38 protein-coding genes and 4 pseudogenes (2 of these 42 cut by a window edge) are annotated in these 57671 nt (G+C 65.5%); 37 read left to right on the top strand and 5 right to left on the bottom strand.

The window, feature by feature from the left end; all coding sequences use genetic code 11:
- The 3 genes from DYI95_RS03305 to DYI95_RS03315 all read left to right on the top strand — a co-directional run.
- Window positions 1-577 carry the 3' portion of an ABC transporter permease gene (locus DYI95_RS03305; protein WP_116900824.1) on the top strand. 410 nt of this gene lie to the left of the window's left edge, so the window shows 577 of its 987 coding nt (coding positions 411-987); its start codon lies beyond the left edge, outside the window; the stop codon is at window positions 575-577.
- Window positions 578-883: 306 nt separating this feature from the next.
- Window positions 884-2107, top strand: a complete 1224-nt coding sequence (locus DYI95_RS03310) for an ABC transporter ATP-binding protein (protein WP_371731886.1) — start codon at window positions 884-886, stop codon at window positions 2105-2107.
- Window positions 2104-3243, top strand: a complete 1140-nt coding sequence (locus tag DYI95_RS03315; protein WP_116900823.1) for an ABC transporter ATP-binding protein — start codon at window positions 2104-2106, stop codon at window positions 3241-3243. Before DYI95_RS03310 ends, DYI95_RS03315 begins: the two co-directional genes overlap by 4 nt.
- 364 nt (window positions 3244-3607) lie before the next feature.
- Here the strand turns inward: DYI95_RS03315 and murJ (DYI95_RS03320) are convergent, their stop codons facing one another.
- A complete protein-coding gene (murJ, locus tag DYI95_RS03320; protein ID WP_243149841.1) occupies window positions 3608-5224 on the bottom strand; it encodes a murein biosynthesis integral membrane protein MurJ in 1617 nt (538 codons plus the stop codon).
- Between the two features lie 458 nt (window positions 5225-5682).
- Here murJ (DYI95_RS03320) and DYI95_RS03325 point away from each other — a divergent pair, with 458 nt between their 5' ends.
- From DYI95_RS03325 to fetB, 15 genes and pseudogenes are all read left to right on the top strand, one after another.
- Window positions 5683-6540, top strand: a complete 858-nt coding sequence (locus DYI95_RS03325; protein ID WP_116900822.1) for a flagellar motor protein — start codon at window positions 5683-5685, stop codon at window positions 6538-6540.
- A complete protein-coding gene (locus tag DYI95_RS03330; RefSeq protein WP_116900821.1) occupies window positions 6540-7583 on the top strand; it encodes a flagellar motor protein MotB in 1044 nt (347 codons plus the stop codon). Before DYI95_RS03325 ends, DYI95_RS03330 begins: the two co-directional genes overlap by 1 nt.
- Window positions 7584-7934: 351 nt before the next feature.
- The gene (locus tag DYI95_RS03335; protein ID WP_116900820.1) at window positions 7935-8642 is read left to right on the top strand and encodes an HD-GYP domain-containing protein; all 708 of its coding nucleotides are present in this window, start codon (window positions 7935-7937) and stop codon (window positions 8640-8642) included.
- Between the two features lie 93 nt (window positions 8643-8735).
- Entirely contained in the window at window positions 8736-8981 is a 246-nt protein-coding gene (locus DYI95_RS03340) for a hypothetical protein (RefSeq protein ID WP_116900819.1), read from the top strand.
- Window positions 8982-9074: 93 nt separating this feature from the next.
- Complete coding sequence (locus tag DYI95_RS03345) at window positions 9075-11696, top strand: SpoIIE family protein phosphatase (RefSeq protein ID WP_116900818.1); 2622 nt, start codon at window positions 9075-9077, stop codon at window positions 11694-11696.
- A gap of 387 nt (window positions 11697-12083) precedes the next feature.
- Entirely contained in the window at window positions 12084-12473 is a 390-nt protein-coding gene (locus DYI95_RS13195) for an ATP-binding protein (protein WP_371731897.1), read from the top strand.
- A gap of 26 nt (window positions 12474-12499) precedes the next feature.
- Complete coding sequence (locus DYI95_RS03355) at window positions 12500-12832, top strand: STAS domain-containing protein (protein ID WP_116900816.1); 333 nt, start codon at window positions 12500-12502, stop codon at window positions 12830-12832.
- Between the two features lie 116 nt (window positions 12833-12948).
- The gene (locus tag DYI95_RS03360) at window positions 12949-15189 is read left to right on the top strand and encodes a DUF342 domain-containing protein (RefSeq protein ID WP_147308117.1); all 2241 of its coding nucleotides are present in this window, start codon (window positions 12949-12951) and stop codon (window positions 15187-15189) included.
- Between the two features lie 126 nt (window positions 15190-15315).
- Window positions 15316-17238: a murein biosynthesis integral membrane protein MurJ gene (gene murJ, locus DYI95_RS03365; protein ID WP_243149842.1), complete on the top strand. Its 1923-nt coding sequence runs from the start codon at window positions 15316-15318 to the stop codon at window positions 17236-17238.
- A 222-nt stretch (window positions 17239-17460) separates the two neighbouring features.
- The gene (locus DYI95_RS03370; protein ID WP_243149921.1) at window positions 17461-19380 is read left to right on the top strand and encodes a S8 family serine peptidase; all 1920 of its coding nucleotides are present in this window, start codon (window positions 17461-17463) and stop codon (window positions 19378-19380) included.
- A gap of 667 nt (window positions 19381-20047) precedes the next feature.
- Window positions 20048-22957: a KGGVGR-motif variant AAA ATPase gene (locus tag DYI95_RS03375; protein WP_147308116.1), complete on the top strand. Its 2910-nt coding sequence runs from the start codon at window positions 20048-20050 to the stop codon at window positions 22955-22957.
- A 354-nt stretch (window positions 22958-23311) separates the two neighbouring features.
- Window positions 23312-23941: pseudogene (locus DYI95_RS13200) on the top strand (glycosyltransferase); the annotation flags it as partial.
- 258 nt (window positions 23942-24199) lie between these two features.
- Window positions 24200-25081, top strand: a complete 882-nt coding sequence (locus DYI95_RS12260) for a glycosyltransferase (RefSeq protein ID WP_243149843.1) — start codon at window positions 24200-24202, stop codon at window positions 25079-25081.
- A gap of 169 nt (window positions 25082-25250) precedes the next feature.
- A complete protein-coding gene (locus tag DYI95_RS03385) occupies window positions 25251-25907 on the top strand; it encodes an ATP-binding cassette domain-containing protein (protein ID WP_243149844.1) in 657 nt (218 codons plus the stop codon).
- A gap of 31 nt (window positions 25908-25938) precedes the next feature.
- Complete coding sequence (fetB, locus tag DYI95_RS03390; protein WP_116900811.1) at window positions 25939-26745, top strand: iron export ABC transporter permease subunit FetB; 807 nt, start codon at window positions 25939-25941, stop codon at window positions 26743-26745.
- Between the two features lie 33 nt (window positions 26746-26778).
- Here the strand turns inward: fetB and DYI95_RS03395 are convergent, their stop codons facing one another.
- Entirely contained in the window at window positions 26779-27333 is a 555-nt protein-coding gene (locus tag DYI95_RS03395) for a DUF4411 family protein (RefSeq protein ID WP_116900810.1), read from the bottom strand.
- The gene (locus DYI95_RS03400; RefSeq protein WP_147308115.1) at window positions 27334-28398 is read right to left on the bottom strand and encodes an ImmA/IrrE family metallo-endopeptidase; all 1065 of its coding nucleotides are present in this window, start codon (window positions 28396-28398) and stop codon (window positions 27334-27336) included. It abuts the gene before it with no gap.
- Between the two features lie 4154 nt (window positions 28399-32552).
- On the opposite strand from DYI95_RS03400, the gene DYI95_RS12960 reads away from it, so the two are divergent.
- The 17 genes and pseudogenes from DYI95_RS12960 (at window position 32553) to DYI95_RS03490 (ending at window position 55054) form a co-directional block, all read left to right on the top strand.
- The gene (locus DYI95_RS12960) at window positions 32553-33788 is read left to right on the top strand and encodes a glycosyltransferase (protein WP_305849872.1); all 1236 of its coding nucleotides are present in this window, start codon (window positions 32553-32555) and stop codon (window positions 33786-33788) included.
- A 727-nt stretch (window positions 33789-34515) separates the two neighbouring features.
- Window positions 34516-35799 (top strand): glycosyltransferase family 4 protein, encoded by a 1284-nt coding sequence (locus DYI95_RS03420; protein ID WP_158556055.1) that lies wholly within the window; start codon window positions 34516-34518, stop codon window positions 35797-35799.
- Between the two features lie 1641 nt (window positions 35800-37440).
- Window positions 37441-38730, top strand: coding sequence for a sugar transferase (locus tag DYI95_RS03425; RefSeq protein ID WP_158556054.1), 1290 nt, complete (start codon window positions 37441-37443; stop codon window positions 38728-38730).
- A 167-nt stretch (window positions 38731-38897) separates the two neighbouring features.
- Complete coding sequence (locus DYI95_RS13205) at window positions 38898-39977, top strand: polysialyltransferase family glycosyltransferase (protein WP_371731887.1); 1080 nt, start codon at window positions 38898-38900, stop codon at window positions 39975-39977.
- A 33-nt stretch (window positions 39978-40010) separates the two neighbouring features.
- Complete coding sequence (locus DYI95_RS13210) at window positions 40011-40682, top strand: acetyltransferase (RefSeq protein ID WP_116900806.1); 672 nt, start codon at window positions 40011-40013, stop codon at window positions 40680-40682.
- The gene (locus tag DYI95_RS03435) at window positions 40682-41797 is read left to right on the top strand and encodes a DegT/DnrJ/EryC1/StrS aminotransferase family protein (protein ID WP_116900876.1); all 1116 of its coding nucleotides are present in this window, start codon (window positions 40682-40684) and stop codon (window positions 41795-41797) included. Before DYI95_RS13210 ends, DYI95_RS03435 begins: the two co-directional genes overlap by 1 nt.
- A gap of 2 nt (window positions 41798-41799) precedes the next feature.
- Window positions 41800-42531 (top strand): cytidylyltransferase domain-containing protein, encoded by a 732-nt coding sequence (locus DYI95_RS03440; RefSeq protein WP_203530695.1) that lies wholly within the window; start codon window positions 41800-41802, stop codon window positions 42529-42531.
- 11 nt (window positions 42532-42542) lie between these two features.
- Window positions 42543-43619 carry an N-acetylneuraminate synthase family protein gene (locus DYI95_RS03445; RefSeq protein WP_116900805.1) on the top strand — a complete coding sequence of 359 codons (1077 nt, stop codon included), beginning with the start codon at window positions 42543-42545 and terminating at the stop codon, window positions 43617-43619.
- Between the two features lie 11 nt (window positions 43620-43630).
- Window positions 43631-44764 carry a UDP-N-acetylglucosamine 2-epimerase gene (neuC, locus tag DYI95_RS03450; protein WP_256366268.1) on the top strand — a complete coding sequence of 378 codons (1134 nt, stop codon included), beginning with the start codon at window positions 43631-43633 and terminating at the stop codon, window positions 44762-44764.
- A 66-nt stretch (window positions 44765-44830) separates the two neighbouring features.
- The gene (locus DYI95_RS03455; protein WP_116900803.1) at window positions 44831-45871 is read left to right on the top strand and encodes an SDR family NAD(P)-dependent oxidoreductase; all 1041 of its coding nucleotides are present in this window, start codon (window positions 44831-44833) and stop codon (window positions 45869-45871) included.
- 797 nt (window positions 45872-46668) lie between these two features.
- A complete protein-coding gene (locus DYI95_RS03460) occupies window positions 46669-47586 on the top strand; it encodes a glycosyltransferase family 2 protein (RefSeq protein ID WP_116900802.1) in 918 nt (305 codons plus the stop codon).
- Between the two features lie 2 nt (window positions 47587-47588).
- Window positions 47589-48836 carry an O-antigen ligase family protein gene (locus DYI95_RS03465; protein WP_371731898.1) on the top strand — a complete coding sequence of 416 codons (1248 nt, stop codon included), beginning with the start codon at window positions 47589-47591 and terminating at the stop codon, window positions 48834-48836.
- A gap of 83 nt (window positions 48837-48919) precedes the next feature.
- Window positions 48920-49909: a glycosyltransferase family 2 protein gene (locus DYI95_RS03470; protein WP_243149925.1), complete on the top strand. Its 990-nt coding sequence runs from the start codon at window positions 48920-48922 to the stop codon at window positions 49907-49909.
- A gap of 150 nt (window positions 49910-50059) precedes the next feature.
- Window positions 50060-50347 (top strand): annotated as a pseudogene (locus DYI95_RS13215) (Wzz/FepE/Etk N-terminal domain-containing protein); the annotation flags it as partial.
- 187 nt (window positions 50348-50534) lie between these two features.
- Window positions 50535-51728, top strand: a pseudogene (locus DYI95_RS03480) (IS3 family transposase).
- 402 nt (window positions 51729-52130) lie between these two features.
- Window positions 52131-52823: a CpsD/CapB family tyrosine-protein kinase gene (locus tag DYI95_RS03485; RefSeq protein ID WP_256366269.1), complete on the top strand. Its 693-nt coding sequence runs from the start codon at window positions 52131-52133 to the stop codon at window positions 52821-52823.
- Between the two features lie 524 nt (window positions 52824-53347).
- A complete protein-coding gene (locus tag DYI95_RS03490) occupies window positions 53348-55054 on the top strand; it encodes a CocE/NonD family hydrolase (protein WP_116900797.1) in 1707 nt (568 codons plus the stop codon).
- Window positions 55055-55062: 8 nt separating this feature from the next.
- On the opposite strand, the gene DYI95_RS03495 is transcribed toward DYI95_RS03490, so the two are convergent.
- Window positions 55063-55938, bottom strand: a complete 876-nt coding sequence (locus DYI95_RS03495; protein WP_158556052.1) for a MurR/RpiR family transcriptional regulator — start codon at window positions 55936-55938, stop codon at window positions 55063-55065.
- A 217-nt stretch (window positions 55939-56155) separates the two neighbouring features.
- Between DYI95_RS03495 and DYI95_RS03500 the strand changes: the two genes are divergently transcribed.
- Window positions 56156-56908: a PTS sugar transporter subunit IIC gene (locus tag DYI95_RS03500; protein ID WP_158556051.1), complete on the top strand. Its 753-nt coding sequence runs from the start codon at window positions 56156-56158 to the stop codon at window positions 56906-56908.
- Entirely contained in the window at window positions 56901-57515 is a 615-nt protein-coding gene (locus tag DYI95_RS03505; protein WP_116900795.1) for a PTS system mannose/fructose/sorbose family transporter subunit IID, read from the top strand. The genes DYI95_RS03500 and DYI95_RS03505 overlap by 8 nt, the downstream gene beginning before the upstream one ends.
- On the opposite strand, the pseudogene DYI95_RS03510 reads toward DYI95_RS03505, so the two are convergent.
- Window positions 57488-57671, bottom strand: a pseudogene (locus tag DYI95_RS03510) (IS3 family transposase) (it continues 1008 nt past the right edge of the window). The gene DYI95_RS03505 and the pseudogene DYI95_RS03510 overlap by 28 nt on opposite strands.

A 57671-nucleotide genomic window follows, 5' to 3' on the forward strand; every position in this document is an offset into this window, starting at 1 on the left:
CGCCGCCATCGCCCTTGGCGTGGGCACCCTGGTGGGCGCCCTGGCCGGGTTCTACCGCGGTTGGGTCGAGACGGTGCTGATGCGCTTCGTCGATGCCATGATGGCGATCCCCTCCTATTTCCTGATCGTCGCCGAGCTGGCGGTGTTCGGGGATTCGCCCGCGGTGGTGGTGGCGGTCATCGGGCTGAACTACTGGATGCCCGTGGCGCGGCTGGTGTATGCCGAGTTCCTCAAGTGGCGGGAGCGGGAGTTCATCGAGGCGGAGGTGGCCCTTGGCGCCTCGCCGGCCCGGATCATCTGGCGGCACCTGTTCCCCCAGGTGATCCCGTCCCTGCTGGCCCTGCTGTCCCTGACGGTGGGGTGGGCGGTCCTGGCCGAGAGCGGCCTCAGCTACCTGGGCCTGGGCATCCAGCCGCCGGATGCCTCGTGGGGCAACATGCTCAAGAACGCCCAGGTCTACATGTGGACCCAGCCCATGCTGGCCGTGTATCCCGGCGCCGCCATCCTGCTCACCGTGCTCTGCTTCAACGTGCTGGGCAACGGGCTGCGGGACGTGCTGGACCCGCGCGATGCATAGACGCCGGCAGGGGGCCGGCCCGGCGCGCAAGACACCGGGAGGTACGGTCCGGCGCTCGGCAGGCCCGGGTGCCGCTGCCCGCCCCGGCGCCGGTCCCGGGCGCGGCCCCGCCGCTGCGGTTCCGGGGCCCTCGTCGCGGCCCCGGCCGTCCCGCCCCGGTCGCCGTCCCGCCCGTCGCGGCCGCGATGCGGTCCAGGCCGTTGCGGCCGTGGCGCGCTTCCGGCCGGGAAGCCGTGGGGCGATCCCGGCCGGGCGGATCGCCAGGCCCCGCACCCCCAGGGTCCGGCACGGGAGGTGAACGACGCCATGGTGGTTCTCGAAGTGCGCGGTCTGGAAGTGACCTTTCCCACCCCGGCCGGCCCCGCCCGGGCCGTCGGGGGGATCGACTTCGACCTCTACGCCGGCGAGGTCCTGGGGCTGGTGGGGGAGTCGGGCAGCGGCAAGAGCGTCACCGCCCTGGCCCTCATGGGCCTGCTGCCGCCGGGGGCCCAGGTGCGGGGCGAGGTCCTGTTCAACGGGCAGAACCTGCTCGCCCAGCCCGAGGCCCAGTGGCGAAGGGTGCGGGGCCAGGAGATGGCCATGATCTTCCAGGAGCCCATGACCTCCTTGAACCCCGTCATGACCGTGGGCGCGCAGATCGCTGAGTCCCTGGTCCTGCACGGCACGCCGGCCGGCACGGCCCGCCGCCGGGCGGTGGAGCTGCTGGAGCGGGTCGGCATCCCCGAGCCGGAACGGCGCGCGCGCCAGTACCCCCACCAGCTGTCCGGCGGCATGCGGCAGCGGGTGATGATCGCCATGGCCATGGCCTGCCGCCCGCGGGTGCTGATCGCCGACGAGCCGACGACGGCCCTCGACGTCACCGTCCAGGCGCAGATCCTCGACCTGATGAAGACCCTGCAGGAGGAGACGGGCACCGCCATCCTGCTCATCACCCACGACCTGGGCGTGGTGGCGGAGATGTGCCACCGGGTGGCGGTGATGTACGCCGGCCGGATCGTGGAGAAGGCGACGGTGGCCGACCTTTTCGACCGGCCGGGCCACCCCTACACCGAGGGGCTGCTGCAGTCGTTGCCCCTCACGGCGGCGCCCAAGACCCCCTTGCGGGCCATGGCGGGAGCGGTGCCGCATCCGGCCCATCTGCCGCCGGGCTGCGCCTTCGCGCCCCGCTGCCCGTATGCCGTCGACCGCTGCCACCGGGAGGTGCCCGTCCTGGCAGGCGGTGTCGCCTGCCACCGGGCCACCGAGCTGGAGTTGCAGGGTGTGGTGCAGGGCGTGGTGGCAGGGGAAAGCGGGCTGGGTACCCCTGACGGGGCTCTCTCCGACGGGCCTCTCCCCGAGGGGGCTCTTCCCGGTGGGGCGCCCCCCGATGGGGGTGCCCCCGATGATGGGGCTGCCTCCGATGGGATGGAGGCCGAGGCGGCGGGGAACGGTTCGGGCCCGGCGGGCCGGTGGCCGGCTGGCGCGCCGGCCATGCTCGAGGCCGTAGAGGCGCCGGTGACCCCGGCGCGGGACGGAGGTGGTAACGGATGAACCTGCCCAAGGGCGCTGCAGCCGGCGCCGCGCCCCCTGATTCCCGCACCCGGTCCGCTTCCGCGCCGCTCGCCGCACCGACCGGTACGCCGGTCACCGTACCGGCCCATGCACCGGCGCCCGCACCGGCTCATGCGCCGCTCGCCGAACCGGCCCATGCACCGGCCCTCCGGGATGAGGTCCTGGTCCGGGCCGTCAACCTGCGCAAGGAATTCCCCCTGACGGGCGGGCTTCCCGGCCGGCGGCTGACCGTCCGCGCCGTCGACGGGGTGAGCTTTGCGATCCGCCGGGGCGAGGTCTTCAGCCTCGTGGGCGAGTCGGGCTGCGGCAAGTCGACCACGGGGCGGCTGGTCCTGCGGCTGCAGGAGCCCACGGAGGGGGAGGTCTGGTTCGCGGGAGAGAACCTCGCCCGGCTGCCCGCGCCCCGGCTGCGGCGGCTCCGACGCCGGATGCAGATCGTCTTCCAGGACCCCTTCGCGTCCCTGAACCCGCGCATGACCGTGGGCGAGCTGATCGGCGAGCCGCTCTTGATCCACGGCCTGGGATCCAAGGCCGACCGCCAGCGCCGGGTAGGCGAGCTCCTGGAGCTGGTGGGCCTCAGCCCCCAGCACGCCACCCGTTACCCGCACCACTTCTCCGGCGGCCAGCGCCAGCGGATCGGCATCGCCCGGGCCCTGGCGTCGGAGCCCGAGTTCCTGGTGTGCGACGAAGCCGTCTCGGCTCTCGACGTGTCGGTGCGGGTCCAGATCCTCAACCTGCTGATGGAACTCCAGCAGCGCCTGGGCTTGACGTATCTCTTCATCTCCCACGACCTGGGCGTGGTGCGGCACATCAGCGACCGGGTGGGCGTCATGTACCTGGGCAAGCTGGTCGAGGTGGCCCCCGCCGCGGAGCTGTTCCGCCGGCCCCTGCACCCGTATACCCGGGCCCTCTTGGCGGCCATCCCGCGGCCCCACCCCCTGGCGCCGGCGCGGGAGCGGATCGAGCTGCGGGGCGAGCTGCCGAGCCCGGTGAACCCGCCCCGGGGTTGCCGGTTCCACACCCGCTGCCCCCTGGCCACCGAGCGCTGCCGTGCGGAGGAACCGGCCCTGGTCGAGCACGCCCCGGGCCACTGGGCGGCGTGCCACTACGCGTGACGCGGCGGCGACGGGACCAGGGTGGCCGTGACGGGTTGAGGACGTCGAGACGTGGTCCATCGGGACCGGGTGGGCTGTGGCGGGGTGACGCGGGCTGGGTGTCCGCAGGGTCCGGCGACTGCCCAGGCGCCCGCCGGAGGGCAGGACACCTCTGCAAGCGCACACCCCAGGGCTTGATCCGCCCGCAGGTGCCGGTAGTAGGCGGGACGCCGCCGCGGGCGTCTCGGGCCTCACGCCGCCGCTGACGCCGGCGGCAGGTTGGAAGCCGCCGCCGGGTCCGCCCGGGGGTCTGACACGGCCGGCGGAGCCGGCCGCCGCCCCGGACGTTCCGTCAGGCGCCGGCTGCCGCCGTTCCGCCGCCGCCCTAGCGTCGCCCCGGCGTCTCCTGGGTCGTCAGGCGGTTCGGCATCCACCCGCGAGCGCGGGCCAGAAGACGCAGGCCGGCCCCCAGCAGCTCGCCGATCTCCGGCGCCCGGAGCAGCACCAGCACCGCCAGATAGGCCGCACAACCCGCCAGGCCCGGCAGCGCCACCAGGGCCAGTTCGACCGCAGCCCCCGCCGTCCCCGCGCCGAGAGCCGCCACGGGGACGTGCCACCGGGCCAGCAGGGCGCGATAGGCCGCGTCCATCACCACGCCGGCCAGGACCGCCGCCACCGCTACCCGGCCGGTTCGGGCGACGAGATCGCCCAGGTCCAGGACCCGCTGGCGCCGGTACAGGTGGCCCAGCAGCAGCACCAGGCCCACCGAGAAGGACAGGGTGGTGGCCAGGGCCAGCCCCGTGATGCCCAGCCAGCGGCCCAGCACCACGTCTCCCGCCACGTTGACCGCCATGGCCGCCACCGCCACCAGGGCCGGGGTGCGGCTGTCCCGGCGGGCGTAGAGGGCGCGGTTGGCCAGGTCGCGCAGGGCCATGGGCACGAGGCCCAGGCCGTAGGCCCCGAGCGCCAGGGCCGTCAGCGTCGCATCCCGCCCATCGAAGCTGCCGCGTCCGTACACGAAGGCGACGATGGGATCCCGCAAGACCAACAGGGCCACGGTCATCGGCGCCAGCACCACCATCAGGACGCCCATGCCCTGCTGGAGCAGGCGCCGGAAGGCGGGGGCGTCGGCCGATCCCGCCACGGCGCCCAGGGACGGGTACAGCGCCTGGACCAGCGCCATGGCCAGCAGGCCGTGGGGCAGGGTGACCACGCGGAAGGCGTAGTTCAGCGCGGAGATGATGCCCTCGCCCAGGGTCGACCCCACCATCCGGTCGACGAACACGTTCACCTCGCTGACGGCCGCGCTCAGGAAGAGCGGGGGGAGCAAGGCGGCGATGGCCCGCAGCCCGGGGTCGCCGAGGTCGACCGTCCAGCGGTGGCGGAACCCGATCCCCCGGGCCTCGGGCAGCTGCACCAGCACCCGCAGGAGCGAACCCACCGTGAAACCCACCGCCAGGGCCCAGGAACCGTACCGGGCGCCGAAGAGCAAGGCGGCGGCGATCATCGCCAGGTTGAAGGGGATACCGGTGAAGGCTGGCCCGGTGAACCGCCGGTGGGCGTGGAGCAGCCCCGTCAGCAGGTTCATCGCCGTTACAAATAAGGAAGCGATGAGGAGGATCCGGGTCAGCCCGGCGGCCAGGTGCACCTGCTCGGGTCCGAACCCCGGCGCCATGACCCGCACCAGGGGCTCGGCCAGCAGGCCGAGCAGGGCGAGACCCGGCACGACCACCAGCAGCACCACCGTGGCCAGGCCGCTGAAGGTGCGCCCGGCCTGGTCCCGCCGTCCGGACGTCACGTAGCCGGCCAGGACCGGCGTGGCGGCGGTGGCGATGGCGGTGGAAACCAGCCCCAGGACCAGATTGGGTACGCCCTGGGCGACCAGGAAGGCGTCGAGCTCGGGGCTGGCCCCGAAGACCGAGGCATAGATCGCCTCCCGTAGAAACCCCAGCACCCGGCTGCCGGCGGTCAAGAGGGCGATGATCAGGGTCGCGGCGGCCACGCCCTGGGCCGCCAGGGGCCGGCCGCCGGCACCCGGTCCTTTGGTCTCCCTGAGGGCCGCTGCATTGCCGTGCCCGTTCGACGGCCCGGTCCCGGCGGCGCCCCTGTAACGGTTAGCCGGCTGAGGGTGGGCCGCGCTGCCGGCACCCTTCGGTGACCCTAGGTTGACCGTGCCACTGGGACCGTTCGACAGCTGCGGGCCGGCTGCACCACCGGAGACGCCTGCCTCCCCCGGACGAGCCGGCCCCCCTGCCCCCGCCTTCAGGTCGCGCGACTCCGCTTGGGCTTGTCGATCGCCATGCTGCTCCCGTGCCTGCCGGGCCACATCGTGCCCTCCCCGGGGGATTGCCGCCTGTCCAACGCCCTTCCTGTTATCATCTGGTTGCGTCGCTGCGCGGTCAACTCCCGGCGCCCCCTACCGATAACCGGGAGTGATCGGGACGAACGGGGGAGTTGCCTGTGGATCTGGGAAGCATCATCGGGTTGATCGCCGGTGTGGCGTCCGTGCTCATCGCCAACGTGATGGAGGGCGGCCACCTCGATCAGTTACTGAACCCCTCGGCCAGCCTGCTGGTCTTCGGCGGTACCTTAGGTGCCACCCTGGCCAGCTCGGGCCTGCAGAACGTCCTGCTGGTCCCGGGGGCCATCGCCTACGCCCTGCGGGCGCCCAAGCTCCAGCCCGGCGCCCTGATCGAGAAGCTCGTCTCCCTGGCCCAGCAAGCCCGTCGCGAGGGCCTGTTGTCGCTGGAAGACGAGCGCAAGAACCTGGATGACCCGTTCTTCGCCAAGGGACTGCAGTTCGTCATCGACGGCGCGGACCCCGAGATGGTCGAAGAGGTCATGGAAAACGCCATCCAGGCCGAGCAGCGCCACTATCTGGTAGCGGCCGGGGTCCTCGAGACGGCCGGCGGTTACGCCCCCACCATGGGCATCATCGGCACCGTTCTGGGCCTGATCCACGTCCTGGGCAACCTCCAGGATACCGCATCCCTGGGGCCCGCCATCGCCGTCGCCTTCATGGCCACCTTCTACGGCATCGCCAGCGCCAACCTGCTCTGGCTGCCCCTGGCCAACAAGATCAAGGCCAACGTCCAGGCCGAGACGGAACTGCGGCGGATGGTGGTCGAGGGCATCCTCTCGATTCAGAGTGGCGACAACCCTATGATCGTCCGTGAGAAGCTGGAGGCCTTCCTGGCGGCCGGAGCCGGCGGCGGCAAGGCCGCAAAGGCCGGCTCCGGCGTGGCGGCCGGGGACCGTGCCGGGGCGAGCGGCGCCCGGGGCGAGGCGGGCACCCGGACGGCCGGGGTGGGTGACTGATGGACGTGCAGTTCCGTTCCGGCAGCTTCGGGCCCGGCGCCCGCGGCTTCCCGTCCGGCAGCGGCCCGGGATCCGGCCCCGGCGGTGGAACCGGCCTGGCCGCCGGCCGCGAGCGGGAGGGCCGGGCCGGAACCCGCCATGGAACCGGCCGGGCCCGCCGCAACGCCGTCACGGGGGGCCACGGCGCCGGCCATGGCGGGGGCGGAGGGGGCCACGACGGTGCCGGGTCCATGCGCTGGCTTCTCACCTACGCTGACCTGATCACCCTCCTGCTCGCCTTCTTCGTTGTTATGTACGCCATGTCCGAGGTCAACGTCGCCCGCTACCAGGCGCTGGCCGCCTCCCTGCGTGCCGCCTTCGCCACGGCCGGCGAGACCGTGATCGACACCCAGGGATGGTCGCCCGACGCCCGCAAGGTGCTGGACGGGCTCAACCAGGACACCGGCCAGCCTAACCCGCCCGGGTTGCCGGGAGCGGGAGGCACCCCGCCCTCCATCCCTGAACTTCCCGCCGGCACCTCCCTGCCCCCCATGTCCGCGGAGGAGCGGGAGCAGCTGGAGGGGCTGGTCGGGCGGGTCAACGAGGCCTTGCGGGATGCGGGCCTGGGCGGCCGGGCCTCGGCCCGGCTGACGGAGCGGGGCGTGGCCATCATCTTCGACGACCAGGTCTTCTTCGACCTGGGCCGGGCCGAGCTGCGGCCCGAAGGCCAGGACCTGCTGCGCCGCCTGGCGCCCATCCTGGCCCAGGTTCCCGGTACAATCTTGGTGGAAGGACACACCGACAACCTGCCGATCCGCAGCGGCCGTTACCCCTCCAACTGGGAGCTCTCGACAGCCCGGGCCACCACCGTCGTGCGGTACCTGGCCGAGCGGGCCGGGCTCGACCCCCGGCGGCTGGCCGCGGCGGGGTACGGCGAGTGGCGGCCCCGGTTCCCCAACACCAGCGAGGCCAACCGGGCCCGAAACCGGCGGGTCGAGATCGTCCTGCTTCGGCCCAGCCTGGATCCCACCGCCCGCATCGGCGGGGAGGACGGTGCACCTTGACCCACCAGGGTCCCAGAAAACAGGTCTCCGGTCCCAGGGAAGAAAGGTTGATGTTTCCAGGGGCCCCCCTTAACGTAGATGACAAATGATGGGCCTGCAGCCGGTAGGCGGGGCCAGGCATCGCCAGGGGCGGCGAGGCGGTTCGGGCACGAGCCCGGCGCCCAAAGCCCCGCCGGGATGGGAGGGGACGAGGTGGCACGTGCAGCAGGCGGTTCCGGAGAAGCCGGACACCCGGAGCATCCGGGCACACCTTGGCATCCCACCCCGCGAGGGGAGGCGCCGGGTTCGGCCCGTGAAGGGGAGGGGACACCGTCCGGCCCGCAGGGCGTCTCCGCAGAAGACGCGGTCTTCATGGTCCGCGAGTCGGCGGCGACCCTGGCCGAGGCGGCGGCGGCGGGCCGGTTCGACCTCCTGGACGAACCGGCGGCCCTGGAGTCCTACACCGTCCGCACCTTCGGGGCCAGCCTGCGCCGGACGGGGCCGGCGGCCATCCGGCAACTCCTCACCGTCCTCGCCCTGTACGACGACCTGACCTACCGGCATAGCCGGCGGGTGGCCGCCCTGACCTGCCGCCTGGCCCGGCGGGTAGGCTGGCGGGGGGAGCCCCTGCGCCTGCTCAACCTGGCCGGGATCCTCCACGACACCGGCAAGCTGGCGGTGGATCCGCGGATCCTCCATAAACCCGGCCGGCTTGACGCGGAGGAGTGGGAGCTCATCCGGCGTCACCCCCTGGTCAGCGAGCAACTGACCCGGCGGGTGGCCGGTCTGCCCGCGGTGGCAACGTGGGTCCGATCCCACCACGAGCGGTGGGACGGGGGCGGTTACCCCGACGGGCTGGCAGGCCCTGCCATCCCGCCGGCCGCCCGCATCCTGGCGGTGGCCGACGCCTTCGACGCCATGGTGGGCGGGCGCCCCTACCACCGGCAGGTGATCACCGTCGACATGGCCCTGGCGGAGATCGAGCGCAACGCCGGGCGCCAGTTCGACCCCTACCTGGCGGAGGTGTTCGTCGGCATGATGGGGACCGCCCGCGATGCCGCGGCGGGGCTCGAGCCGTAGCGGGCCGGGCCGAACGGGGCAGGGGGGAGGCCCGGTGGCCGCCAGGGCGGTCGAACCGGCCCGGCGGCGGCGGGAAGGAAAGGGGGGATACCGGTGAAGCGGCTGGTGAAGTGGCTGGCCGGCGCCGGCCTGGCGGCGTTCCTGCTGGCCGGTACGGGCGGGACGAGCGAGGCGAAGATGATGGCCAGCCCCTGGCGGCCTTCCTTCGCGAGCCCGGCAGACTTCTACGACATTCAGGTCGATTGGGGTACGCCGGCGGCGCCCGTGGTGAAGCCGATTCACGATCGCCAGGAGGCGATCTGGCCTGACGCGGCAGACAACGCCGGCCCCAAGAAGTAAGGGGAAGGGGAGCATGGGGGTGGGCGGTCGGGAGCACGAACCCGGCCGCTCCGCCCATTCCCGCGCGGCCCGTCACCTGATGTCGCGGAGGGCATGATGGTGGGAAGGCGTCATCCAGGCACGATCCCGACCGCTGACGTCAACGCCGACAGGGCCCTTCACGCGGCCTCCATGCGCCGGCTTGTCGAGCGCGGCCTCCAGGCCATGGATGAGCGGGACGGCCTGACCGCCTTGCACTGCTTTCAACGGGCCAGCGACATGGCGTTCAAGTACCGCCTCGGTGCCGAGGCGCAGGCAGGAACGCAGCTGAACCTGGCCCTCGCGCACCGGCTCATCGGCGACCTTGAGGGGGCTGCTTCGGTCCTGCAGCGTCTCCTGCAGGGCGACGACCTGGTCCCAGACCAGCGGGCCATGGTTTGGAACATTCTCGGCACCGTCCATTTCGCGTCCGGGCGGTACCGGCCCGCGGCCCACGCCTTGTTGCGAGCATGGCGCTTGATGAGGAACCGCCGCTACGTTTCGGAACTTCGGGTCGAGGTGGCAGGAAACCTGGCTACGGTGTATCTGGAGCTGCGCCGTCCCACCAGGGCCTTGACCTGGGCCTCCCGCGCCGCCTGGCAGGCCCGCCACGCCGGTACGCCCCACCGCCAGTTCGCCACCCTCCAGCTCATCGCCGCCCGCCTCGCCCTAGGCCAGACGGAGCGGGCCGCCAGGGGCATTGCCCGCCTTGAGCGGTCGATTCTGCCCGAGCACGCCAGCCTCTTCTGGCGGCTCTATGCGGACTACTCTTTCCGCACGGGCGACCAGCAGCAAGCAGTGGCCCTAGCAGCCCGGTCCCTCGATGCAGCCGTATGCGACCTCAGCGCCGAAGACATCACCGCCGCCGCCCGGGCCTTGGCCCGGCACAAGGGCTGTGATGCCGCCCCACATGCGGCCGAGACCCTGATCGCCTATTCCCGCACATACCGCTCCTGGATCACCGCCTTTGCCACGGCCTGTCAGCAGTTGGAGCTGGCCCGCGAAAAGCAGGTCGTGGCCTTACTGGTGGCGGCCGATGGACTGATCCTCACCCGGGCGGGAGGCGAGGAAATTCTTCACAAGCTCACTCTGCAGGGGTACCACGCGGGCGGTCGAATGGATGCCATGCCCGGCGCCGGTCTTTCCCTTGATGAAGCCCAAGCGGACTTATCCACCGGGAGCAACGGGATGTGGGGCTGGGCGCAGATCACAGCAGACCACCACACCGATGGTGTTGCTCCTGCCGGTGGTGGGACCAGCACCCGGGGTCCGACCGCGTTCCGCACGGAGCGGAGGGCCTCGGGAGATTCGCCGCCTGCCCCCTCCGCCTGGGTGTTCGTCTGGCCACCGCAACCCGCCATGGCCAGGGCGATCGCCACTCTGTCCGCCCACATTCGGCAGGTTACCGAAAAGGAGCAGCAACACCACGAAGAGGCCCAGGCCCTGGCCAAGCTTACTGCGTTCCACCGTGCGGCGGTCGCCCTTGGTGGACCCCTGCCGACACCGGAACTCATCGGACGGCTCCTGGCCCTGACCCAGCAGATCAGCCGCTCCGACGGGGTGGCACTGCTCTTCACCGAGCGCGACCGTGGGATCTGGGCTGACGGCTTGGACGGCCGGAAGCTGTGGCGCAGCCGGGTGACTAGGCGGGTGGCCACTACGGGCCGTCCCGGCCGGCTCTCGGTGCACCGGCCTCGGGACCGGGAAGAACTCGGCCGCCTCGGTCTCTCGTCGCTTCTGCTCGTGCCCGTGTTCTTCGGTGGCGACTCGTGCTCCGCCGTCCTGGCCGCAGGCCGCCTGGCCGGGCCCGAGTATACCGAGGCGGAATTGGAGTTGGTAACCTTCATCAGCCGGCAGTTCGGTCTCGCCCTGGAAAATGCGGCCCTGCGCGACGACCTGAGCCAGCGACTGGATACCCTTACCCGGGATCTGCAGTTGGCTCGGCGGTTGCAGGAGGCATTCCTCCCCCCGCCGGTTCTGCGTCACGAGGGAATTGAGGTGGCCGGCCAGAGCTTGCCGGCCAAGTTCGTCGGGGGTGATCTCTATGACTACGTACGATTCCCCGGCGGAGGGTGGGCGCTGGTCTTGGGGGACGTCATGGGGAAAGGTGTGGCCGCGGCCATGTTGGCTTCCATGCTTCTCTCTCTGGTCAGGGAGGTATGGGCTCGCCAGGCGGTCGGTGAGGAAGTCATCCGCCGCCTCGACCTGCGTTTCGCGCCGGACCTCCATCGGGCACGTGCCTTGGCGACCTTGGTCATGGCCCATCTTGACCCCGGCGATGGAACCCTTCGGGCTTGGCTCGCCGGCCACGACGGCCCGATCCTGTGGCACCATGAAGGATGGCGTCCCTTGAGCCGGGGAGGGGGTACCGCCCTGGGACTTCAGACGGGGATCGGGTCCGTGGTCCAGATCGAGGCGCGGCTTGAACCTGGGGACGTTGTGCTGTTCTACTCGGATGGCCTTGGTGAATTGCTGCTTGGACGCCGCGGCGCCGGCCGGTCCCACGATGTGGCGGGCGTGCTGAACCGATTAGGGCTAAAGCCGCAACCGGAGCGCCTGCAGGCGTTGCTTGGCAAGATTCGTTCACTGGCCGTCCACCGTACGCTGCAAGATGATGTGACGGTGGTGATGATCAGTGTCGCACAAGGTGTTTCTCGAAGAGCCTCAAGCTGTGCTGACGGCGTGTTGCTGGTATGACGGCGACCGCCTGACGTGGATTTCTTTCCGGGACGATGTGGTATCCGGCGGGCCGGGCACCCGCGGTAGCGATCCTCCCGCCACCGATCCGCCGGGGGCCGCTTCCTGTGGTGAGGCGGATGCGGCGGATGTCCAGTTCATCGTCTTGGGTACCCGGCACCGGCTCGGCCTGCTCTGGGGGCCGGCGGGGATCCCCCTTTCCGAAGCCCAGCGCCAGATCATTCGCCTACTGGCCCAAGGACGGCTCGAAGTTGCCGGCGACGCGTTGGCACCGCCCCCTTGGGGTCGGGCGGGAAGCGCCTCGTGCAGAACAGAGCACGGCGATAATGAGGAAAAAACTGTTAACGGGGGGGTAATTTCTCCCATTCCCAGGCGGGAACCTCTCTGATCTACCGGGCCCGGTTTCGAAAGCCATCGGGGGTCGCGACCGCTCGACGCCGTCTGCAACAACGGTTGTTGGAGCTGGCCTATCCATCCACTTTGATTCAACGGGTTGTCGTCGCCACGGCCGAAGCGATGATCAACGCCGTTCGCTACGCCGGCGGTGGGGAGCTTGACGTGGTCTCCTCCGATTCGCGATTACATGCCCTCATCACAGACTCCGGCCCTGGTATCGCCTTTGACCGGCTCGCCCAGGCCCTCCTGCGGCCCCGAAACCGGTTGAACCTGGGACGGGGTCACGGGTACTGGCTCATGGTCAGTATGGCGTCCCATTGCCGGGTCACGTCGACTCCCGGAAGAACCCGCGTTGAGCTGGTTTTCGATGTTGGTACCTAAGCCGATCCTGACACGGGGGGAATCCCATGGACGACGTCCTGCAACTGCCTGCGGGTTCGGGTCACCGCCTTCTCCTCAACGGCGACCTGGACTTCGAGCGGGCCGAGCGGATTGCAGCCGCGTTGCAGCGTTACGCCGGCGGCCCGGTGGTCCTCGATCTCAGCCGGTGCCAGTTCATCGACTCGACGGGCATCGGGGTCCTCGTCGATGCCCTCCGCTCCTACGCCGCCCGCGGCATCGAGGTGGCGGCGGTGCGAGTGCGGCCGGCGGTGTTCGAGGTGTTGGAGATCGTGGGGGTGGTCGACGTCTTCGGCCGCGGCCTGTTCGAGATCGTGCTCGATGAGGGGGAAGACGCGTAGATGGAGGCGGACGACGCCTAGAGGGTGCGCCCTCCGTCGTTCACCACCCTCCATGACCACCCCACCTGACGACGGCCGCTTGCCAACGCGGCGGTAGCGGGAGGAGGCGGTATGCGGTGCCGGGCACGAGGAGCGGTAGCAGTCAGATCATGGAAGAACTGACCTTCGCGGTCCCGGCCCGCAACGCCGTCGAGGCCTTCGCCCGCGCCATAGAACGCTCCGGTTATCCCCCCGAGCGCCTCGTACCCCGGCGGGCGGAAGTCGTCCGGCCCGGCCGGCGGCTGGCCTGGTGGTGGATCCGGCCCCCGCTGATGCGGGTGGTCCTGGCGGTTCGGCCGGTTCCACCCGCCGAGGGTGCCCAACCCGAGCAGGATCCGCCGGCTCGGGGTACCCCCGGCCCGGTCCAAACCCCGACCATGGCCCGGGTCCGCCACGGCCGGCTCGAGATCCTGCCCGGTTCCCCGGACGAACCCGCCATCCTCGTCCCCGGCCCCGGGGTGCGGCTGAACGTCAACGGCACGGACGTGGACGAGGCCGTGGCGGTCACGGCGGCGGACCGGGTGGAAGCCCAGGTCGCATCCGGCGCCGGTTGGGCCGCCGGTTCTGCTACAGATTCCATTACCCACCCCGATGCAGACTCCGTTACCGAAACTGTTACCGGTGCCGGTTCCAACGCCCGTGTTGGTGCTGGTGCCGGTGCCGGCGCCGGTTCCGCCGCCGCGCCCATCGAGGTCCGGCTTGCCCCTGACGGGCTGCAGGCCAGCGTACGGGTGCCCCTGGTTCGTCTCCGGGTGCTGAAGGAGGCGGGGCCCACCCGGGTGCTCCACCTGGAGACGGCGACCCTGCAGCGGCCGCCGGCCGGTCTGACGGTCGAGGCGATCATGGATGCCCTGGCCGAGGCCGGCGTCACCGAGGGCATCGACAGCGAAGCGGTGGCCCGGGTGGCGACGGAGGGGGCGCCGCTGCCGGTGACGGTGGCCCGCGGGCGACCACCCCGGGACGGTCGGGACGGGAAGCTGGTCACGGTGGTGGGACCCTTATCCGCAGAGCGGTCTCCGCGGCCCAATCGGGACGGCCGTGCCAGCCTTTCGGGCCGTCCCGTGCTTTCGATCCCCGAAGGCAGCCTGGTGGGCTATATCGTGCCGCCGGAGCCGGGGCAGCCGGGGCGGGGCGTCGACGGCCGGGTTCTTCCGGCGAGGGACGGGCGGCCGGCCCAGGTGCGCTACGGGCAAGGGGTCGTCGCGGTCAAGGGGCCTGGCGGGCGCCAGGAGCTCCGCGCCCTGCGCCAGGGCCGGCCGGTGGTGCAGCGGGTGGGGCGCCTCGCCTGGTACGTCGACGTGGTGCCCCTGCTGGTCCACGACGGCGACCTGACGGCGGCGACGGGGTCGGTGCGCTTCGACGGTGACGTCATCGTCACCGGCAACGTCAGCGAGGGGGCGGCGGTGGTGGCCGGCGGGCGGATCCACGTCTACGGCGGGGTCGACCACGGCCTGCTCGAGGCGGCGGGGGACGTGACGGTCGAGGGGGCGGTGATCCAGGCGCGGGTCGTGGCGGGGGCGCGGGCGCGACTCTACGGCCGGCTGCGGGGGCGGTTGGAGCCGCTGCAGGAGGGCGCCCGGCGGATCCAGGCGGCCATGCGGCTGGTGGAGGGGGCGGCCTCCTTCCAAAACCGGGACATCGCCCGGTTCGGCCCGGGCCGGCTGGTCCGGCTGCTGGTCGACATGAAGTTCCGCGACGTGCAGGAGCGGGCGCGGAGCGTCCACCGCCTGCTGGCTGCCCACCGCGGTCCCCTGGACCCGCCCGTGGAGGCGCTGCGGCAGCCCCTGGCCGAGCTGGCCGGCACCGTTGGCGACGGGTTCGACCTGCCCGGGCTGATCGCCGCCCTGGGGGAGGCGGCGGCGTTCCTCCAGTGGTTCGAGACGCCGGCTCCGGCGACGGCCACGGTGGGGTACGTGCACAACGGGGTCGTCGAGGCGACGGGGGCGATCCGGGTCGGCCCCGCCGGCACCTACCACGCCCGGCTGTGGGCGGGGGAGCGGGTATCGGTGCAGGGGCCGGTGGTCGGCGGGACGGTCGAAGCCGGCCGCGCGGTCCACGTGCTGGAGGCCGGGTCGACGGCCCTCCCCGCCACCGTGCTGGCGGTGGGGGAGGGCGGGATCATCCGGGCCGGGTATGCCCACGAGAACGTGTGGCTGCGGGTGGGCGAGCGGCAGCGGCGCCTGGCCGAGCCCCGGGCCGACCTCAGGGTGGGCAGCGGGACGAACCGGCCACCGGGCCCCGTCAAGGACCGTCCGGCCAAGGCCTACCCGGATACCACGATGGCCAGTCCTGTTTCGGGGCACGGCGCCGCGGGGTGAAACCGCCTGGGACGGCGTTGTGGGGCGCGCAGGACCCCGGCCTTGGGGTTCCGGGGTGACGCCGGGCGCCGCGGCCCTTGGCTCACCCAGAGCCGGACCCGCCCCGCCGATGGTATAAAGGAGGTGTTGGGGGGCGACGGCTTGTCCTCTTCCCGGCTGGCCAAATCGGTGGCGATCATCTTCATCATCGGCGTCATCAGCCGCGTCCTCGGGTTCTTCCGGGAGATGGTGCTGGCGGCGGTGTTCGGGGCCAGCCCGGTGACGGACGCCTACACCATCACCCTGTCCATCCCCTTCGTGGTCTTCGCCGCCTTCGGCTCGGCCATCACCACGGTGGTCCTGCCCCTGCTGGCGCAATACCGGGCTCGCGGCCAGATGGACGACCTGGAGCGGGTGGCCTGGACCCTCTTCCACGCCCTGCTCCTGCTCCTGGTGGTGTTCCTGGCCGTGCTCATGGCCGGGGTCGATGTGGTGCTGCGCGTCTTCGCGCCCGGCTTCGCCGGCGAGACCTTCCGGCTGGCCCGGGAGCTGGCGCTGATCCTGCTGCCCGGCATCCTGTTCATGGGGATCAACGGCTGGCTCCAGGCGGTGCACAACAGCGCCCGCAGCTTCATCGCCCCCGCCGCGGTGGGCATCCCCCTCAACTTCATCATGATGGCGGGGACCTACTTCTTCGGCCGGTGGTACGGGATCGAGGCGGTGGCCTGGGCCTCTCTCGTGGCGATGGCCTCCCAGGTGATCGTGCTCTGGCCCGGTCTCAAGGCGCTGGGGCTTACCTACCGGCCCGTTCTGGACTGGCGCCACCCCGACCTGCGGCTGGTGCTCAAACGAACGGGGCCGGTGCTGCTGGGCACGGGCGCCGTACAGCTCAGCCAGATCGTCGACAAGGCGCTGGCCTCGGGCCTGCCGGCGGGCAGCGCGGCGGCCCTGACCTTCGCCCAGCGCCTGCAGGGCCTGCCCCTGGGCCTGATCACCTTTCCCATCATCAACGTGGTCTACCCCGAGCTGGCCACCCGCATCGCCCGGGGCGAGCGGCGTGGCTTCGGCGCCGCCCTCAACCGGGGGTTGCGGGTGCTGATCTTCATCCTGGCGCCGGTCAGCGCCGGGCTGATCCTCTTGCGGATCGAGGTCACCCGGCTGGTCTTCGAGCGGGGCGCCTTCGATTTCCACGACACCCAGCTGACGGCCTTCGCCTTGCTGTTCTACATGCTGGGCCTGGCGGGCTACGCCTGGCGCGAGCTCCTGAGCCGGGCCATGTATAGCATGGGTGACACCTGGACCCCGGCCTCGACGGCCGCAGTGGCCATGGGGCTCAACATCGCGCTGAATCTGATCCTGGTGCGGTTCCTGGCCCAGGGCGGCATCGCCCTGGCGGCGTCGGTGGCCATGTGGTGGGGCGCCCTGGTGCTCATGGTGCGGATCCGGCGCCGGGTGGGGCAGATCAGCTACCGGGCCGTCGGCAAGGGCGCCTTGCAGGCCCTGGCCGCCACGGCGGTCATGGCGGTGGCGGTCGAACTGGCCCGGCGGTTCCTCTTCGGCGACCTGGCCCGGGCCGCCCTGGCGGGCCAGCCGGTGGGCTTCATGCCCCTGGCCGTGGAGGTGGTCGCCTTGACCGCCATCGGGGCGCTGGTCTACGCCGCGGTGCTCCGGGCCCTGGGGGTGGAAGAATGGGCCCTGGTCCAGGACCTGGTGAGCCGGGCGGTGGGCCAGGTGGGCCGGATCCTGGCGTTGCTCCTGTCGAGGGGACGGCGTACGGCGGTGGAGGCGCGGGAACCCGGCCGGGGCAATGCCACCCGGGAACCCTCACCGGGCGCCGTCCGCGGTTCGGCCCGTGGTTCGGTTGGTAGTTCGGCCAGCGGTTTTGCCGATGGTTCGGCCGGTGATCCCGGCGGTGGTGCCGCCACGGCTCCCCCTCGCGGCTCCGACCGCGCCGCTGGTCCGCTCGCAAATCCCCATGGTGGCTCCGCCAGCGACTCCGCCGGCGCCCTCGGCGCCCGTCCGGCGGACGATTCCTCCCCCGGTCCCCAACGGGACCCCGCCACCCACTAAGATTTTGGCTCCCTCTGTCGAATACCGGGGAAGACGGCAAAAATGCCCGGTTTGGACTATCGCCGGCGGTCACACCCGGCGACCGGTCGCCGGTTGCATGGAGCGGCGGGGGGGAAGGGCTGTATGGGTCTTGGGCGGATCCGAGCGATGGTACGGGCCGAGGTGGCGGTGAAGGGTCAGGCAGCGGTACTGGCAGCAAGGATGATGGGGGCCTTGGTGCCGATGCGGACCCGGACCGCGCTGCGTGCCAGCGCGGCGGTCCTGATCGCGGCGGTGGCCCTCACGGGGTTCACGGCGCCGCCGGCCCGCGCCTCTGCGGCGGCCCTCGCACCCGCGGCCGCGTTCAACCCGCCCACCCCCGTACCGGGCCGCGGGCCGGTCACGCCGGTGGCGGCCCCGCAACCCGCACCCGCACCTGCACCCGCATCCGCACCTGGACCCGCACCCGCAGCTGCGTTCGACCCCACCGACACGTACGCCCTGGCGGCCTATCGCCCGGCCGCCGCCCCCGACGACCCCGGCTTCCCCCTCCAGTGGGGCCTGCGCAACGACGGCCAGACCATCGCCGGCCAGCCCGGCACGCCCGGCGTCGACGTAGGGGCCGAGGCCGCCTGGGTCCTAAGCCGGGGCGAGGGCGTCCGGATCGCCGTGATCGACACCGGCGTCCAGCTGGACCACCCCGACCTGCAGGGCGCCTTCTGGGTCAACCGGGCCGAGGCCGCCGGCCAGCCGGGCCGCGACGACGACGGCAACGGCTACGTCGACGACCTCCACGGCTACGACTTCACCCACCACGACGCCACCGTGTTCGACCCCGCCGACGGGGAAGAACACGGTACCCACGTGGCCGGCATCCTGGCCGCCCGCACCGGCAACGGCGAGGGCGTGGCGGGCCTGGCCCCCGGCGCCAGGCTCATGGTGCTCAAGGTCTTCGACGGCCAGGGCCAGAGCGATACCGGCACGGTGATCGAAGCGATCCGCTACGCCCGGCGCATGGGCGCCCGCATCGTCAACATGTCCTGGGGGGCGCCCGGTCCCACCGACCCGACCCTGTGCCGGGTGATCGCCGAATCGCCCATGCTGTTCGTCGCCGCCGCGGGTAACGAAGCCCAGGATCTGGATGCCACCCCCTTCTACCCGGCGTCGTGCGACGCACCCAACCTCATCACCGTCGCTGCCGCCGACAACCGGGGCTACCTGCCGGCCTTCTCCAACTACGGGCGGCGGTCGGTCGACCTGGCGGCGCCGGGCTGGTTCATCCTGAACACCGTGCCGGGGCGGGACGAACCGGCTGCCGCCGGCCTTCCGCCGGGACCCGCCCCCCTGGAGCCGGGCCTGGGCCGGGGCAGCTACGGCTGGCTGAGCGGCACGTCCATGGCCACGCCCTTCGTCACGGCCACGGCAGCCCTGGTGGCGAGCCGCTACCCGTGGCTGACCCCCGTGCAGCTGGCGCAGCAGGTGCTGGCCACGGTCCAGGCTTTCCCTGGCCTCGAGGGCTGGGTGGCGACGGGAGGCCTGGTCTCGGCCCGGGGCGCGGTGTGGGCCGAGGCGGTGGCCCCGCCACCCTTTGCCGACGTCACCCCCAACATGGCCTTGTATGCGGAAGTGCTCCGCGCGGCGCGGCTCGGCCTGACCCAGGGCTATACCGTCGACCGCTTCGCACCCGGTGAGCCGGTGACCCGCCACCAGTTCGCCAAGCTGCTGGTGGGGGCGGTGGAACGGGCCACCGGCCAGCCTTTGCCCGACCGGCCGGCCGACGGCAGCCCGCCGCCCGACTTCCCCGACGTGAACGAGCATGACGGTAACCTGGGGCCGTACGTGCTGAGGGCGGCCGTGGCGGGGTTCATCAAGGGCTACCCCGACGGGACCTTCCGCCCCGACCAGCCCATCAAGCGGATCGAGGCGGCCCTCATGGTGAGCCGCGCCCTGGGCCTGTCCCAGGACGCCCCGAGTCCCTTTGCCGACGTCTCGGGCGCCCTGGCCGGCACCGCCGGGGCGGTGGCCCGGGCGAAGATCATGGTCGGCACGCCGGCCAAGGACGGCAGTGCGGTGTACTTCTTCCCCGCCCGGTCCATCACCCGGGCCGAGGCGGCAGCGGTGGCGCTGCGGGCGCACGACGCCGCGGTTCAGGCGGCACCGTGACGGTAGGATCGCCCGCCTGTTGGAAGAGGGGCGCGGCGACACTTGGGCGCCACCGCCCTGAGATAATACGGAAAAGGAAGGAATGCCCATATCGATGTCGAATGTAGTAGCGGCCATCCTGCAGCGGACCGGCGGGATGGGAGGGGTCGATGGCTGGAAACCAGATTCCAGTGAACCGGTGGCAGTTCTGGCGGGCCGCCCGGGCGCACAGGCAGGCTTATGAGCGTTTGATCGCACGGCAGCATTCGGGACAAGGTTCCTCAGGTTCCGGAAGGAGGGCCGTGGGGCGTGACGAAGGTGGAGCGTCAATCGGAAGCGCTTACCTCCTCCTCTATTACGCGGTCGAGTGCGCCGTCAAGGCGAGACTCCTTGAAGAACGGCACCGCCCCCGTTATGATCAGCTAGACCCTGGGGACCAAATCGGCCATCTGCTCAACAAAGGGCTGACGAAGCTACATCTTAGCGTCCGCATTCCTCCCGTGACGTCACGCGACTTCCGAGAACGCATAAAGGATCACCAACTGCACCAAGCTTGGCGATATGGGAAGCCCCTGGTTCCCGAGCAGGAGCGGCGAGCCGTCCAAGCGCTCGAATGTGCATGGCAAGCCCTTTTGGACCTTTGACGAATCAGCCGCGTGGTCGGTGGCATGAAAGGGAGCTTTGTCCAATGCGCCATACGGGACATGGTCCGCTTTACACCTGGCTCGATGTGGAGTCCGTGATTCTGCGGGCGCGGTACGCAGGCCGCTGGCCCGAGGGTGTCGTGTATTTTGTCGATCCTTCCGGAATCCACATCGAGGTGACCAGCCCCGTGGCCGGCCAGGCAGCGGTCGCCGCCCTTCGCCGGTGGTTCGGGGCCCGTTTTGACGACAGGTCCATGGCCGTCACGTTAGAACCTGCGGGCAGCCGGGAACGGTCTCTGGCGGTTTCCATCGAAGAGGTTGAAGAAGTTGACCTCGCGAGGCGAACCCTTCGCCCAACATTTACCCACGTGGCTTTGTTGCCATTGCCGGAAACACCGGGAGCGGCACCGTACGAGTTGCCGCCCGCGTTGCCGGGTGAGTCACCGGTCATTTCCGCGTTCTATTCGTTCAAGGGGGGTGTGGGTCGATCGACCCACGCTCTGGCATTCACCCGTGCGGTGTATGACTTAGGCGGCCCTGGCCGTCCCTTGGTGCTGCTGGTCGATGCGGACCTGGAAGCCCCGGGTCTAACCTGGTGGCTTCAGGACCTGGCCGGGGAATGGCGCGTATCGTTCCTCGATCTCCTTGCCCTGGCACAGTATGACGAATCACCGGGTCGTCAAGAAACGATGACCATCGTCACCCAAGGGCTCAGGCAGCAGCTCGTCACGTTAGAAACGGTTCAGGGGCGGGTGAAGTTCTTTTTCTTGCCCGCTTTCCGAACCGAAGAGCAGGCTCTTCGGATGCCCCTGCGCCCCGAGCATGTGGTACGCGTACCGCGGCAGGCGTGGCTCTTGACCGACCTTTTGGCGGCCATCGGCCACGTGCTCGAGGTAAGTACTGTCATCGTGGACCTGCGGGCGGGCTACAGTGAGGTCGCCAGCCCGTTCCTCTTTGACCCCCGGGTCCGCCGCATCCTGGTGACGACGCCCGCAAGTCCTTCGGTAAGGGGAACCTGCTCCGTCCTGAAGCAGATCCGCAAGCTTACGCCAGGTCAAGCGGAACCGGATTCCCCCTACTCGGATCCGGTGGTCGTCATCTCCATGGTCACATCCCACGACGAAACGGCCGTGCTGGACGCCCAGACCCGGTTGTGGGAGGCCTATCCCGGCGGCTATGAGTTAGGCTTCCCACCTGCTCCTTTAATGGCGCAAACCGGCCAGACCATAAGCGTGGCCATTACCACAGGCGAAGTCGTCCGGGAGCAACCCGATTCGCCGGCTGTGTCGACCGGTACCGAGACCCAACCCGAGGTGGATCCCATTTCGCCCCCCGCCCTTAGGGTAGAGGCAACTGCCTATGCTGACGAGTTGCTGCACCTTCACGACTTGCGGGCGGCCTGGGAAAGGTTGAGCGGAACCTCGGTCCTCCGGACGATGACGGACCTGGCCCGGGAGTGGGTCCAGGAAGCGAAGCGGCGGGCAGGGCACGCGGAGCACAGCTCCCAAGAGCATCGATCGAACCAAGCGGACCGGGCAGAGTTGCGCCAGGCCCTGGAACGGAAGGCCGCTAGTTGGGTCTATGCCGAATCGGCGGATGCCGACGACTTCCTGCGAACGGGTGCGTGGGAACAACTCGCCCGGCGATTTTTCGCCGATTTACCTCTTGCAGTTGTCATGGGAGCCAAGGGCGCGGGGAAGACGTTCCTCTTCCTCCAGCTGCTCCGGCTGCAGACGTGGGAAGCGTTCCTTGAAGCCCTCCAAATCTCTCCCGCGGTACCGAGGAGACCCTGGGCTCCCGTGGTGCCGATGCTCTACCCCACGGAGCTCACCCAGACGGATGTTGCCAGGGCTCGACTCCAGGCTTGCCGGACGACGGCGGCAGGCGTGCTTGGCCACTCGTTCGTGCGAGATCGGGGCTACGTCGTACAAGAAATTCATCGCCGGCTCCGAAACCCGGCCAGCGTCTCGGAATGGGTCACCCAGTGGTTGACCCTGATAGGAGCGGTGCTGGAGATCGATGTCACGGGGGCATCGCCACTTGAGCGCCTGCAAGAAATCTTGGAGCGTCGCGATGCCCGGGTGGTCGTGGCCATCGATGGTCTCGAGCAGGTGTTTGATGACATCGTCCGCGACGAGCGGCAGCAGGCGGCTTTGAGAGCATTGTGCCAGGAACTCCCTGCGCTGCTGGCGGAGATCCCCGACCGCCGCCTCGGTTTGGTGGTGTTTGTCCGAAAGGATCTTGCCCGTGCCGCAATCACGCAAAACTTTGGCCAATTCGAACGACTCCACCAGCCGTATGAACTGCGGTGGAACCCGGAAGAAGCCCTGCGCCTCGCCGTCTGGCTATGCAAGGCGGCGGACCTGACCGAACCCCTAGGGATGAGCTTGCAAGACTTCGCTCTGGAAGAAGCCCCCTGGAGGGTGCTCGAGGAAGCCCTTCGCCCGGTCTGGGGGTACCGGTTGGGGAGGCTGACGTCCAGGGAAGCCATAACGGCAAACTGGGTCATCGCCGCCCTATCCGATCTGAACGGCCGGTTGCAGCCGCGAGATGTCGTGCGGTTCTTCCAGTTCGCGGCCCGGCGCGCCCAGGAAGTGACGGACTACGACACACTCTACACCGACCGACTCTTGCCTCCGGCGGCCGTACGCTACGCCGTGCGCCCCTGTAGCTTGAAGAAGGTCGAAGAGGTGCAAGAGGAAGCCAAGTGGGTGAAAGGCATCATCGAGAAGTTTCGCGGGCAGCCCGATCGCCGTATCCCCTTTCGGCCCGAAGACTTCGAACTGACCGGTGAAGAAGTCCGCTTGATGAAGGAACTGGGCATGGTGCTGGAGGATGAGGATAAGCTCTATATGCCGGAAATCTACCGCCACGGCCTGGGTTTCCGGCTCGATCGCGGGGCACGGCCGCGGGTTCTTACGTTGATGAAGCGCGCCTTCGGAAGCCTCTTCTAGCCGCGCAGGCGCCGCACCGGCGACACCCCAGTAACAGGCTGCGTGGAACGGGCTGCTAAAAAATACCCCAGTAATTTTCGATACCAGGGAAAGGAAGGTTTGCTCCGGGCGCGAACACTGTACAGTGACCGGCAGGTCCCTAGGGGGCAAGGGTACCCAGGCGTCGGGATCCGAATGCGGGGCTGAGGACCCGGCGGGGGCATGGGTGGCGGGAGGTGGCAGGACCTCCCGCCGTCAGGGAGCCGGCCGGTCGACTCGGGGCGGGCCTTCACAAGGAGGCCCGCCCCGGGCATTTACCCGTGGTATCGCTCGCCGGCCGCACGGGCCCGGAGGCGGGTGGGGAGGAACCCGCCCATGCGCCGATCCGCCGGCCGCCGCACCGGCCAAGGCCCGGCCCAGCCTGCCGGGCCAACCGCACCCTCGTCGCGAGCCCGCTCTGTGCCGCAACGGGCCCCGCTTGGGGCGCGACCGCCCGCGGTCCGGCCACCGGGGCTGGACGCCGTGCCCATCGCAGGCGGCGGTCCGCACCCGGGGCTCCCGGCGGACGCGCTCCTGCGAGCCCGGGGCGTGGTACTGGTGGTAACCCGGGCGGATCGCATCGGCGGCGCCCAGGTGCACGTGCTCGACCTGGCCCGAGGATTACGTGCCCGGGGCGTGCCCACCGTGGTGATCACGGGCCCGCCGGGGCCCTTCACCACTGCGCTGGAGCAGGCCGGTATCCCCCACCGGTCCCTGCCCCATCTGGTGCGACCCGTCCGGCCGCTGGCCGATCTGCGCGCCCTGCTTGCCCTGTGCTCGGTCCTGCGGCAGTTGAACCCCGCCCTGGTTGCCGCCCACTCTACCAAGGCCACCTGGTTGGCCCGCCTGGCTGCCGCCAGCCTCGGCATACCCTGTGTGATCACGGTCCACGGCTGGCCGTGGGCCACGCCCCGGACGACCCCCGGGCGGGTGACGAGGAACGCGACGGGGAGGAGGGGCACCGCAAGGAGGGGCACGGCGAGGAGGGGTACCGCAAGGAGGGGAACGGCGAGGACGGGCAGGGGGAGCACGCGGATGCGGTCGGAGGGGAGGCGAACGACGGCGATACGAACGAGGGGGATACGAAAGAGGGGCATACAGACGATGCGGATACGGGCGAGGGCTGCCGAGGCCGGTCAAGGGCGCCCCGCACCTCGCCGGTCTCGCCTGCGTCGCCTGCGGTACGCGGGGGCGCAGGACGGCGCCGGGCACCGAAGCGAGGCGGTGACCCTCGCCGTGGCCCGGTGGGGCGAGCGCCTGCTGGCCCGCCTGGCGGCCGCCGTGATCACCGTCTCCGGCCATGACTACCGGGAGGGCCTCCGCCACGGCTTGGTCGATCCCCGGCGAGCGGTGGTGATCCCCAACGGCGTCGCCGACCCTGCCGCCGGTCGCGGTGAGGGTTGCGGCGGAACCGGTGGAACCGGCGGAAGCGGCGGCAACGGTGGAACCGGTCGAAACGGTGGGCTCCAGGCAACCGGCCGGCTGCCTGCCCAGGTGAGGTGGGCAGGCCAAGACGGGGCAGCCGGCCCGCTCCGGGTCGTCATGGTCGCCCGCTTCGAGCCGCCCAAGGATCACGCCACCCTGCTGCAGGCCGTCGCCTTGCTCGAGGAGGGGAGCCTTGGATCCCCGGGCCCCGTCCCGAACTGCGTCCCGAACTGGGTGGTCGAACTGGCGGGCGACGGCCCGTTGCTCCCCGGGGCCGTCAAGCTCGCCCGCACCCTGGGCATCGGCCACCGGGTGCGCTTCCTGGGGGCTCAGCCCGACGGGGCCGGCGCCGTCCAGGATGCGGCCGTGGCGGTCCTCTGCTCCCAACGGGAAGGGCTGCCCCTTGCCGTCCTCGAAGCCATGGCCGCCGGGGTGCCCGTGGTGGCGTCGGCGGTGGGCGGGGTGCCCGAAGCCGTTCGGCCCGGTGTCACCGGGTATCTGGTTCCTCCCGGCGATCCGGCCGCCCTCGCCCACTGTCTCCGCCTGTTGCTGGCCGACCCGATCCTGCGCCAGCGGATGGGTGCCGCCGCCCGCGCCCGTTACGAGTCCCGCTTCACGGTGGATCGGATGGTGGAAGCGACCCTGGCCGTCTACCGCCGGGTGTGCGGTGGTTCTAGCTAGACCCGCGCCGTGCAGCACACCTTCAACACCCGCCGCGGCCGTTGCTGGCGGGCATTGGCAGGCCGCGTTACTATAACCGGCGGAGGCGATTCCCCTGGACAGCCTTCTGCTCCAAGCTGAAGGACTCGGCCGGCGCCTGCCCGCCGCGGGCGATCAGCCGGCGCGGTGGGTGTGGCGGGGCGTCGACTTGACCCTGGCGGAAGGGGAGAGCGTCGCCGTCACCGGACCCTCGGGCACCGGCAAGACCCTCCTCCTTCGCGCTCTCGCCGGTCTCGACCCGGTGGACGAGGGCACGGTGTCGCTGGAGGGCCGGCCCCAGGCCGCCTGGCCCGCACCGCTGTACCGGGCCCGCATCGTCTACGTCGCCCAGCGGCCCGCCCTGTTCGACGGGACGGTGGAAGACAACCTGGCCCGTCCCTTCACCCTGGCGGTGCGGCAGGGGAGGCGCAGGGCCGGCGGAACCGGTCGCAGCCCTGGCCGCCGGGGCGACGGCACCGCCAGCGGGTTCGACCGGCAACGGGCCGCCGAACTCCTAACCGCCCTGGGCCGGGATGGCGGCTTCCTGCAGCGCCCGGTGACCGCCCTTTCGGGCGGCGAGGCGCAGATCACGGCCCTGGTCCGGGCCCTGCTGGTGGAACCGGCGATCCTCCTGCTGGACGAGCCCACCGCCTCCCTGGACGAAGCCACGGCCCGGGCGGCGGAGGACCTGATCGCCGGCTGGCTGGCGACCGCACCAGGCCGGGCGTGCCTGTGGACCAGCCACGACCGCGACCAGCTCCGGCGGGTGGCGGACCGGGAAGTGGCCCTGGTACCTGCCGAGAACTGAAGGGACGTGGACCATCAAGGGAGGACCAGCGGTGGACGCAGGTTACGTGCAGCTGGGCTACGGCGAGGTGGCCCTGGCGGCGGGGCTGATCCTGATCAACGGCGCGCTGTCCCTCGCCCTGGGGCTCGGCCTGGAGCGACGGCTTATGGTGGCGTCGGTCCGGACCGTGGTGCAGCTGCTGCTCATCGGCTACCTGCTGAAGTTCATCTTCGGGCTGCGGCACCCGCTGTGGGTGCTCCTGCTGGGCCTGGTCATGGTCGCCTTGGCCGGGCACGCGGCGGTGGGGCGGGTGAGCGGCCGGTTCCGAGGGATCTATGCCGGGAGCACCGTGTCGGTGCTGGTGTCGTCCTTCCTGGTGACCGGTCTGGCGGTGGCCGCCATCGTACGGCCGCGGCCGTGGTATGAGCCCCAGTACGTGATTCCCCTGCTGGGCATGGTGCTGGGGAACGCCCTCAACGGCGTGTCCCTGGGCCTCGACCGGTTCCTGGAAGGGCTGGCCCGCCGCCGCGATCAGGTGGAAGGTCTGCTGGCCTTGGGTGCCACGCGCTGGGAAGCCTGCCGGGACGTGATCCGGGATGCGGTGCGGACGGGCATGGTGCCTACCCTCAACAGCATGGCGGTGGTGGGGCTCGTCAGCCTGCCCGGCATGATGACGGGCCAGATCCTGGCCGGCGCCGACCCCGCCGACGCCGTCCGCTACCAGATCGTGATCATGTTCATGATCGCCGCCGCCACGGCCCTCGGCACCCTGGGGGCCGTAGCGTATGCCTACCGGTCGCTCCTGGACGGGTTTCACCGGCTGCGGCTCGACCGGCTGAGCAGAGCCCAGAGGGACTAGCCTCAAGCGATCCGCATAATGCCCGCTGAAGAACTAAGCAGTAGACTCTAAAGTTCCATGACGACTGAGGACTTGGTAAAAGGAAACACACTTTACTTCAAATACCCAAGCAATAAACGGAATGCGAACCTTGCCGTCGATTTTACCGAGACCTTGATGAAACTGAGGTAGAGAAAATCCTTCGAATGTAACAAGAGGGATGCCGTACGTCTTTGCAAGGGCAATGTACCATCCATCGTATCCGCGGCTAAATTCGTCCACCTGATGCTGACGGAAATGTGCCCTAACAAATTTCTCGATTTGCGCAAGATAATTAAATGTTTCCGGCAATGGATCAAGAAGGCGAATCAATTCATTGTCTGCTAATGTTCTTGCGAACTGACTGGCGATATCCTTCCGTTTTTGGACCTCACTAATGAGCTCGCGCGAACCCACCAGGTGCCCGTTTGTGAAGGCAGTCAAGAACCATTGCTTGAGCCAATCTGCAACGGCATCTGTCGACGAATGGCCCATCACCAATCGAAGCGTATGCAACGATGGCGTTGCGAACGGTGTAATCATCACATTGGCATCCACAAGGTATGCCATTTATATCCGACGCTCCAAGTAAGCGACGAAGGTAGAGATCTTAAGTCCCAATAGGGACGCAGCCTCACCGTATCCCAGGTCACCCCGGAGGGTGGCATCAATGACTGCGCTCGTGAACGTGGGGCTATTATATACCTCGATGTTGCGATAGGGGTTGCCACCGCGGTGCTCATTTCTCCGCTGAAGGAGCGTGGTTTCGTAACGTTCCATTAAGTCCCGATATTCATCCCGAGCAATGAGGCCAAGGTCCAACGCCCGCCGCGACACGACCCAGAGACTGACCCAGAAGAACCGGCTGCAGTGTTGGGCAACGTCGTATGGATCCGCGGGCGTACTTGCCCAGACATGCCGGAAGGTCTCTTCCGGGACCAGCAGCTCTGCTGCAGCACGGTCGCAGAATGTCTCAAGGTCAATGGGCGTTTCCAGCTCCAAGTTGTCGTCCACGCCGCTCTGGCCGAGCCATATGTGTACCAATTCATGGGCAAAGGTGAAGTTGCGTCGCGCGACGTAATCCCGCGTGTTGATGAAGATCAGCGGTGCTTCCGGATCGGCCAAAGCGAATCCTGCGAACTCCTCCGGGTCGAGGGGGCGGTGGGTGTTGTAACCGAGGATGCCACGGCGCAAGACCAGAATGCCGGCCTTTTCCGTAGCGGTCGCGAGCCGGCGCAAGAAGTCGCTCCAATCGCGAGCCTGGCGTTGCTCTTGCTGGACCGGAATGACCTTGCGGATGGCCTCCGCCACGTCGATGGGTCGGGCCTGCCGCCAGTTGAAGCTACCGACGAACCCCAAGCGCCTTCCCCGGTGTACCTCACGCCACCAGTCCTGCTTCCGCAGGGCGTCATAGAGGACGTTCAGCAACGCGGGGCTTGGCTCGTCCATGGGCAGCCGCCCGCGGCGCAGATCGGCCACGGGCAAGGTGACACGCTCGGGCGGTGGCAGGAGCAACTGCCCAAGGGAGACGTCAAGCCGCTGGGCAATCTGCCGCGCCTGCCTGTACGTAGGGCGGGCCCGGCCCTCCAGCCACGCCAAGGCCCGGGCCGGCGCCACACCGGCCGCCCGCGCCAAACCCTCCGGTCCAACCTGGGCCCGCTGTACGGCCCAGCGCAAAGTCGCTGGGTGAACCGGAACCTCAATCCTCTGGGGCATGGCCTGGCCCCTTTCCCTTGCCAAACCGCCCCCGCATCGAACGGGTTAGCGTCACACCGCAGCATACACCAAGATTTGCCTGGGCGTAAAGATGCGCGATGAAGGCTCTCATCCGGCCGGGACCTTCAGCGCAGGTTCCCTGGTGCAGGTTTCCCGGTGCCGGCCGCCCCGTCCCACACCCCAGTGCCGAGCCCCGCGTGCGGCTTCCGGAGCCGGCTCCCCAATATGGGCGCCCCCACGGCCGGTTTCCCGAGGACCAACCCGAAAGCCCGCCCACGTGACCGGCAAAACTTGGCACAAGTATCCACCTGTATGCCACCCCGACAATTCCCGATCTCCAGAATATCCCGGTAAGCGGGACATCCTGGGACCCGTCCCAGCCAAGTCCGGCCTTTCCCGCACGGCTCATCCGGGGGACGGATTCCACGGCCGCCACCGGCCGCCCAGAGGTCAACGGAAGGAGGACGCGGGGTGGACGGTTACCTCACGAGACCCGGCGCCACGGCTGTCCTGGCCCTGGCGCACCTCGCCCTAGTTGCCTTCGCCTTCTGGCGCACCCGCCGCCCGCTGTTCACCGGCTTTCACGTGTTCTTAGGACTTGAGGCGGTGGCCTACGGCGTCCGCCCGCTGCTCAACCTGCTGACCGGCCGCTACCTGCTCTACGGCACCCCCGCCGTGCTCATCCCCGGCGGCGCCCCGGTGTCCTTCCTGCCCCCAACGCCGGTCGAACCGGCCGCCTGGGCGGCCTACAACCGCGGCCTGGCCATGCAACTGGCCTTTGCCGCCGCCCTGGTGGCCGCTTATGGGCCGGCCGCCAGGGTGCTGGCGCAACGCGGGACGGACCAGACACCGCGACGTCGGGAAGGCCGGGGGAGTGTAACCCAGGATACACGGCCGGCCGCCCCAGTGGCTCCCGCCTCACGGTCGCTGGCAATCGCTTGGCTTGTGTCCCTGTTGCTCGGTACGGCGGCCGTCGTCGCCATGCACGTCCTCTCCGGTGGCGCCTGGCTCCCTGGTCACCGGGCCGGGACCACCCTGACCGCCGCCGTCCCCTATGGGAAGATCCTATTCCCCCTGGCCGTGATCCCGCTGGCCGCCAGCTTGCCCCTGGCGCGGGCGGGCGCTGCTCGAGGTACCGGAGGCTGGATCGGCCGGTCCGGTCGGGGTGGCCAACGGGACCGGGGCTGGCAGCTCTCCCGGGCCCGTCGATCCGCCCCGGGAGAGGGGAGGAGGCGAGCAAAGACGAGGAACCGGGAAGGGGGAGGCGGGGGAAGGCCTCATGGGGCGGTATGCTCGGTCGACCCTTGCCTCGGCCCTGCCCCGGGAGGTGAGTCAGACCTTAACCGCTGTGACGGCGACGCGAACCTGGAAGCTCACGGGCATCGTGGCGGTGACGGTGACGGTGGGGGTGATGGTAGCGGTGACGGTGGCGGTGACGGTCACGGGAACGGTTTCCCCTGGGGGACGGCGGCCGCGGCGGCCCTGGTGGGAGGGAGCCTATGGGCGGTGACCCTGCTTCTGCTCCTGTACCAGCGCGGCTACCTCTTGACCGCCCTGCTGACCACGGCCTTCGTGGACGAGCGCCTCCGCCCCTGGACCTTCCGCCACCTGGCCGTCCTGGTCGCCGGGCTGCTAGTCGTCCTCGCCGGCGCCCGGCCCCTGGCGACGACGGCGGCGGGGATGGTGGCGGGGGTGGTGGTGGACGTGGTGGAAGGGGGGCGTCCGGCAGCGGCCGCCCCAGCCCGCCCCGACGGATCCCCGAGCCGAACCCAGTCCGGCCGGGCGCCCGGTGGGGTTCCCGGCCCGGCCCCAGCCGCAGGTGACGCTGCAGTCCCTAGGACGACAGTGCCCGCTTGTGCCCAGCCCTGGATGGCGCCCCCAGCCTCCGCCCTATCCCAGTGGGGGCGTGCCCCGGCCGCTGCTTCGCAATCCCCGTCGTACCCCAACCCGCATCCCGCTCTCGAACTCGCCCGCCCGTCCCTTCACTTCTTCGCCCGCAGCCCCAACTTCGATGGGCCCGACGTCTGGGTGCTGGCCCAGGGCTTCACCGCCCAGCACGGCTACCTGGGCGGTTGGACGCTGGCCGCCATCCCGGCCCGCATCCTCACCCCTGCCGCCCGCGGCGAGCGCTGCCTGCTGACGGCGGCCGACCTGCTCAACACCTACCGCTGGCGCCAGTTCTACTGGCAGACCCGCTTCGGCTTCAACGTCTCCCTGGCCCAGGAGGTCTATCTGAACTTCGGGCAAGCGGCGCTGCCCGCGGCGGGCGCCCTGGCCGGACTGCTGGCCGCCGCGGGGGACCGGCTCATCACCCTGTGGCAGCGGCGTCCGTTCCCGCAGCCGGTGACGCCTCCCCCGGTGACGTTCAAGCCTCCAGAACCCCATTCCGCCACGGGCCCGCGCTCCGCCTCGGGCCGAAACGGCCCTCCCGCCGGTACCCCAGCGAGCCAGCCTGCCCCGTCCGGGCGGAAGGACGGCCAAGCGGCCCGGCGGGGCGAATCGCTGCCCTCGCCCTTCCAGATCTACGGCGCCTGCGCGGTGCTGGCCGCCGCGGCCTTCACCAAGGAACCCGCCGCCACCCTGCAGTGGATCGCGGCCTACCTACTGGTGGGGGCCGCCGTCGAGGCCGGTTCCCGGCTTGTTGCCCGTCTTGTCGCCCGGCTCGTCGAAGGAGTCTTCGATCGGGATCCTGGCCGGGATCCTGGCGGTGGGGGGCCCGGCGATGGGGCGGGTGCCGGCGACCGGATCGCTGATGCCGGCCGCCGTATCGCCGGTCCCGGCCGCCGGACTGCCGCTTCCGGGCCCCGCCTCGTGGTCCGCTCCGTGACGGTCGATCCGGCCGGTGCCACGGCCCCCATCGGGACGGGGGCTCCACCGACGCCCCTCCGGCCCGCCGCGACCCGGATGCCAGTTGCGCTGTCCGCCCACCCGCCGGTGACCCCAGCCCGGATGGGGGCTCCGGAGCAGGCCCGCCAGCCGGCCCCCCCTGCGGCGAGCCGTCGCCTGCACCTGCCCGTGGGGGTGGTGATCTGCCGTTCCAATCCCGTGGCCCCCGACCCCCGGGTGGAGCGGGTAGCCCGCACTCTGGCCCGGGCGGGCTATCAGGTCCAGGTGGTGGGGTGGAACCGGTCCGTCTACGGCCGCGGCCTGCGCCACCTTCCCGCCTGGCTGGGCTGGCAGGTCCGCCTCCTGGGCTGGCTCTTCCGCCACCGCCGCGCCATCGACGTGATCCACGCCTGCGACTTCGACACCCTGATCCCGGCCCTGTTGGTCAAGGCCGTCTCGTCTCGGCGGCGGTGGCCGCTGCGGATGCCCCTGCCCCGAGACCGGTGCCGACCCTCCGGCGGGCCTGGCGGTGTGCCCCTGGTCCGGGGCCAGCGCCGGTTTTCCGACGGGCCTGGTGATGTGCCCCTGCCGCGAAACCGGCGCCGGCCCTCCCGGGAACCTGGGGGTGTGCCCGACGCCCACGGTTCGCCCGGCCGCCCCGCCGGCCCCCAGGCCGTGATCTACGACATCTTCGACTGGTATGCCGACACCGTGGCCGGCCTGCCCGGCCCCGCCCGCCGCCTCCTGGCCGCCCTGGACCGGCTCCTGCTCACCCGGGCCGACGCCGTGATCCTTGCGGACGAACGCCGCCTGCCCCAGCTGGGCGCCGCCCGCCCCCGCCGCCTGGCGGTGATCTACAACAGCCCGGACTGGGAGGGGGAGCACCAGGCGAAGCGGGAGCGCGATGGGCAGCCGGAGCGCCAGGAGCAGCCGGAGGGGAAGAGGCAGGGGACCACGCCATCCACGGCCAGGGCACCGTCCCACGGAGCCCACCAGGGGAAGAAGCCGGAGGGGGAGCGGCCGGGGGAGAGCGAGCGCGAAAGGGCCGGACGGGCCCCGCGGCAGGGCGAGGGCGAAGCGCCAGGGCCACGGGCCAGGCAGGGACGGGGTGCCGGGATTGGACCGAGGGTCGGGAACCGAGGACAAGGCCCATTCCGCACCTGGCTGCCGCGGGAAGGCCCGCCCTGCGCCTTGCCTACGTGGGCACCCTCCAGCCCGGCCGGGGCCTGCAGGAACTGCTGGCCGTCATGGCCCGCCACCCCGAATGGCACCTCGACCTGGCCGGCTTCGGTCCGGAAGAACCGGCCCTCCGCCGGGCGGCGGAGGGCCTACCCAACGTGCGGTTTCACGGGCGGGTCTCCCATGCCGCCTGCCGGGAGCTTTACGCCCGGGCCGACGTGATCCCCGCCCTCTACGATCCCGCCATCCCCAACCACCGCTACGCCAGCCCCAGCAAGGTCTTCGAGGCCATGGCCCTGGGGAAGCCGGTGATCGTGGCCCGGGGGACGGGCATCGACCGCCGCGTCCGGCGCCACCGGCTGGGGTGGGTGGTGCCCTACGGGAACGTCGAGGCGCTGGAGGCCGCCCTGACCGAGGTGGCGGGGTGGACCCCGGCGCGGCGCCGGGCCTTCACGCGCCGCGCCCCGCGGCTGTACCGCCGTCGCTGGGGCTGGCCACGGATGGAGCGGCGCCTTCTTCGGCTGTATCGGGACGTCGTGACGGCCCACGAGGAAGAGGTGCATCGGCAGCCCGAACCCTTCAACCCAAATGGATCGGGTCGCACCGATGGTCTGGGTTGCACCGAACCCGGGGGCTGCGAACCCGCGAACCCTTGGGCCTACAAACCCGCGGAACCCGGCGGCCATGAACCCCTGGGCTCCGTGTCCAGGCTCAACCCCGGCCGAGGCCAGCCCTCCGTCGACGGGGCCCACACACAAAGCGTGCAACCCCAGGGGGGCCGACCCAAGGGGCCCGGCAACCCTCTGCTAAGCTCCCCGCCACCCGACTCCCCGCCACCGGACCCCCCGCCAGCCATCTCCCGATCGCCTGATCACCGCCTGCCGGCTCCCCGGACCTCCACCCGCGTTCCCCGGGTCCTCATCGGCCGCCACGTCTCTCCGGCCGTCCGCCGCCACGTCCTGCTTTGGGCGATGGGCAACGGCATGGCCGTGGACCTGATCCCCGACCCCTACGAGGTGCTCCTGGCCGGCGCCCGCTGGGGCCAGCTGGACGACATGCCCCTGCTCCGGGTGGGCCCCCTGGCGCCGCCTCCCGCCGCGCGCCTCGTGAAACGCATCCTGGATGTGGTGGGGAGCCTGGCGCTGCTGGTCCTCTTCGCCTGGGCCTTCGCCCTGATCCCCCTGCTGATCTGGCTGGACGACCGAGGCCCCGTCCTCTACCGCCAGACGCGCCTGGGCCTCCACGGCCGTCCCTTCACCATCCTGAAGTTCCGGACCATGGTGAGGATCCTATTTCGGGTATAGGTCCCCTCCTCAGGGGCGCCACCTTCGACCACGCCGACGTCTGGGGCCTGGCCCAGGGCTACGCGGAAGAACACGAGTTCCGTCACGGGTCGACCCTGGCCGCCATCCCGGCCCGGTTCCTGACTCCTCCCGCCCGGCAGGCTACCCGCTGGCGGACGGCCGCCGACCTCCTCAACGAGTACCGGTGGAAGCACTTCTACTGGGAGACCCGCTTCGGTTTCAACGTGACCCTGCCCCAGGAGGTCTATCTGAACTTCGGGCCCTGGCCGTTGCCCGCGGCGGGGGTCTTGGCGGGGCTTCTGGCGGCCGGTGGCGACCGGTGGCTCTGGCGGCGCGGGGCCAGGAGAGGTGGTCTCCCCGACGAGCCACCGCGGCAGCACCGGGACGGGCGCCGGGCTTGCGGCATGCCCGACGTAGTTCGGCCCTCTGAGAGCGACCGGAACGAAGGAAGGGCTTCCCCAGGCTTCAGACCCGGCGCCCGCCTGACGGTGGCCGCTGCGAGGCGCCTGCACCCCGGCATCCAGCCTGTGTTGCCTGATGGACCCGGCTGGGTCTACGGGGCCTGTGCCCTCTTCGCCGCGGGCGGTTTCGTCAAGGAGCCCGGGGCGACGCTGCAGTGTGCCTGGCGTACCACTTGCTGGGCGGGGTGGTGGGCCTTGCTGCCCGGGCCGTGATCCGTACGCCGGCTCCCCGCCCGAATGGATTGGTGATCCTAAGGTCCAATCCAGTGGCCCCGGACCCCCGGGTGGCGCGGGTAGCCCGCACCCTGGCCCGGGCGGGGTTCCGGGTGACGGTGGTGGCGTGGGACAGGGAGGGCGCCTTTGACGAGTGGGAGGGGGCAACCTTCGGCCGGATCATCCGGCTGCGGGCGGGGATAGGTGCCCGTAGGGCCGGGAACGAGTACGGGCCAAGACGGCGAACCGGCCACGGCCCGGGGCAGAGCCGAGGACGGAAGCGACCCCGCCTCCGCCGGAGCCCCTACGGGACCGGGCTGCGCAAACTGCCCGCCTTCCTTCACTGGCAGTGGCAGCTACTGGGGTGGCTGCTGCGCCACCGGAACCGGTACGCCATTATCCACGCCTGCGATTTCGATACGTTGACACCCTCTGTCATTCTGAAGTTTGTATACGGTAAGAGGGTAGTCTACGACATCTTCGACTGGTATGCGGAAACGGTCCGCGGGTTACCCGCGATCCTGCGCCGCGGGGTGGCCCGCCTGGACCGCTGGCTCCTTGAAAAGGTAGACGCGGTCATCCTGGCGGATGAGAGCCGCCTGCCCCAGCTCGGGAAGGCCCGCCCGCGGCGGCTGGAGATCGTCTACAACACCCCGGACTGGGACCCGGACGACGTCATCCGCGGGCTGCCGTCCCGGCGGGGGCTGCGGGTGGCCTACATTGGCTTGCTACAGGCCGACCGGGGCTTGCTGGAACTCCTAGAGGTCATCGGTCGGCACCCAGAGTGGGTGCTGGACCTGGGCGGGTTTGGCGCGGAGGAAGAGCTGATCCGGGATGCGGCGGCGACTCTGCCCAACGTCCGGATTCAGGGGCGCGTGCCGCACATCCGCTACATGGAGATCTACGCCCGTGCCGACGTGGTGGTCGTGACCTACGACCCGTCGCTTCTGAACCACCGTTACTCCAGCCCCAACAAGCTGTTCGAGGCGATGCGGCTGGGCAAGCCGGTCGTGGTGGCGGAGGGCACCGGAGTCGACCGGCTGGTCAAAGCATGGCGCCTAGGGTATGTGGTGCCCTACGGGGACACGATCCGCCTGGAGGCCGCATTGGAGGACGCCGCAGGGTGGACGCGGGAAGAGGGACGTGCTTTCGCCGAGCGGGTGAGCCGTGTCTACGACCAGTATTTCTCATGGCGAATGATGGAACAGCGGTTGCTGCGCGTGTATAAAGAGATGCTCAAGCCGATCGTGGCTGCCGGAAGTTCCCGAGAATCCGGATCGTTACCGAATGTCCCGGACGGCGGCGGGGAGCCACAAGCGGGGGGACCGCCGGAATGAGAGACATGGAGGAGCGTCCGCCTTGCATCGTGGATCGCATACAGGAGGGGAACAGTCAATTCGCACGAATTGTACAAAAGGGTGCACGGGAAACAGGCTCTAGGTGCGCTGCGTCGCTGGCCTCCGGGGAGTTGAGGCACCAGATCAAGGAGGGTGGCAGTCTCCTCCCGGCTAAACGCGCCGTAGACGTCGCGCAGTTGCTCTTTGACCCAGTGGAAGTGGGCCACGTTCTTGGGTGCTGCTTGCGAATGACCGCCAGTTGGGCCGCCTATGCGCGGCCAGGTCCTCCTCGTTATTCGCCAGCGGCCACCGGGGGGGCGCTAGCCGGTCACCTCCTGTTCCACGCGGTGGGCGGCATCGACCCGTCGGTTGACATCCTGGATCACGTAGAAGGGGTAGGCCACGACTAGGACGCCGGGTAGGACACGCTCCACCGCGGCCGCCAGCCTTCCTTAAGGTCGATACAGACCGCCCGAATTTTTGCGCGGACGGACGCCGGAAGCTCGCGCAAGAATGTCTCCAGGAGTCGCACGCGATCATGGGCCAGCAGTGCCAAGGGCGCCGCTCGGGGGCCACGGAGTTGACGGTGATCATCATGCCCCGTCCCTGGAAACTGTTTTCGTCGATCCCCAACACCAGGGGAGGCTCTGAAGGGCCTCTTCCACGTCCACTCGTTCCCTCACCGCCGCAGCAGGAGCCGCTGCAAGGTGTTCGGGCTGGTCTCCCTCGCTTCCGCAGCTCCCCGGAAGCTGCGTTGCGCCACCCCCTCCAGCAGCTGAGCTTCGGCTCGCTCCGGCCGGCACGCCCAGGGGCGAATTCCCCTGGTCGGCGCTCCGTGAAGACCTTCCAGCCGTCACAGTGGAACCGCCGCGGCCGCACCTACAGGAACACGGGTCAGCGGTCGCACCAGGTGTGCAGCTTCGGCCGCCATGTGCGGGAGAGGTCGTAGCCGGACCGTAGGGCACCATTATCGCGGGCATCGCGTTTGCTTGCGCGGCCGGCCCGCATAACCGTCTGGTCTGCTAAACATACACCCGGTCCACATTCCAGGCACACGCGCCGCTACCCTTGTCCACAGGCGGTGGCGAGTCACCTCCGGGATGTGGGCTGGCTACCAATTCCTTGGCTCGCCAACCGCCGTTTCCTCTCGGTACCCATACTGTTCAGCCTAGGGCCTGGGAAGCATTGCCCCTGGGTGACGTAAGAACTATTCTAGTTGTGTCCGGGGTTTCCCCAGGGGCGGAACCACGCGTTTTGCATAGGCTTACCTCATTGAGCCGTCGCGATTCGCATACGCTGATTTGCTTGTATCATCAGGACCGCTTATGGAACGCACTTTCGTAAGATCTCTGGGACCCCAAGTAGCCCGTTGCCCTTCATACCATTTGGGGATAAGTTGGGGGAGAGCGTATCATGCGTATCACCGGGGAGGACGGGGAACGGCCAAACACAATCGGAGCGATGGGATTACTTAATCGGCCCCACTCGCCCGTCCAGGGTTCGGTTGTACCAGAACTCGGGGCTTTTACTCGCAACGAGCCCGTCACATGGAGTCGGGTCTTCGGCCAGCGGTCGCGCCGGGTGCTCCTCCTTGCGGTTGACCTACTTGTTACTGTAGCGGCGCAGTTGGGGGGTCACTTGTTGGCCGGCGACGAGGAGGGGCTGCAAGCCCTTCTGGACCGCGGGCCGCTCTCATCCGACGGTTTCGCCGCGGCCATTGCTGCAGTCTCTACAATTGTTCTCCTCGCCCTCTATAGGGGTTACCGCGACCTGCACCGTCCCTTTATGGAACTGGTTCGCGATATTGTTACGGCGGCCCTGTGGTCGGTCCTTCTCACCATGGCTGCCCTCTATCTATATATTCCTTCTCGTGGGGTATCCAGAGCGGCGGCGGTAATCGCGGGTGTTCTCGGCGCCGTCTTGTTGTGTCTCTGGCGCATTCCATTCGCCCGCAGTGCCAGACAAGCATTCTACCAGCACCAGGTTGCCCTCGTTTCGTCCGACCCGAAGGGGTGGCGTGCCCGGCTAACGGGATACATCTCGATTCGGCATGCGCTAACGCCAGGTGTCTTCCTAGAGGCACCACCGGCGACGGACCGGGTTATTCTGGCCCCCGATGTCCCGATCGAGTACCGGGAACGCATTGTAGCCTGGGCTTTGCGGAATCAGGTGGACTTGTTTGTTGTACCGAATACCTACGAGATCTTGCTTGCGTCCGGGCGCTTGACCCAGGTGAGGGACATACCGCTAATGACCGTCTATCGGTTGGCGTTACCCATTGAACTCCGGGCCGTGAAGCGGGCGCTGGACCTGGCTGGTGCGCTATTGCTCGCACTTATGTTCTTTCCGGTCCTCCTGATCGTCCCGCTCCTGATCTGGTTGGAGGATCGGGGGCCGGTGTTCTACCGCCAGCGTCGCGTAGGCCGAGACGGCAGGATCTTTGAACTAATTAAGTTTCGGACTATGGTGCCGGACGCAGAAAAATATACGGGCCCCGTGTGGGCCAGTGTCAACGATCCACGAGTGACACGAATCGGAAAGTGGTTGCGGGCGACTCGTCTTGACGAACTCCCCCAGCTGTTCAATGTCTTACGGGGCGACATGAGTCTGGTCGGGCCGCGTCCAGAACGGCCCGAGATGGTCACAGAGTTTGCAGCGCGCAATCCGTTGTTTCGGGCTCGTGAAGCGTTGAAACCCGGAATTACTGGGTTAGCGCAGGTGTTCGGACCATATGATCTTGATCCAGACTCTAAACTGACATATGACTTATTGTACATTGCCCGTTGGGGAATTATGTTGGATCTAATGGTTCTCCTCTGGACGATTCCTGTAATGCTTTTTCCGCAGGCCCTAGGCCGGTCTCTCGGGCGTACGGCTGCATACTTTGCTAAACGCTGGGGCGTTCACCCCAAGTACAATTTGGACCGGTGACCGTTCCTAGTTATGGGGTTTCGGACGGTAGCATGAAGATCAATTCCCTAGGTTGTTGCTCCATGGTGCTATGGACTGGCCGTTCTAGTGGGCAGTAGTATAGACGCTACCCTACAAATCACATAAACATGATAGACAGCAAAAAGAGGGCTTGAGGCGAGGGAGAAATGGTCGGTAATAAAGTGCATAACGTGTTTCTATCGATGACCCCATACCATCTTCTTCTGTCCTATGGCATAGCAATGACTGAGTGCAGGCGCTCCCGCAACTGGCTTATCGTGGTTGCTGATTTCTCGAATGTGGATGCGTACTTAAAGATCATGCAGCGCTCAGACTACAGAGCTTTCGAACGAGTAATGATCTATAATGGGATGTTTGGTATAGAGAGTAAGTATGCTCGCCGTTTGCGTGTGTTGCGCAACGTGCGATCAATAAGGGAGCTTGTACGTTCTGTGCAAATAGAGCGTGTGTTCATCGCCAATGACATAAGGCCGGAAGGACAGGCCTTGATTCACTTCGCAAAAACGGCTTGGGGCGCCAATTGTGTGTACATAGAAGACGGTGCCGCAGTATATTCGTCCCTTGTGCTCCCTGCTCGCAGTAAGATTGTGTCCTGGCTAGCGTCATTGTTTTGTCGCGCATGGTGGGAAGATGTACGTGTACACGGTACATCACGGGCAATCGATGAGGTGCGAGCCATATACCCTCATGCTTTGCGACCAGAGTTGCATCGCGTCCCTGTAAAGAAGATCGACAGTTCGCTAATATCAAGGATTAACATTGATCGGTGCGAGGTTAATGCGTCTTTACTGAGGGATGGTAAGGCGATTGAAGTTGACAATATTGATGCTATTATGTTGCTTCCTCATTCTCAAACCGTTGCGAAAGGGCGCTGGTTGGTAGAAGCTGTGTCTAACGTTCTCCTTTGGGCGCAGCGAGAGCGCTTGGTGCTAGGGGTGAAATATCATCCTCGGGAACCACACCAATACTTGAATTCCCTCTTGGAAAACTTGAACGACCGCGTCGTGGTGATTTCGCAAGAGCTACCTATTGAGTGGGTTTATGCCTTGCGACCAAAAAGACTGAGGTACGTGTTCGGCGATTGGTCGACCGGTCTGTTGACGGCTCGGTGGTTATTGCCTAATGTTGCTGTGTTTCGAACTGATACGTGGGTTTATGAAGACGAAGGTTTGCTCCGAACATTTGAGGGGTTAGGTATAAGGCCGTTTAGTTCATTGCTTAGATGATGGAGTTGTGTTGGTTTCAGTGCCCCTAGCGTTATGGAGGAAAAGGGACAGAAGATCGTAGCCGTGTCGACACGCTGGAGGGATAGAAGTGTGGATGAAGTGATAGTTATTGGGGGCGGTGGTCATGCCAAGGTTGTTGTCGCTACACTGTTTGAGGCTGGTTATAGGGTCTGCTGTATTTACGACGATGCGCGCGAAAGATGGGGCAGAAGCATAATGGGTGTACCAGTGGTTGGTGCAATAGATGAAATTAGTGGATATAGACGTGCTGTTATAGCTATCGGCGATAATGTTGGGAGGCGGTCCATTGCCGAGCGATTGGACTTAGATTGGTTAACGGTGGTGCATCCACGGGCCTATGTTGATTCAAGCGTATCGCTCGGGTGTGGAACAGTAGTGTTAGCGGGTGCAGTGGTTCAGCCCGACGTACGTGTGGGCTCGCACGTCATTGTCAACACGGGCGCAACTGTTGACCATGACTCCGAGGTTGGTGATTATGTCCACATTGGTCCCGGAGCGCATTTGGCTGGTTCCGTGTTTGTTGGATCGGGTACACTGATCGGAGTCGGCAGTGCTGTTTTGCCAGGCATTCGCGTAGGTGCGTGGGCAATCGTGGGCGCGGGAAGTGTGGTCACTAGGGACATACCTGACGGGCAGGTTGCATTCGGTGTGCCGGCTAAGCCTCGAAGGAGCGTGTGCGGTTGATGAAAGTAGTTTCGATGTCCGCTCCCGAGATTGACGAGCAAGATATTGCCGCGGTTGTTGAAGTTCTTAGGTCAGGTAGGCTTGCACTGGGGCCAGCGGCAGAAGCGTTCGAAAGTGAAATTGCTGAATACGTCGGTGTTCGGCATGCGATTGCCGTTAGTTCTGGAACGGCGGCGCTTCACCTTGTCGCGAGAGCGTTAGGTATAGGCCCGGGTGACGAGGTGATTGTCCCCTCTTTCACCTTTGCAGCTAGCGTTAATGCAATTTTATACGTTGGCGCGAAGCCGGTATTTGCTGATATCGAAGAGGATACTTACAACCTTGACCCGCAAGACGTCAAGAGAAGGATCACTTCGCGAACACGAGCCATCTTGGCTGTAGATGTATTTGGTCATCCAGTTGAGTGGGACGAAATATTAACCCTTGCGGATCGTTATGGCTTACTTGTAATTGACGACGCCTGCGAAGCTCTTGGTGCGGAGTATCGTGGACGAAAGGTGGGGCAGTTTGGTAGTGCTGCTACTTTCGCGTTCTATCCGAATAAGCAGATTACTACCGGTGAGGGCGGTATGATTGTCACGAACGACGATAGGATTGCTCGCGTGTGTCGTAGTTTGAGGAATCAAGGCAGGTCGGAAGACGGCTCTTGGTTGTTTCATCGGCACCTGGGATATAATTACAGGATGGACGAGATGTCGGCTGCGCTCGGAAGATCACAGTTACGTAGAATCGAGTCATTCCTAGAAAAGAGGCAGCGTGTAGCGGACTTATATACTGAGCGTATTGTCCGACTACCGTTTGTTCGGCCTCCGGTAATACGTTCGCATGTTCGTATGAGTTGGTTTGTATATGTCATCACATTGACCGCTGATATTGATCGGAACAAGCTCATGAAATGTATGGCTGCGCAAGGCGTACAGACACGCGGGTACTTTGAGCCCATCCATAAGCAACCCTATATTCGTGAATTAGGCATTGATGGCGGTGATCTCCCGGTAACGGAGTCGGTTGCGCAACGAACTATTGCGCTTCCATTCCATAACAACATGAGTGCGGAGGACGTTGAATACGTCGTTGAGGCGTTAACCACAGCTGTAGAGGCAGTGGTGGGCTAAACATGGCTAACAAGGAAAGGGCAATGGAGGTACTTGCCGTAATTCCTGCGCGAGGCGGCTCGAAGGGGTTGCCGCGCAAGAACTTGCGGGAGCTGCTGGGGAAACCGTTACTTGGGTATAGCATTGAGGCGGCTCTGGAAAGTAGGACAATCACTCGGACGGTCGTGTCTACAGATTCAGAGGAGATAGCCGCTCTGGCGCAACAGCTGGGTGCGGAAGTCCCGTTTCTTCGTCCGGAACGGTTGGCGGCTGATGAAACACCGATGATCGACGTCATTAGTCACGCACTGGAGGTATTGTATCCGGGGTTTCGCAACGGCCCGCGGGTGCCTGACTGGGTTATAGTGCTGCAGCCCACATCGCCCCTTCGTAGCCATAAGCATATCGACGCTGCGTTTAGTCAGCTTTTTGAGATGGATGGCGATAGCCTTGCGAGTGTCTGTGCCGCCAAAGAGTCTCCATTCTGGATGTTTAGGGTGGACACGTCAGGCTTCTTGCGCCCAATTTTGAGTAGGCAAGTGTTTCGACGACAAGACTTACCCCCGGTGTTTCGGTTAAACGGTGCGATTTATATCACCCAGCCTACCCTCGTGGCACAGCGCCGGCTGTTGGGGCAACGTATCGTACCCTTTTTCATGGCTTGGGAAGAATCCGTTGATATCGATAATGAGGAAGACCTGCGATTGGCCGAGTATATGTTGAAGATAAAGATGAAGAGCAATAGGTGCGATTAGGGAGGTCAAACATGCAGTTAGCGGTTCGGATTGGTGATAGGGTAGTGGGTGAGGAGGAAAGGGTTTATGTGATCGCTGAAATAGGGGTCAATCATAATGGAAGGGAAGAGTTGGCAAAAGAGTTGATTGATGCTGCAGTGAATGCCGGTGCAGACGCTGTGAAGTTTCAAACGTTTGATCCGGATACGTTGGTTGTCGAGAACGCTCGAGCGCCTAGTTACCAAAGGAATCGTACCGGTCGAACATCGCAACGCGATGTCATTAGGGGGCTTTCTTTGGGGCGAGATGCATTCGAGCGACTTGCGGCATATGCGCGCGCGAAGGGCGTTGATTTTCTTTCGACTCCATTCGATATAGAAAGTATAGGGTTTTTGGTCAAAATCGGCGTGCCAGCGATCAAAATTTCGTCAGGTGACTTAACCTTTCGCCCATTGGTTGAGGCTGCCGCTCGGACTGGATTACCGGTGATATTATCCACAGGCATGGCTACACTTGGCGAGATTGAAGCGGCACTCGATGGATTGAGCACGTGCGACGTTATACTTCTTCATTGCGTGAGTAGTTATCCGGCACCTGTGCAAGACGCTAACTTGAGGGCGATAGAAACGCTAAGACGGGCGTTCGGGCGTGTGGTTGGGTATTCGGATCATACTACTTCCGTGGCGGTCCCTGCTATGGCTGTTATGGCGGGCGCCGCTGTAATTGAGAAGCACTTAACGCTCGATCGGTCTTTGGTGGGGCCGGATCATGCCGCCTCTCTTGAGCCTGACGAATTTGCTGCCATGGTGCGCTACATTCGTGAAGCTGAGGTGGCTAGGGGAACGGGTTACAAAACGATTGCTCCGAGCGAGAAGGAACTTCGGTTGTTGGGCCGTAGGGGGGCAGTGGCGGCTCGCGATTTGTCGGCTGGGTCTGTGCTTGGTGCAACGGACATAAGCTTCAAGCGTCCGGCCAGGGGAATAAGTCCCATGGAAGCCGAGAGATTTCTTGTCGGAAGGCGGCTTGTCCACGACTTACGTAAAGATGATCCGATTACCCTCGATGATGTTGCACCAAATGTAGAGCCAGACAGGGGGCATGCTTGGTAGTGCCGAGGGCGGTGTACGTATCAGGTACGCGCGCAGATTATGGGTTGATGCGGACTACTCTTCGTGCGCTGGCCGCACAGCCGGGCTGGCAGGTATCCGTGGTTGCAGTTGGCATGCATTTGTCGCCCTATCACGGGAAGACAGTCGATCTAATCCGGTCTGATGGTTTTGATGTTGTTGCGGCCATTCCCACACTTGTAGAGAGTGATTCTGGATTTGCTTATGCGGCCTCAGTCGGTCTTACAACCATAGCGATTGGACGGGAGTTGGAGCGGCTGCAGCCAGATCTAGTCATCTTGCTGGGTGACCGAGGAGAGATGCTGGCAGCTGCGCTGGCTGCGTCTGCACAGAATATGGTTATTGCTCACGTGAATGGTGGCGACCGCACACATTCCATCGACGAGCCGATCAGGCACGCTATTACACAGTTTGCGCATTTACATTTCGTGGCTACGGAAGAGGCAGCTGCTGTCGTGCGTCGGCTAGGGGCACCTGGGCAGTACATATTTGTAGTAGGAGCTCCTGGCGTTGACGAGGCGCAAGAAGTAGCCGGGAGTGTGAGTAAGGATGCTGCCAGGCGGATGTTGGAGTTGAAGTCGGAGTCTATAGTGGCGGTTGTCGCGTATCATCCGACGACCACGGAGACGAATGTAGGGACGGCGCATTTACGAGATATTCTCGTTACCTTACGTGACCTAGGTGCCTACACGATTACGCTGTTGCCAAACGCGGATCCTGGGTATAGCTGTCTTCGACAAACCGTCGAGCAGTATGCTTGGCCGGGGATGAAAATTGTTAGCCATATTGAACGGTCTCGGTTTTTACTCCTAATGCGAGCGGCTGACGTTATGGTTGGTAATACAAGTGCCGGGATTATTGAAGCGCCAACACTCGGACTTCCATTTGTCCACGTGGGGAGCCGGCAGCTTGGCCGGATTCGAGGTGCTAATGTCATTGATGTCCCGAATGTAAACCGGGAGAACTTGAGGCAAGCCATTATCCATGCCGTATCTTCCCAGTTTAGAAAGGTGGTCGAGAGGAGTCGCAACCCCTACGGTGATGGGCAGACAGGTATTCGGATTGCCCGCATTTTGGCGGGATTAGAGTTATGTGATATTCCTCGGCAAAGGCAGTTTGAGTGGTAGCCTAGTAAAGATCGGAAATAGCCTTTGGAGGCCTTGGTGAACCGACGTTGGGGGGAGAACGGATCCTTGCTTAAGGGAAAACGTGTATTGGTGACTGGTGGTACGGGTTCAATAGGGCGTGAAATTGTGAGGCAGCTACTGAACGTTGGCGCCGCCGTTGTCCGAATTTTAAGCAGGGATGACTCTAAGCAGGCCATCATGGCACAAACGGTTAATGGCGAAAATGTCCGTTACTTATTGGGAGACGTACGTGATATACGGCGACTAAGGAGAGCCATGGAAGGAATTGATGTCGTCTTCCATTGCGCAGCACTGAAGCATGTGCCGGCGTGCGAATTTAATCCGTTCGAGGCGGTTGCAACCAATATACAGGGAACTCAAAATGTGATCGATGTGGCCTTAGAAGTCGAGGCGGAAAAGGTGATTTTGGTTAGTACCGATAAAGCCGTGAATCCCAGTAACGTAATGGGTGCAACGAAGTTATTAGCCGAGCGCTTGATGATAGCGGCGAATAACTATCGGGGAGAGCGGAAGACAAGGTTTTCGTGTGTGCGATTCGGCAATGTGTTGGGTTCGCGAGGTTCTGTTGTTCACATCGTAGTTTCCCAGATAGCACGGGGTGGCCCCGTTACTGTCACCGACCCACACATGACACGATATGTCATGGCAGTCGAAGATGCTGTGCAGCTTGTGTTTGCAGCGACCGCGATGATGAGAGGGGGTGAGATTTTCGTCTTGAAGATGCCGCGCGTGAGGGTGATGGATTTGGTCGAAGTAATAATCGAGGAGTTCGCCCCGAAATTCGGTTACCAACCCAAGGAGATACAGATTGAGATCATCGGTAGACGTCCTGGCGAAAAGCGGGATGAGGAGCTCGTCACCGAAGATGAAAGGAAGCGGCTTGTGGAGGTTGGTAGTTTCTTTGTGATTCCTCCGGAAGTAGAGGAACTAGATAGTGAGCGCGCGATGGTTGACAACCGTGAGAATGGTAGGCCGGAGGTGCTTAAACATGGGGAGTTGTTACCCAAGGAAGCCGTACGTAAATTGGTGCGGCGAGCTGGCCTGAGAAGCGGCGAGACGGGAATTATCCCTGGGCTAATAGTGTAAATTGTTGGCCATTGTTGAACTAGTTGGGGCGGGCTGCGCTGTCTTGTGGCGAAGAAGTGTGGTTGGCCTGGGAGTGCAGTCGCAGGCGCAGGCGGCGTTGTGCTTCTTCTAGAGCTGATAGATGGGCTCTTGCGAGGACCATATTGTACACTCCCGGCTTTTGACTTCCACAGGGCGAGAGCTGTCGTTGATATTACGAGGTGGGAGATAGAGCGTACCAGTCATGCAAGGCATCTACGATCCGAGGCTTGGGGTTGATGCTGGGTGTGCCCTGGGGGTGTGGAGGTGGCGTGTGCGCCCTGAGGTACCGAACTCCACCCCGTGACCAGCCCGCGGATCTGAGTGTGAGCCCTTTCAGCCAGGCGATGCGGTAGGGCGGTAAGGGACATTGATAGCATGTTCGGTAAAAGGTCCTATGCTTTGGAATGGTTGATTCGGCGCTTTGTCGAGTGTGTTTCGTTTGAAATCTAGGCCGTATCTGACTGGCAGCCGCAAAGCATGCGGATGAATGGGCGCATCATTAATAGGACCTGTTGCTTAGAGTGCGGTGTAAGGGCGTCCGACGCAACTGGGGAGGCACAGGAGCGTAATGGACGGGTGAGGAACCGTACTGTAAGTCTCATGCGACTGTAAACATCTATTTCAAAGGGGCTCTTGTACATGACGAGGTATCCATGAGGTAGGACAATGAGAGTCAGCGACTGATGAGCAGCGACCTAGCTTGAATCATTCCTACTCAGTGTGCGCGTCGTGCTATTACTTCCTACCAACAGTAGGGACGGAGTGGATATGATGCAATGAAAGTGTCTGTGCTCATAGGATCACGGAACCGCCCGCATGTTTTGCGCCGTTGTCTTGACAGCATAATGAGGCAGACATACGATGACATGGAAGTCATTGTCCTTGATGATGCATCTGACGATATACATGCCTACAGTGCCGTGGTTCGGGCATATTCCGGAGTCCGATTGATTCGGTCCGAGTTCCCTTGTGGCGTGGCGAAGGGGCGCAATAGGCTGGTTGCGAAAGCCTTGGGAGACGTTCTTTGCTTCATCGATGATGATGCGTATTTTGAGACGAGCACTGCCATTTCGTGGCTTGTTGACGTCTTTGCCAGGGATACACGCGTAGGCATCGTTGCATGCAAGATAGTTGATCATCAGGGCGGCGTCACAGATGCGCTAGTACCTATTCCGCGCTTCGCACGGTGGAAGAATCCACGGTTGATCGAAGAACCTCGTTACGTTGCCTACTACCTAGGAGGATGTCATGTTATACTTCGCGAGGTTTTTGAGCGCTGCGGTAGGTATTGCGATGCATTGGTATTTGGAGAAGAAGAATTAGACTTGTCGTACCGGGCGATTAGTGTCGGCTATCGCATCTATTATGAGCCGCGAGTCGTGGTGCATCATGAACCAGAACCGTCCGTTCTTGCACCTAATTCTGGGCACCACGGAAGGGACGCGGAGCTGTATTATCATATCCGGAACCGCTTCTATCTTGCTTTTCGATATCTTCCCGTCATCTATATTCCTAGTTACCTATTTCTATGGACCGGTAAATACGCTCTCGACGCAGTGAAACTCGGTCGTGTTGCGCCTGTCGTTAAAGGAATAATGGACGGAATCAAAACATTGAAGGGGTTGAAGCGTGAAGTACTTCCGCCCCACGCAGTGGACTACATGCGAAGGAACTTCGGGAGGTTATGGTATTGACTGTGCAAGTCGATAGGGTTTCGCCGCGACGTCAGATCGGGAATCGGATGGTGGTACTTGCCGCAGCGCTTGTCTTTGCTGCCCTTCACGTATATGGTGTCGGGGTGTTGCGCTTATATGGATTCAATATCGCTCCATGGGATCTTTCGTTCTTCGTTATATTGCTTTTATGGTTATTTTGTCTAGCTCGTGTCCGATATGTACGGTTAAATGCGCATGTGCTCGTTGGCCTATTTTTCGCTACTCTCTTTACAATTTGGATTGGCATAGAAGCCTTGCGATCGCCCATGCCGGATCGTGGTTTCACGCTCTTTCTTCAACAGCTTCGCAACGTGGGCATCTTTTTGGTCGTTGCTACGCTAATGTCACACGAGGCACTGCTGCAGCTTAATCGGGTCGTTTTTCGCGTCGGTTTTGTAATAGCGGCGGTTGCCTTGATACTCTTCGGAAACGCCATGGTGCATAGAACCGTCATACTTGCGACACCTAGCCTGTGGCGCCCAGAGCCGCAGATAGGTTATCTCGTTGATCAGGGGGGCGTAATTCGCCTCATAGGTCTCGCGCGGGATCCGAATTTCTATTCCCTGTGGATGGCCCCCTTACTCTTGGCGGGCTTGACGTTGAGACAGTCCCCGGAAAAGTGGGTTGGAAGTCTTTTTATGGGGCTTTCCATTGTCTTTGCTATGTCGAGAACGTTTATATTGGTATTTGTTATCAGTACCATATTTCTGTTTTTCTGCACCTGGAAGGTATCGGGTCGAGGGGGGCTCAGGCCTTATTTTTCCGCGATTCTTTCAAGTCTGATTGTGATTTGCATTAGCGGCAGCCTGTTGGCTCGGTTTGCGGACATCTCTGTTTGGGATGTGATAAGAAGACGATATCAACTAATCTTTGAGGCACCACGGTGGATCGTTTGGGAGAGGCTCCTAGCGTATTTGCCTGATAACGTGCTGTTTGGCATTGGTAGCCGGGGGGTTCAGGTGGCCCTCGGTGGGATGTACAGCCACAACTCGTATCTGGACCTTATAATTGAAACGGGTGTGGTGGGTTTTGCGATTTGGGCAGCGCTCACATTGGTGGTGACGGTTGATGCGATTCGAGTGGCATCGTATGCATTAGCTATTCCGTGGGTTCATGCTTGGTTTATTATGCTGGGAATGTTCTTTGCCTTTTCTCTTGTGTACAATCCATTCTATTGGATCATCGCCGGTATAATTCTTTCGCTCGCAACGAATTGCGACAGGGAATGATGATGTGTAATGGAACTTCTTGCTGTCACAGTAGCGGGGGAAGTTGTATGCCTGGAAACGGGCTACCATTTGTGTCTGTCATTATGCCAGTGTTTAATGAGGAGCGGTATATTTCGCGGTGTTTGGACTCAGTCCTGGCGAATGATTACCCAAAGGATAGAATGGAGATCTTGGTCATTGATGGCAACAGTAGTGATCGCTCTCGTGAGATTGTGCAGGAGTATGCAATGCGATATTCTTTCATTCGGATATTGGACAACCCAAAGCGGTTCGTTGCATCGGCGTTAAATATTGGGCTGATGTACGCGCGCGGTGATATTATCATTCGTATGGATGCCCATTCGACATACGACCGCCGCTATATTAGTCAATGCGTGAGGTTGCTCCAGCATAGTGAGGCCTCCAATGTCGGTGGTGTCATGCGTGCCGTTGGTGAAGGCTATTGGGGTGAGACAATTGCGATTGCGGTTACGACTCCGTTTGGTGTTGGAAATGCCTATTACCGGTTTTCACAGTGCGAACGTTGGGTGGATACAGTGTTTCCTGGTGCCTGGAAAAAGAGTACACTTGAACAGTTGGGTGGATTTAAGGAGGACTGGATGGTTAACGAGGACTACGAACTGAATTACCGACTGCGAAAGGCCGGTGGAAAGATCTTACTATCGCCGAATATTCGCTGCTGGTATTGGGTTCGCCCGACAATTAAGGCCGTAGCTCAACAGTACTTTCGTTACGGATTTTGGAGGGCGAAGACATTAGTGGCTCATCCTGGCTCGTTGCGTTGGCGTCAAGTTGCACCACCAGCACTCGTAGCGATGTTAATCATTTCTGGCTTCGTGGCGCCGGTTATACCTCTAATGTCTATTCTATTTCCCGCTGCGTACCTTGCGACTTCTGTAATCGCGTCTGTTGCGGCTGCGTACAAGCGGGGTTGGCGTTACTTGCCTGGGTTACCGTTAGTGTATGTCACACTACATGTGAGTTGGGGTCTAGGTTTCTATGCGGGGCTTTGTAAGTGGGGTGGAGCAGAACTTTTGGGTTCAAGTCGATATTGGTGGAGATTCCAACGATAAAATGATTAGACCATATATCTGGGATGTGGAAGGATGAGTCAGTGTGGCGCGTGATGTAAACCTGGAACGGGAGCCAAGGTGCGGCTGCGCACCTTGGTAAAAACGGGGGTAAAATGTTACTGGTGGGCGTTTCGGTTGTGGAAAGAGGTGATGTCGTTGTCTTTGGCTCGTTCGACTCCTAACGACGAAATCTCGCTGTGGGAGCTAACCGAGCCGGTCGTTCGTCGCTGGCGAACCGTAGCCCTCATGATCATTGTGGCCATTGGTCTGGCTGCCGTTCATGTAGTAACGGTGACACCTGAATACGAGGCCCGTGCTCGATTGATAGTCTTGGCTCCAAACAGGGCTGTAACAGATTTACAGACCTTGCAATTGTATCGCAACCTGGTTCCTGCATACCAGCAAATTCTGTCTAGTCGCAGGGTCATGGACGCCGTGTTATCAGAGTTGAATTTGGATTGGTCTCCGGAGGAATATGGACGACGAGTTCGTATTGCATCGGACGACGAATCGCAAACCTTGGACGTTTTCGTGCGGGCAAGCTCGCCAAGCGAGGCAGTGGACTTGCCCCGGTTTAGTGGACACCCCGATACTTGGGGCGTAAGCCCCGGAAAGGGTGATCCCCATGCCGGCTACCAAGCCGCCGTATCCTCCCGAGTTCCGGGCCGAAGCCGTCCGCCTCGTCCGGGAGAGTGGGAAGAAGCTCCAGCAGATTGCCGCCGACCTCGGCGTCTCGGAGGCCAGCCTGCGGAAGTGGGTTCGGCAAGCCGGGATCGACGCGGGGCAGCGCCCCGGGTTGACGACCGCCGAACGGGAGGAACTCAACCGGCTGCGGCGGGAGAACCGGATCCTGCGGGAGGAGCGTGAAATCCTAAAAAAGCCGCAGCCTTTTTTGCCCAGGAGAGCCGACGGAACCGGTGACCGTGTTTCGGTTCATCGAGCAGGAGAAGGCCCACCATCCGGTGGCCACGCTGTGCCGTGTCCTGGGCGTCTCGACGAGTGGCTATTACGCATGGCGGCAACGGGGTGCCTCCAGACGGTCCCAGGAGGACGCGGATTTGAGCCAGCGGATCCGGCTCATCCATGCTGGCAGCCGGGGCACGTATGGCGCGCCCCGCATCCATGCAGAGCTGCGGTTGACGCATGGGGTCCGCTGTGGTCGGAAGCGGGTCGCCCGGCTGATGCGGGCTATGGGGCTGGCCGGCGTGCACCGGCGCCGGACCCGGGGGATCACACTCCGGGATCCCCGCCGCCCCGTCTACCCTGATCGGCTGGGTCGGCAGTTTGTGCCCGATGCCCCCAACCGGGTGTGGGTGGCGGACCTCACGCAGCATCGCACGGAGGAAGGCTGGCTGTACCTGGCCACGGTGGTGGATGCCTTCTCCCGCGCCGTGGTGGGCTGGGCCATGGGGACCGGCCCGTGGCGGAGTTGGTGGTCGACGCCGTCACCATGGCGGTACGGCGTCGCCGGCCGGGGCCCGGTCTGATCCACCACTCGGACCATGGCGTGCAATACACCTCGCTGGCATTCACCCGCCGCTTGGAGGTCCTGGGCATCGCCGGATCAATGGGTTCCGTGGGCGATGCGCTGGACAACGCGATGGCGGAGAGTTTCTACGCGACCCTGCAACGGGAGCTCCTCGACCGCCAAGCCTGGGCCACACGGGATCAACTGCGCATGGCGATCTTCGAGTACGTCGAAGGGTTCTACAACCGGCGGCGGCGTCACTCGGCACTTGGTTACCTCTCGCCCTACGAGTACGAGGAGCGTTGGATCCAGGAGCGAAAGGCTCAGCCACAGGAAGGGGTTGTCGCGTAAGCCTCAACCTGTCCACGAAACCGGGTCAACTTCACAGCCCGAATTGCTACCGATGCGGCAAAAGTGATGACGCATGTGGCTGCTGAAGTTATGCAGGAGGACCGGCTGGTGCTACTTGATCCGGCAGTCCCTCCGTCTGGACCCGTGAGTCCACGGGTGGGAATGGAGTTGATTCTCGCTACACTTCTCGGATTGATGGTGGGCACGGGGGTCGCCTTTGCCTTGGAGGCGTTTGATCGCCGTGTCCGCGATGAGCGCACTGTGGAGCGGCGGCTACAGTTGCCGGTCCTGGGCGTCATCCCCCATATTGAGGATTAGAAAGGAGGCGCCACCTTGTCTCAGACGCGGGAAGCGGGACCCAGGATCGATGGGGGCCGTTGCCAGGGCAGGCGCTCCCGAGAGTTGCGTCCACCCCAGAGAGGGACCGACTCAGGCGTCCTCGCAGGGCTTCAGGGGTATTCTCCGTCAGTCGAGGCCTACCGCCTCGTGCGGACCAATCTGCAGTTCCTAGCGGTGGACAACCCCCTGCGTAGCATCATGATCACCAGTGGTCTTCCTGGGGAGGGCAAGTCCCTGACAGCTGCGAATTTGGCCGTAAGTTTCGCCAGCGCAGGGAAGACTACTGTCCTGGTCGATGCCGACCTACGGCGCCCTGTGCAGTCGTCGTTGTTCGGGCTTCCGAATGTGTATGGTCTCTCTGCGGTCCTCGCTGGCTCCTGTACCCTGAACGAGGCGCTCCAGTCCGTACCGCGTGCCAAGAACCTATGGGTTCTGCCGGCTGGCCCAACGCCGCCCAATCCGGCGGAGTTGCTCGGGTCGCGCCGCGCCCAGGAGCTCTTTACGGGGCTCACCAATGACTATGACGTGGTGATTTACGATACTCCGCCGCCGGTAATGGTCGCAGACCCTCTGGTGCTCGCACCGCAGGTGGACGGCGTGATTCTGGTGGTCAGCGCCCAGAACTCGGATTATGTGCAGTCTCAGAAGGCCAAGGAGGCCCTGGAGAAGGTCGGTGCCCGGATTCTGGGGGCCGTCCTGAACGACGTGCCGCTCAAACAGATGGGTTATTATGCCCGGTACTACCGGCGGCGTTAGCCGGGGGAGCGGAATAAGCAGCGGCTAGTGTGGAGCGAGGGCTTTGGGAGGCGTTACTTTTGGTGGCGGTGCGTCACACCGAGTTAGCATGTTTCGCAGCGGTGCGTTGATCAAAGGGACCCAACGGGGCCCCTATACGAATTGGATGTTTATGGGCGTGTGCTTCCCTCAAGTAGCCACCACACGCTAAGCATGAGACCCACCAGCATGACCCCCGCCGCCACCAGCAGCGTTTCCCGCAGCAGGGCTTTCTCCGAATTTGAGAGAACGTCTTCCGGCGTGGGCCGGTCGACGCGGCGCTGGCGAAGGGCCTTCATAAGGACACGCCAGAACCTGGTCAATCCGGTTTCCTCCTGCTGGTTGTCGAATGCGTGTCGAAACCCGTCATTTCGGGGTCACGTCCTGGTTTCCTGCAGACGGGGCGGCTTTCGTGCATAAATTGCGACGCAAGTCCCACCGGTCTTGGGGCCCCGGTCCCGTAGTGCTCGGGACCTGCGGGGCCGCCCCGGAAAGGAGGGTCTTTCTTGGCCTGGCTCGGCGACACCCCTGCCCCTGTTGATCGGGGTTCGGCGGCGGGGGTTTATAACGTCCGCCACCAGTTCAACGTCCGCGTCCCCATGCGGGACGGGATTACCCTTTCTGCGGACATCTACCGGCCCGACGCCCCGGGCCGCTTCCCCGTGGTGCTGGCCCGGACGCCCTACAACAAGAATTCGCAGCGGGCCTGGCAATATGGGAATTTCTTCGCGAAGCACGGCTACGTCTTCGTCTGGATGGACGTGCGGGGGCGGGGGGACTCGGAGGGGGAGTTCGTCCCCTACCGCAACGACGCCCGGGACGGCTACGACGCCATCGAGTGGCTGGCCCGGCAGCCCTGGTCGACCGGGGACGTGGCCACCTGGGGCGGCTCCTATCTCGGGCGCATCCAGTGGCTGACCGCCCTGGAGAAGCCGCCCCACCTCAAGGCCATGATCGTCCACGTGACGCCGTCGGACCCCTATGTGGAGTGGCCCACGGGCACACCGGGGCCCATGCACGTCTGCTGGAACCGGATGACCGACGGGCGGGTCCTTCAGTACGTGAAGGACGTCGACTGGATGAAGGTCTACGAGCACCTGCCGCTGCTGACCATGGACGAGGCGGCGGGGTTCGTGAGCCGGCACTGGCGGGAGGACTGCGCCCACCCCACCCTGGACGACTGGTGGGAGCCCCTGCGCTACCAGCACCGGTTCCACGAGATCGACCTGCCGGTGCTGCACGTCTCGGGTTGGTACGACGACGAGCAGATCGGCACGCCCCTGAACTTCGCCGGCATGGTGCGGCACGCCCCCAGCGAGCGGGCCCGGCGGGGCCAGAAGCTGATCATGGGGCCCTGGGGGCACCGGGTGAACGAGAGCCGCAAGCTGGGCGAGGTGGACTTCGGCCCCGAGGCCGTCATCGACCTGGACGGGTACGAGGTCCGCTGGCTGGACTACTGGCTCAAGGGCATCGACAACGGCATCGGCGACGAGCCGCCGGTGCGCCTGTTCATCATGGGGGCGAACCGCTGGCGGGACGAGCACGAGTGGCCCCTGGCCCGGACGCGGTGGACGAAGTTCTACCTGCACAGCGGCGGGCGGGCCTACAGCCGCTTCGGCGACGGGGTGCTCTCCACCGAGCCGCCGGCCACCGACGAGCCGCCGGACGTCTACCTCTATGACCCGGCCCGGCCGGTGCCCTTCATCACCGATCCCCTGTCCAGCCAGATCGGCGGCCCCGACGACTACGCCGCCATTGAGACCCGGGGCGACGTGCTGGTCTACTCGACACCGCCCCTGGAGCGGGACGTGGAGGTCACGGGGCCGGTGAAGCTGGTGCTGTACGCCTCGTCGTCGGCGGTGGACACCGACTTCATGGCCAAGCTGGTGGACGTGCACCCCAACGGCTTCTGCCAGCGGCTCTGCGACGGCATGGTACGGGCCCGGTTCCGGGAGGGAATGCACAAGGAGGTCCTGATGGAGCCGGGCCAGGTGTACCGCTTCGAGATCGACCTCTGGAACACCGCCCAGGTGTTCAAGGCGGGGCACCGGATTCGCCTCGAGATCGCCTCCAGCGCCTTCCCCAAGTACGACCGCAACCTGAACACCGGCGAGCCCCTGGCCACCTCCACGCGCATGGTGGTGGCGGAGAACCGGGTCTGGCACACGCCGGCGTGGCCGTCGCATTTGATCCTGCCGGTGATCCCGGAGTAGGGGGCCGGTTACGGCTTCTTCTCCATGACCGCCTCGCTGGTCCGCTGCAAGGCCTGGTGGGCGGCATCGCCCATTTCCTCCACCGTGGTGGCCACCAGCACCTCAACAGCGTAAAGCTGGGCGGCCAACACCGGGAGGGCACCGCTTTGGAGAGGATTCTCCCGCACGGCGATGGGGATCAAGATGTCTGATACCCTGCGGATGGGGGAGCGCGGGTAGTTGGTGATGCTGATGGTCGTGGCACCCGACCGCTTCGCCAGTTCCAGGGAGTGAAGGGTGTCCTGGGTGCTGCCCGAGAAGGAGATGGCCAGGGCCACGTCCGTTGGGCCCAGAACGGCGGCGGAGATGGCCTGCATGTGGGGGTCGCCATGGGCAAAGGCCGGCTTTCCGTGGCGTATCAGCTTATAGGCGGCGATGCGGGCCACCATTCCCGACGTGCCGACCCCGTACACGTCGATCCGGCGGGCCCGGGCCAGTGCCTGGGCCGCCTTCCTTAGGACGGCTGGCGGCAGCACGCCACGGGTATCGGCCAGCGCTTGAACGGTCTGGTCGTGCAGCACAGAAACAGCGGCCAGCTCCCCCAGCCCTGCGGCAGAACCCTCGCCCGCACCGGCGGCCGGCGGCACCAGGCTCCACGCCAGGGCGATCTTCAGGTGCTGAAAGCCCTGGAAGCCCGCCTTGCGGCAGAAGCGCACCACGCTGGCCTCGCTGGTCCCGCAGCGGTCGGCCAGTTCCGTCACGGAAAGGTACACCGCCTCGCCCGGGTTGCTAAGGATGAAGTCAGCGACCTTCCGCTCGCTGGCGGTGAGCTTGTCACGCGCGGTCGTGATGGCTCCGAGAACCGACGCGCCTTGGGGCGTTCCGGGCATGGCGTCCTGGGACAAGGCCGTCCTTCCTCCCTCATGTACGAAGTAATTTTTCATCGAAGCACCGCTACTTGAAGGATTATTCCATTCGGTGTGGAATCCCTCCAGTGCCTGCGGCCGCCAAATCCACGAAAGGAGGGTAGCGACGTGACGCTGGCGGCGCCGGGCGCCCGGCTCGGGGCCGGGTCGACCGATACGGTCGCTTCGAACACAGCTTGAACGGGGGGATAGGGCGGTGGAGCTCTGGCAGGTGCTGGCCCTCACGCTGTGGACGGGTCTCTGCATTTACGACATCCTCGGGCCCAGCGTGTTGCTCGGTTTCCGCCCGCTGATCGCCGGGTTCGGTGCTGGACTGATCATGGGTGACGTCACCCTGGGCATGGCCATCGGCGCCACCATGGAACTGATGGCCCTGGGGGTCTATACCTACGGCGGTGCGACAATTCCAGACTACCAGACAGGCGCCATCCTGGGTACGGCTCTAGCGGCCGCCAGCGACCAGGGGGTAGCCTTCGGCCTGACGGTGGGCATTCCCGCGGCCCTTCTGATGACGCAGCTCGACGTGCTGGGGCGCTTCCTGCCGACCTTCTGGATCCATGCGGCCGACCGGGCTGCGGAGGAGGCCAACTTGCGGAAGCTGGGATTCCTTCACTGGACAGCCTTCCTGCCCTGGTGCCTGACGCGGATGATCCCGGTCTTCCTGGCGGCCTGGCTGGGCCCTGCGGCCGTGGAAGCCTTCTCCCACTCCATTCCCGAGTGGTTCATGAAGGGGATGACGACGGTCGGGCACGTGTTGCCGGCTCTGGGCTTCGCCATGCTGTTGAAGATCATGCCTGTGGAGCGCTACTGGTACTTCATGCTGTTCGGCTTCGTCCTCTTCGCCTACATGAAGGTCAGCCTTCTGGGGATCGCCATCTTTGCCCTGGCCCTGACCATCGTCTACACCCGCCTAAAGTACGGGGACGAGGAGGCGTCTTCCGGTGTCTGAGCGCAAGTTGAGCCGCCGCGACCTAGTGTCCGCCTTCATCCGTTACCTGCTCGGCTTCCAGGTGTCCTGGAACTACGAGCGCATGCAGGCCCTGGGCTTCTGTTACTCCATGGTGCCGGTCCTCAAGCGACTCTACCCCAACCGGGACGACCTGGCCCAGGCCCTCAAACGCCACCTGAGCTTCTTCAACACCAACCCCATCGTGGGTGGGCCCGCCATCCTGGGCTCTGCCATTGGCATGGAGGAGGCGGGGAGCCCCTCCTCGGCGGAAGGCGTCAAAGTCAGCCTCATGGGCCCGCTGGCCGGCGTCGGCGACACCCTGGTCTGGGCCCTGTACAACAGCATCCTGTTCACCATCGGTGCCTCCCTGGCGTTGCAGGGCAACGTGGCCGGTCCCCTGCTGGTGATCGTCCTCGTGGCAATCCCGTACACGCTGGCCCGTTGGTGGCAGTTCTGGTGGGCCTATACCCAGGGCCGGAATCTGGCCGTGTCCTTAGCCCGCGGCATGCTTACGCGGCTAACCGACGCCGCCATGATTCTCGGCCTGAAGTTGACCCGGTTTCGTGGACAGGTTGAGGCTTACGCGACAACCCCTTCCTGTGGCTGAGCCTTTCGCTCCTGGATCCAACGCTCCTCGTACTCGTAGGGCGAGAGGTAACCAAGTGCCGAGTGACGCCGCCGCCGGTTGTAGAACCCTTCGACGTACTCGAAGATCGCCATGCGCAGTTGATCCCGTGTGGCCCAGGCTTGGCGGTCGAGGAGC

Source organism: Thermaerobacter sp. PB12/4term (assembly GCF_003403315.2).
Classification (GTDB): domain Bacteria; phylum Bacillota; class Sulfobacillia; order Thermaerobacterales; family Thermaerobacteraceae; genus Thermaerobacter.

Bases quoted from the DNA above. Each gene is read 5' to 3' on its own strand.
- DYI95_RS03310 (WP_371731886.1), top strand. From the start codon at position 884: ATGGTGGTTCTCGAAGTGCGCGGTCTGGAAGTGACCTTTCCCACCCCG.
- DYI95_RS03315 (WP_116900823.1), top strand. From the start codon at position 2,104: ATGAACCTGCCCAAGGGCGCTGCAGCCGGCGCCGCGCCCCCTGATTCC.
- DYI95_RS03330 (WP_116900821.1), top strand. From the start codon at position 6,540: ATGGACGTGCAGTTCCGTTCCGGCAGCTTCGGGCCCGGCGCCCGCGGC.
- DYI95_RS03335 (WP_116900820.1), top strand. From the start codon at position 7,935: ATGGTCCGCGAGTCGGCGGCGACCCTGGCCGAGGCGGCGGCGGCGGGC.
- DYI95_RS03345 (WP_116900818.1), top strand. From the start codon at position 9,075: ATGATGGTGGGAAGGCGTCATCCAGGCACGATCCCGACCGCTGACGTC.
- DYI95_RS03355 (WP_116900816.1), top strand. From the start codon at position 12,500: ATGGACGACGTCCTGCAACTGCCTGCGGGTTCGGGTCACCGCCTTCTC.
- DYI95_RS03370 (WP_243149921.1), top strand. From the start codon at position 17,461: ATGCGGACCCGGACCGCGCTGCGTGCCAGCGCGGCGGTCCTGATCGCG.
- DYI95_RS03375 (WP_147308116.1), top strand. From the start codon at position 20,048: ATGCGCCATACGGGACATGGTCCGCTTTACACCTGGCTCGATGTGGAG.
- DYI95_RS03395 (WP_116900810.1), bottom strand. From the start codon at position 27,333: ATGGCATACCTTGTGGATGCCAATGTGATGATTACACCGTTCGCAACG.
- DYI95_RS12960 (WP_305849872.1), top strand. From the start codon at position 32,553: ATGGCCCGCCACCCCGAATGGCACCTCGACCTGGCCGGCTTCGGTCCG.
- DYI95_RS13205 (WP_371731887.1), top strand. From the start codon at position 38,898: ATGGTCGGTAATAAAGTGCATAACGTGTTTCTATCGATGACCCCATAC.
- DYI95_RS13210 (WP_116900806.1), top strand. From the start codon at position 40,011: ATGGAGGAAAAGGGACAGAAGATCGTAGCCGTGTCGACACGCTGGAGG.
- DYI95_RS03435 (WP_116900876.1), top strand. From the start codon at position 40,682: ATGAAAGTAGTTTCGATGTCCGCTCCCGAGATTGACGAGCAAGATATT.
- DYI95_RS03440 (WP_203530695.1), top strand. From the start codon at position 41,800: ATGGCTAACAAGGAAAGGGCAATGGAGGTACTTGCCGTAATTCCTGCG.
- DYI95_RS03445 (WP_116900805.1), top strand. From the start codon at position 42,543: ATGCAGTTAGCGGTTCGGATTGGTGATAGGGTAGTGGGTGAGGAGGAA.
- DYI95_RS03460 (WP_116900802.1), top strand. From the start codon at position 46,669: ATGAAAGTGTCTGTGCTCATAGGATCACGGAACCGCCCGCATGTTTTG.
- DYI95_RS03470 (WP_243149925.1), top strand. From the start codon at position 48,920: ATGCCAGTGTTTAATGAGGAGCGGTATATTTCGCGGTGTTTGGACTCA.